This is a genomic window from Micromonospora sp. LOL_021 (assembly GCF_048060215.1).
Classification (GTDB): Bacteria; Actinomycetota; Actinomycetes; order Mycobacteriales; family Micromonosporaceae; genus Micromonospora_E.
This window is the reverse complement of the sequence record NZ_JBHMIN010000052.1, coordinates 1-48,271: the sequence shown is the minus strand read 5'-3', so window position 1 is coordinate 48,271 and position 48,271 is coordinate 1. Positions and strand designations below refer to the sequence as shown.

The following is a 48,271-nucleotide window of genomic DNA, read 5'->3' as shown; positions in this document are numbered from 1 at the left end:
CGAACCGGTCGCCTTCGCCCCGGCGAGCACCGCCGGCCCGGCCCAGCCGTCGGCGCGCGGCCCCACCGCCAGGTCGGTACGCAGCACCGTGCGGCCCGCGTACCGCACGGTGGTGTCGATCCGGGCGTCGCCGGACGGCTCACCGTCGCGCCCGCAGACCAGCTCCTCCCGCCACACCAGGGCCGCGCCGTCGGCCAGCTCCACCACCGACCGGGACAGGTGGTGGCAGCCGGCGGCGGCGATCAACGGCGCCGGCAGCCAGCGCAGCTCACCGCCGGCCGCGACCCGGACCAGCATCTGCAGCGCCGACCGCCGGCCGTCGGGCCCGGGCAACGCCAGCGACGCCGCGACGGTACGCAGACACACCCGAGCCCCCGGGCCGACCTCGACGTCCAGCCGCAGGTCGTCGCCGCCGAGCGGGCCGGCCGCCGCGCCGACCAGATGCACCTCGACTTCGCCGCCAGCGGCCGCCGACGGACCGGTGCGGCGCAGCACCAGCGGCGGCTCGCCGCGCAGGCAGACCAGCCGGGTCCGCCCGGCGGCGTCGACCTCGGCGACCAGCCGGGCGTGGGCCCGCATCAGCCGGCGACCTCCGCCGGGGTCTGGGCGCGGGCCCGCAGCAGCCCCCGGATCCAGTCGGCCACCGGGGTCGCCGTACGGTCCTGCACCAGCGACAGGAACACCGTCGGCAGCTCGCCCCGGCGGGCGGCGGCGTCGCGCTGCATCACCGACAGGTCGGCGTTGACCAGCGGTGCCAGGTCCGTCTTGTTGATCACCAGCAGGTCGGCGGTGCTCACCCCCGGCCCGCCCTTGCGCGGCACCTTGTCGCCGCCGGCCACATCGACCACGAAGATCTGCTGATCGATCAGGCCCCGGCTGAACGTGGCGGTCAGGTTGTCCCCGCCGCTCTCCACCAGCACCAGATCGAGGGCGCCCAACTGGTCGGACAGGTCCTCGATGGCGTCCAGGTTGGCGGAGATGTCGTCGCGGATCGCGGTGTGCGGGCAGCAGCCGGTCTCCACCGCCCGGACCCGCTCCGCCGGCAGTACGCCGTTGCGCAGCAAGAAGTCGGCGTCCTCGGTGGTGTAGATGTCATTGGTGACCACGGCCAGCCGCAGTTCGTCGGCGAGCGCCCGGCACAGCGCGGCGACCAGCGCGGTCTTGCCGGAGCCAACCGGCCCGCCGATGCCGATCCGCAGCGCGGGGGAGCCGTCCGGCAGCCGGGGCGGGTGCGGGTCGACCCCCGGATCGGGGTGGGTGTGCGGCACCTCCCCGCCGGTGTGCGCGTGCGGTTCGGCGGACCCGCCGTGGACGTGAGTGTGTGGTTCAGGACGCAAAGAGACGCACCTCCCAGGTGGCGTGGTGTTCGGCGTCGACCTCCGGGATCGGGGCCGAGCCGGCGGGCAGGTCGTCGACCGGCCGGTCGGCCAGGGCGGCCGCCCCGGCGGCGACCGAGTCGATGTCCGGCGCGAGCCGGGCCAGCAGGCCGTGCACCGCGTACGGGTCGAGGCCGAGCAGCCGCACGGCGGCGCTGGCCGGTCCGGTGACGGTGGTGTACGCGGCGGCCAGCGCCGCCTCGGCCGGGCCGAGGCCGGCGGCGGCGGCGACCACGCCGAGCGCCACCGGCTGGTGCCGGTCCCGGGGCCCGCCCGCCGGCAGCGCCCAGATGCCGCGTCCGGCTCGCAGTAACGCCCGACCCTGGGCCCGCGACGCGCGGCGCAGCGCGGGTGACGGGGTGCGCGCGTCGACACCGTCGTCGAGCGCGTCCAGCCGGCCAGGGCCGGCCCCGTCGGCGGTCGCCCCGTCAGCGGTCGCGGCTGTTGCAGCCGCGGCGGCGAACGCGGCGGCGGTACGCCCACCGGTGCCGAGCCGGCCGGTCAGGTACGCCGCCACGCCGGCCAGGTCGCGGACCCGGCCGGCGACGACGGCCGCCTCCAGCCCGCTGGAGTGGGCGTGCCCGCCGGCCGGCAACCGGCCGTCGGCCAGCACCAGCAGCGTGGCGAGCCCGCTCATCGGCGGGTCCGGGCGTGACAGGTGATCATCGGCCGGTCGTCAGAACAGGAAGTAGCGCTGCGCCATCGGCAGCTCCGTCGCTGGGGCCGGCTCGACCGTCTCCCCGTCGATGCGCACCGTGAACGTGTCCGCGTCGATCTCGATCCGGGGGGTAGCGTCGTTCAGCGGCATGTCCGCCTTGCCCCGCCGCCGGGTGTCGGCGACCGGGGCGAGCCGGCGACGGATCCCGAGCCGGTCACCGAGCAGCGCGTCGATCGCCGCCGGCGCGACGAACGCCAGGCTGGTGGCGGCCGGCACGGTGCCGTACGCGCCGAACATGGGCCTCGGCAGCATCGGCTGTGGGGTCGGAATGGACGCGTTCGCGTCGCCCATCTGCGCCCAGGCGATCATGCCGCCCTTGATCACCAGATGCGGCCGTACGCCGAAGAACGCCGGATCCCACAGCACCAGGTCGGCCAGCTTGCCCGGCTCGACCGAGCCGACCTCGCCCTCGACGCCGTGCGCCACCGCCGGGCAGATCGTGTACTTGGCGACGTACCGTCGGGCCCGCATGTTGTCGGCCGGCCCGTCGCCGGGCAGCGACCCACGTCGGGCCTTCATCACGTGCGCGGTCTGCCAGGTCCGCATGATCACTTCGCCGATGCGCCCCATCGCCTGCGAGTCGGAGCCGATCATCGAGATGGCGCCGAGGTCGTGCAGGATGTCCTCGCCGGCCATCGTGCTGGGCCGGATCCGGCTCTCGGCGAACGCCAGGTCCTCCGGCACGCTCGGGTTCAGATGGTGGCAGACCATCAGCATGTCGAGGTGCTCGTCGAGGGTGTTGACGGTGTGCGGGCGGGTCGGGTTCGTCGACGACGGCAGCACGTTCGGCTCGGCCGCGACCCGCATGATGTCCGGCGCGTGCCCGCCGCCGGCCCCTTCGGTGTGGTACGCGTGGATCGACCGGCCGGCGATCGCGGTCAGGGTGGACTCCACGTACCCGGCTTCGTTGAGGGTGTCGGTGTGGATCGCCACCTGCACACCGGAGGCGTCGGCCACCCGCAGGCAGGCGTCGATCGCGGCCGGGGTGGTGCCCCAGTCCTCGTGCAGCTTGAAGCCGCCGGCGCCGCCGCGCAGCTGCTCCCACAAGGATTCTTCGCTGACCGTGTTGCCCTTGCCGAGCAGCAGCACGTTGACCGGCCACGGGTCGAGCGCGGCGAGCATCATGCCCAGGTGCCACGGGCCGGGGGTGACCGTGGTCGCCTTGCTGCCCTCGGCCGGCCCGGTGCCGCCGCCCATGATGGTGGTGATCCCGGCGGCCAGGGCGGTCTCCAGCAGCTGCGGGCAGATCAGGTGGACGTGGCTGTCGATCGCCCCGGCGGTGAGGATCTTGCCGTTGCCGGCGATGATCTCGGTGCCCGGCCCGATCACCAGGTCGGGGTGCACCCCGTCCATCGTGTCGGGATTGCCGGCCTTGCCGAGCGCGACGATCCGGCCGTCGCGGATGCCGACGTCGGCCTTGACGACGCCCCAGTGGTCCAGCACCACCGCGCCGGTGATCACCGTGTCGGGTGCCCCCTCGGCCCGGGTGGCCCGGGACTGGCCCATCGACTCGCGGATCACCTTGCCGCCGCCGAAGACCACCTCGTCGCCGTACGCCGGGGTGCCCTCGCCGCCGGGCGGCGCGCAACGGTCCTCCTCGACCTCGATCAGCAGATTGGTGTCGGCCAGCCGGATCCGGTCACCGGTGGTCGGGCCGAGCAGTGCGGCGTACCGCCGTCGGTCCAGGGTGCTCACGCCGTGCCTCCCGTCTCGTCGGTGCCCGCAGCGTCGGCCGGGCCGCGTCCGTCCAGCTCGCCGGCGCATTCGCCGCGCAGCCCGGCGACGATTCGCCGGCCGCCGAACGGCACCAGGGTGACCTCTCGGTCGACGCCGGGCTCGAAGCGCACCGAGGTGCCGGCCGGCACCGCCAGCCGGTGACCCCACGCGGCGGACCGGTCGAAGTCCAGCGCCGGGTTGGCCTCGGCGAAGTGGTAGTGCGAGCCGACCTGCACCGGCCGGTCGCCAGTGTTGACCACCGGCAGGGTCAGCACCGGGCGGCCGGCATGAAGGGTGACCGGCCCGTCGCCGGGGATCAGTTCACCGGGAACGACTGTGCCGCCGTCGGCGCCCGACGGCGTGGATGGTGCACTCAATCTCGCTCCTAGGAGATCGGCTCGTGTACGGTGACCAGCTTCGTCCCGTCGGGGAAGGTGGCTTCCACCTGCACCTCGGGGAGCATCTCCGGCACTCCGTCGAGCACGTCCTCGCGGCCGAGCACGGTGCGCCCGGCCTCCATCAGCTCCGCCACGCTGCGGCCGTCCCGGGCACCTTCCAGCAGGAAGGCGGTGATCACCGCGGTCGCCTCCGGGTGGTTGAGCCGGATGCCCCTCTCACGGCGCTTCCAGGCCACGTCGGCTGCGACGTGGATGAGCAGTCGCTCCTGCTCGTGCCGGGTGAGAAACAAGCCGGACCTCCATGAGCGATCGAGACCTGGGTCGTGCCAGATGCTGGCATTCTGACATTTCAATCACGTTACGTCCGCGTATCCGACTCCCCTGGTCGGGTCTTCACCTGGCCTGGTCCGCCGCCTGGACCATTCACCCGGCGCTGCCCGACTCATTCACGCAGTGCGGCGTCGATCAGAACCGCCACCCCTTTTCGGGAGGTCGCACCGTACCCGGATCGTCAACTCGGCCGCACCCTCGACCGCGTCTATGTCGAACCGGCCGGGTCGCCGGAGTCATCGCGGGTACGCCGGAAGCGGTCGTGCCAGGCCGGCGTCTCCCGTTCGTCGTCGAAGGCGTTGGCGATCACCACGTCGGTCGACGAGTGCAGCAGGATCGAGATCACGATCGTCAGCGCGACCAGATGGAACACCTCGTCGGCGGCGTCGATGCCGGACTTGAGCACGATCAGGCCGTACACCACCGACGCGAAGCCCTTCGGCCCGAACCACATGGCCGCCGCCTGCTCCCGGGGTGCCAACCCGGAGCGGATGAACGCGATCGCCAGCGCCACCGGCCGGGCGAGGAAGATGGCCAGCACCGCGAAGACCCACCCCGGCCAGGAGATCTCGCCGAGGAACTCGATCGAGATCAGCGCGCCGAAGACCAGTAGCGCGGCCAGCTTCAGCAGCTCGGAGACGCTTTCGCCGAAGTGCTCGAAGGCGGCCCGCTGACGGGGGCCGAAGGTGGCGATGGTGCTGCCGGCGGCGAACGCGGCCAGGAACAGGTTGCCGTGGGTGGCCTGCCCGAGAGCCAGCACGAGCAGGCCGATCGCCACCCCGTTGAGCGGTGCGTACAGGGCCGACGCGGAGAACCACCGGGTCCGTTCCAGGGCGATCGCCAGTGCGGGGACGGCGACTCCGATGACCAGGCCGACGGCTAGTTCGGTGGCCAGTTCGTCGAGGTGCAGGTCGCCGGAGCCGGTGGCGATCGCCAGGAACAGGATCACGAACGGCAACGCGAGGCCGTCGTTGATCCCGGACTCGACGTTGAGCAGATGCCGCAGCCGGTACGGCACCTTCTCGTTGCCGACCAGCGCGGCGGCGAACACCGGGTCGGTCGGGGCCAGCACCGCGCCGATCAGCAGCGATTCCGCCCAGCCCAGCCCGGCGACGTAGTGGGCCAGCACCGCGGTGATCAACAAGGTGAGCGGCAGCCCCCAACCCAGCGCCCGGCCGGGCAGCCGCCAGGCGGAGCGCAGGTCCTGCCAGCCGACCCGCATCCCGTCGGTGAACAGCACGGCGAACAGCGCCAGCTCGGCGAGGGTGTTGACGATCGACGAATCGGCCTGCACGTCCAGCACGCCGGTGGTCTGCGGCCCGAGCAGGAAGCCGGCGACTAGAAACAACGCCGCCGTGGACAGGATGGTGCGGTGAGCCAGTGCCGACACCAGCACGGCGAGCAGCAGGACGGCGGCGAAACTCAACAGCAGCATGTGAACTCCGGGACCGGCGGGGAGCGGCGGTGATGGTGTCGGGCCCGGTGATGGTACGTCCCGCCGGGGTCGGGATCGGCGCGGACCGGTACCGGACGGGCTGACACAATGCGGAAGCAGTCCCGTACCCGCGATGAGGAGTTCCGTGCCGTGATTCGTACCCATGACGCCGGCGGCCTGCGCGCCACGCACGCCGGCACGACGGTGACGCTTGCCGGATGGGTGGCCCGCCGGCGCGACCACGGCGGGGTCATCTTCGTCGACCTGCGCGACGCCTCCGGCGTGGTGCAGGTGGTGTTCCGCGAGGAGATGCAGCTGGCCCACGCGCTGCGTAACGAGTTCTGCGTACGGGTGACCGGCGTCGTGGACCGCCGCCCGGAGGGTAACGACAACCCGGAGCTGGCCACCGGCGAGATCGAGGTCACCGCGACAGAGCTGACCGTGCTGTCCGAGGCCGCGCCGCTGCCGCTGCCGATCGACGACCAGGTCGACGCCGGCGACGATGTCCGGCTGCGGTACCGCTACCTGGACCTGCGGCGCAGTGGTCCGGCCGGGGCGTTGCGGCTGCGGTCGCGGGCCAACCAGATCGCCCGTACGGTGCTGCACGACCGCGACTTCGTGGAGGTCGAGACGCCGACGTTGACCCGGTCGACGCCGGAAGGGGCCCGCGACTTCCTGGTGCCGGTGCGGCTGCAGCCCGGCACCTGGTACGCCCTGCCGCAGTCGCCGCAGCTGTTCAAGCAACTGCTGATGGTCGCCGGGATGGAGCGTTACTACCAGATCGCCCGCTGCTACCGGGACGAGGACTTCCGGGCCGACCGGCAGCCGGAGTTCACCCAGCTGGACATCGAGATGTCGTTCGTCACCCAGGACGACGTGATCGAGCTGGGCGAGTCGATCGTCGGCGCGCTGTGGCGGGAGCTGGCCGGGCATGAGATCACCGGGCCGGTGCCGCGGATCACCTGGCACGAGGCGATGGACCGGTACGGCTCGGACAAGCCGGACCTGCGCTACGGCGTGGAGCTGACCGAGCTGACCGGCTACCTGCGCGGGACCGCGTTCCGGGTGTTCGCCGGGGCGATCGACGCCGGCGGCTACGTCGGCGCGGTGGTGATGCCCGGCGGTGCCGCGCAGACCCGCAAGGAGCTCGACGGCTGGCAGGACTGGGCCAAGGCGCGCGGCGCGCGGGGCCTGGCGTATGTGGTGCTGGACGCCGAGACCGGCGAGCCGCGCGGGCCGGTGGCGAAGAACCTGTCGGCCGAGCACCTGGGCGGGCTGGCCGACGCGGTCGGCGCCAAGCCCGGCGACGCGATCTTCTTCGCCGCCTCGACCAACCGGCGGGAGGCGCAGGAGCTGCTCGGCGCGGCCCGCATCGAGATCGCCCGGCGGGCCAACCTGGTCGACTCCAGCGCGTGGGCGTTCTGCTGGGTGGTGGACGCGCCGATGTTCGAGCCGACGGATGAGGGCGGCTGGACGGCGGTGCACCACCCGTTCACCTCGCCGACCGACGAGTGGCTGGACCGCTTCGACGGTGCGCCCGGCGAGGCCCTGGCGTACGCGTACGACATCGTCTGCAACGGCAACGAGATCGGCGGTGGCTCGGTCCGTATCCACCGGGCCGACGTGCAGCGGCGGGTCTTCGACCTGCTGGGCATCAGCGAGCAGGAGGCGGCCGACAAGTTCGGCTTCCTGCTGGAGGCGTTCAAGTACGGCCCGCCGCCGCACGGCGGCATCGCGTTCGGCTGGGACCGGATCTGCATGCTGCTGGCCGGCGTGGACTCGATCCGTGAGGTGATCGCGTTCCCGAAGACGCGCGGCGGGTTCGACCCGCTGACCCAGGCGCCGACGCCGATCACCGCCCAGCAGCGCGCGGAGGCCGGGGTGGACGCCAAGCCGAAGCCGCCGGCCGGTGTCGCGCCGACCCCGGCCGCCGGAACGGCAGGGGTGGCAGCCCTGGTGGAGCCGTCCTGACCGGGTAACTGTCTTCCGGTCGTGGGCCCGGGGTGCGCGTGCACCCCGGGCCCACGTACGTCTGCGGCCCATGCCTGCACCGGTTCCAGAGAAGTTATGCACAGATATTGTGCAAACTTTATTTGCAGAGTTATCGTGCAGTCCATGGATGAGCAGCAGTCGACGGTCTGGCTCACTGGGGACCAGGTCCGCACCCTGGCCCACCCGCTGCGGTTGCGGCTGCTCGGCGCGCTGCGGCTGGACGGCCCCGCCACCGCCACCGCCCTCGCCCACGAGCTCGGCACCAACACCGGAGCGACCAGTTACCACCTGCGCAAGCTCGCCGACGTCGGGCTGGTACGCGAGGAACCGGCCCGGGGCACCGGCCGCGAGCGGTGGTGGCGCTCGGTGCATCAGGTTTCCTCCTGGCGAGCCACCTCGTTCGACGCCGACCCGGACGCCCGCGCCGCCGCCGACTGGCTCAACAGCTACTTCGTGCAGCAGTTCGTCCGCCTGGCCGAGGACTGGCACGCCGCCCGCGACGGCTACTCCACGCAGTGGCGGGACGCCGCCGAATACTCCGACTACATCCTGACCCTCACCCCGGACCAGCTGAGCCGACTCAACGCCGACCTGCACGCGGTTGTCGAGCGCTACCGCACCGACCCCGGTCCCGGTCACGGCGCTGCCGAGCAGGTGATGCTCTACACCTACGGCTTTCCCCGCGTCGTCAACAGCGACCGGGGCGGCTCTGCCGGGGATGGGTCGTGAGAACGCTGACCGCCCGTCAGGTCCACCGGCGTTATCTGATCCTGCACGGCCTGCGCTGGGCACCCGTCGGGCTGCTGATCCCCGTCTGGGTGCTGCTGATGCTGGAACGCGGGCTCACCTTGGCGCAGATCGGCCTGGTCGTCGCGGCGCAAGGGCTGGCCGTACTGCTGCTGGAGCTGCCGACCGGGGGCCTGGCCGACGCCGTCGGTCGCAAGCCGGTGCTGATCGGCGCGGCGGTGGCGAACCTGGCGTCGCTGTCGCTGCTCGTCGTCGCGGACTCCTTCACCCTGTTCGTCGTGGTGATGCTGCTGCAGGGCGTCTACCGGGCGTTGGAGAGCGGGCCGCTGGAGTCCTGGTACGTCGACGCCACGCTCGCCGCCGACCCCGACGCGCGGTACGAAGGCGGGCTGAGCCACGGGGGAGTGGTGCTCGGTCTCGCGATCGCGGCCGCCGCGCTGGCCAGCGGTGGGCTCGTGGCACTCGGCCCGGTGGGTCCGGTCAGCGCGTTGACGGGGCCGGTGCTCGTCGCAGCGCTGCTCCAGGTCGTCGGCCTCGTCGGTTTGGCGTGGTTGCTGGTCGAGGCGCGGCCGGCTGGGGCAGTGCCGGTCGCCGGGGGACGGTCGGCGCGGGTGCCGACGGTCGGCGCGTCGATCCGGCAGGTGCCATCCGTGATGCGGGACGCACTGACACTGCTGCGGCGTTCCCGGATCCTGCTCGCCCTGATCTCCGTCGAGCTGTTCTGGGGTTTCGGCATGATCTCCTTCGAGACCCTGATGCCGGTACGCCTGGCGGAGGTGACCGGCGACGCCGACCGGGCGGCGGCGCTGCTCGGCCCGGTCGGTGCTTTCGCCTGGTTGGCGTCGGCCGGTGGCGCGGCCCTGGTGCCGTCGATTACCCGGCGACTCGGCGCACCGGTGACCGCCGTCGCGTTCCGCGTCGCGCAGGGGGCGACCGTCGCAGGCATGGCGCTGTTCGCCGGGCCGGTCGGAGTGATTGCCGCCTTCTTGGCCTGCTACGCAATCCACGGCGCGTCGAACCCGGTGCACATGGGCCTGCTGCACCGGCAGGTGGACGGCGGGCACCGGACCAGCGTCGTCTCGCTCAACTCGATGGTCGCGCACCCAGCGGGAGCCCTCGGTGGGGTGGTGCTGATGGCCATCGCCGGTGCTACCACCGTCAGCTTGGCAATGCTGGTCGGTGCGGCCGTGCTGGCTGCGGCCGCGCCGCTGTACCTGGTCGCACGGCACCCCCGTCGCCGCGGCCAGCCGACGCTGTCGCCGCCGGCCGGCTCGTCGGTCGAGTCGGCGCGTCCGGCCGAGCGGGTCTGACCTGGTCCAAGCTGGATTGGCCGGGGCGGCCGTTGGGTATGGAACGGCCGACGGACTGAACCCCCCAGGAGGATCTGATGTTCGCCATCGCTGCCGCTGTCGTTTTCGGCTTCGCCCTGCTGCTCGACCTGCTCGACACCGATCTCGGCGCGCCCGACCTGTTCAACTGGAACACCATGGTGCTGATCGGCCTGCTCTGTCTGGCCCTGTTCTTCGCCGGGGTCGGTCGTGGCGCCGGCGGCGGTTGGTCCCGGCGCCGTCGGCGCAGCTGACCCGGCTGTTCACCGGTCCGATCTCGGTGCATTTCCGGCGTCCGAGATCGGGCCGGTACTGTCTTGCTGATGGAGTCCGACGTCCTCTTCTCCTACCCCACCGGTGACCAGCGACGCGATGCGTCGCCGGCCGGCGGCGGCGTGGTGGCGGACGGGGCCGGCTCCGGCCCGCCCGGGTCGGCACCGTTGCCGGTACGGATGCGTCCGGCGAGCCTCGACGAGCTGGTCGGCCAGGGACATCTGCTCGCCCCGGGCGCGCCGCTGCGGCAGCTGGTGACCGGTACCGCGCCGATGTCGGTCATCCTGTGGGGGCCGCCGGGCTGCGGCAAGACGACGATCGCCCACCTGGTGGCCCGGGCCACCGACCGTCGTTTCGTAGCGATGTCGGCGCTGTCCGCCGGAGTCAAGGACGTCCGTGCGGTGATCGACGAGGCCCGACGGCAACGGCGTACCGGCGGGCTGCCGACGGTGCTGTTCATCGACGAGGTGCACCGCTTCAGCAAGACCCAGCAGGACTCGCTGCTCGCGGCGGTCGAGGACCGAACCGTGACGTTGTTGGCGGCAACCACCGAAAACCCCCATTTCTCGGTCATCTCGCCGTTACTGTCGCGGTGTGTCCTGCTCACCCTGCGGCCGCTCGGCGACGAGGCGGTCCGTGACCTGCTCCGGCGCGCGGTGACCGACGAACGTGGACTCGGCGGCTCGCTACGGCTGTCCCCGCCGGCCGAGGACCACCTGGTCCGGTTGGCCGGTGGCGACGTGCGCAAGGCGCTCACCGCCCTGGAGGCGGCGGCCTCGGCGGCCACCGCGACCGACACCGGGGAGATCGACCTGCGTACCGCCGAGCAGGCGATCGACGTCGCCGCAGTGCGCTACGACCGCGACGGCGACGCCCACTACGACGTGACCAGCGCGTTCATCAAAAGCATGCGTGGATCGGACGTCGACGCCGCGCTGCACTGGCTGGCCCGGATGCTGGTCGCCGGGGAGGACGCAAGGTTCATCGCCCGGCGGATGGTGATCTTCGCCAGCGAGGACGTCGGGATGGCCGATCCGGGTGCGCTGTCGGTGGCGACCGCGGCTGCCCACGCCGTGGAGTACGTGGGGCTGCCGGAGGCACAACTCAACCTCGCCCAGGCGGTGATCCACCTGGCCACCGCCCCGAAGTCCAACTCGACCACCGCAGCGCTGGCGGCGGCCGTCGCCGACGTACGGGCCGGCCGGGGCGGGACGGTGCCGGCGCATCTACGGGACAGCCACTACTCGGGCGCGCGGCGGATCGGCCACGGAGGCGGCTACCGTTACCCTCACGACGACCACCGGGGGGTGGTCACCCAGCAGTACCCGCCCGACGAGCTCGCCGGTGTCGACTACTACCGGCCGACCGAGCACGGCGCCGAGCGGACGGTCTCCGCGCGGCTGCCAGTACTCCGCCGGATCGTGCGTGGCCTGCCGCCCGACACCCGTGCGTCCGCTGGACGCACCGGCTCCGGCTCGTCCGCTGGTGCCGCCGAACCTGATCCATCCGTCCCAGCGTCCGAGGCTGGTCCGGTGCCCGATGACAGCGGCAGCGTTGCTGCCGGGGAGGTACAGCAGTGAGAGCGCGCGGTTCTGACCGCCCCGATCACCCCGACGAGCGTCGTGAGGGCAAGCCGAAGGGCCGTCGGTGGGGCCGGGCACAGGTCGAAGAAGAGGTCAGCGGTGAGGAGACCGGCTGGCTGGACGATCTGCGAACCGCCAAGGAACAGCGGATCGACATCGGACCCGGTGGCGCCCGACCAGAGGGCTCCCCAACGGACGGTCCGCCCTCCCGGTCCGCCGCCGCCCGGTCTGCGGCCCCGCCCCGTCCAGGTCCCCCGCAGTCCGGACCGCAGTCGCAGCCCGGTCCGCAGCCGCGTCCCGGACCTCGACCGGCCGAGCCCGTTTCCCCGGCCGGTGCGAAGCCGTCCGAGGCACGACCAGTCAGCCCCGCACCGGGCGGGCCGACCCCGGTCTCCGGTGGGCCGAGCCCGACCCCGGTCTCCGGTGGGCCGACCTCGACCCCGGGCCGGTACCAGCGACCGCACCAACGCCCGCCAGCGGCGGACACGGTCGTGCCGCGGTCGGGCAACGCACCGCCGTTGCCGCCGTCCGCGCCGCAGCGGCCATCCGGCGAACCCTTCGGCGGGCCCCGTTCCGCGCCGCGCACCCCGACCCGACCAACGTCCGGCCCCGGCGCCGATGGGCGCGACGAAACCCGGATCATCCCGCCGGTCAGGTCGTCCGGCGGGCGTCGACGTGCACCGGAACCGGCGGACGAGACCGGCGGCTGGGAGCGCCGCTCGGAGATGCCGCAACGTGGCCCGGCCGCTGGGGCGGACCGGGCGGGTCAGACCCGGGAGGGGGACGGCCCGGCGTCGTCGCGGCCGTCGGCCGGCCGGCATGCCTCGGCCGGCCAGCCGTTCGAGCCGGCCCGGCCGACCTCGGGCGGGCCCCGTCCGGCGCGGTCCGGGCCGATCCCCGGCCAGTCGTCCCGGGGCGGGCCCGCAGGCCCGTTGGCCGCTCCCGTGGTCCCCGGGCCGGGCGGCGCGGTGCCACCGGCCCGTGGTCCGCAGCCTGACCCGGGCAACGACCAGCCGCCCCGTCCGGGCACCCGCCCGCCAGGCCATCCGGCCGGCCCGCCGACCGCCACCCGCCCTGGGCCCGGCCGGGCGACGGTCCCGGCGGCCGGGCCGGCGTCGACTGGTGCCGGCGGCGGGCCGCGGCCACCCATGACCGGACCGCCGGCCACCGGCCGGCAGGACCCGTACACGACCGGTCCGATTCGCCCCGGCCAGCCTGGCCGGTCCGATCCGCCGGGCCGTCCCAACGAGGCCGGCACGTTCGGCCGCCCCAGCCATCCCGGTCACCCCAGCCGGCCAGCTCAACCCGGGCCCGGCGGCATCGCGACGATGCCCGGCGCGCCGGCACCGGCACCTGGGCGGCCGGTATCCGGTGGACCTGCCGGTGCGGCCGCGCCGCCGCACCACGATCGGCCGATGCCCGCCCCGCCCCGTCCGGTCTCCGGTGCCGGTGGTGGTGGTGCGACGGTGGCGCGGTCGGCATCGGTACCGGTGCGGCCGGGTGGGCCGGTGCCGCCGAGCGGACTCGCCCCGGTGTCCGGCGGAGCCGCGCCGGTCCCGGGAAGGGTCGCCCCGGTGTCCGGTGGGGGTGGCTCACCGGTCCGGTCCGGGCCGTACCGCCCTGACCGGTCGGGGCCCGAGCCCTCCGGCCCTGAGGAGCCCGGTGCCGACCAGCCGGGTCCCGAACAGGGCGGCCCGAACCTGCAGCAGCGTCGGCTGCGGGCGATGGCCCTGATCATGGTCGCCGTCGTGGTGCTGGCCGCGCTTCCGCTCTACTTCGGTATCCGGGCGGCGACCCGCGACCCGGTCTTCAACTCCCTTGACCGGCTCGAGGTGCCCGGGTGGGCGGCGCAGGAGCGTACCGACGCGGTCAGCGGGAGCCGTTGGTGCCTCATCGACTGCCGGTTCCGCGAGCGGACGATGACCTCCGAACGCGGCACCGAGGAGACCGCCCAGGTCTACACCGCGGCACTGACCGACGCCGGGTGGCTGCCGTGGGACGCCGAGCTGTGCCCGTCCCAGCCGGTCGAGGGCCAGTACAACTGCTGGACCCGCGACGAACTCACCCTCGACCTGTGGGTCCGGCCACCGGCCTGCTCGGGCGACCTGCTACTGCAGCGGCCGACGGTGGAGCCGCCATCCGGTGAGTCGACCGACGGCGAGTCCGCCGACTCACCGCCGGTCACCGAGGCCGAGACCTGCACCGGTTCGGTCGTGTCGATCAAGGTACGCAACGCCATCGGTGACGACCGGATGAAGCCGCAGCCGAGTACCGATCCGTCGCTCACCGGTGAGGATCCGGATCCGGTCTTCACCGACGATCCGCTGCTGGACCTGGAGGTCGAACCGTCGTGAGCGGACGACCATCACTGACGGTAGGGTCTGCACGGTGGTGCGGCGCGAGCTGACCGCCGTCAGGTGAGCAGCGGCGGCGAGGCGTCGTGACAGAGGAGGACACAGGCATGGACGGTGGACAGATCGCGGCGCTGGTGGCGGCCGGAGCGTTCCTGATGCTCGTGCTGGTGCTCGCGGTGCCGATCCTGCGGCTGCGGCACACCGTGGACGCGGCGACCAGGGCGATCAACGACCTGAACGACCGCACCGGTCCACTGCTCGGCCAGGTCAACACCTCGGTGGAGAACGTCAACACCGCGCTCGGACAGGTGCACACCACGCTGGACGGCGTCAATATCCAGCTCGCCAAGATCGACACGATGACCGGTCACGCGCAGAACGTCACCGCCAACGTGGCGAACCTCGCCACCGTCGTCTCGGCGGCGGCGGCCAACCCGCTGGTCAAGGTCGCCGCCTTCGGGTACGGCGTACGGCGCGCCGCGTCCGCCCGTCGGCATGCCGAACAGGAGCGCGACGTACGGGCGGAACTCAAGCAGCGGCGCCGGGCAGCCCGGCGCAACGCCGGATGACCGGGAGGACGCCGTCATGAAACGCCTGCTCTGGCTCGGTGTCGGCATCGCCGTCGGCGCGGTGGTGGTCCGCAAGCTGGCCCGGACCGCCCAGTCCTACACGCCGTCCGGGATCGCCTCCTCGCTGTCGGAATCCGCTGGTGGTCTCGTCGAGTCGGTCCGTACCTTCGTGGAGGACGTGCGCGAGGGCATGGCTGAGCGCGAGCAGCAGATCCAGGCCGCGTTCGCCGAGGGCGTGGCGTTCGACGACCAGTTCGCCGACCTGCGGGACGAACCGCACATCGGTGACGAGAAGATTTTCCCCCAGGAGGACGTTCGGTGAAAACGGCGGAGATCAAGCGGCGGTTCCTCGCACACTTCGAGGCCAACGGCCACGCCGTGGTGCCGTCAGCTCCGCTGCCCGCGATCGATGACCCGAACCTGCTGTTCATCAACGCGGGCATGGTGCAGTTCGTGCCGTACTTCCTCGGCCAGCGGACCCCGCCGTACCAGCGGGCGACGAGCGTGCAGAAGTGCATTCGTACCCCGGACATCGACGAGGTCGGCAAGACGTCACGGCACGGCACCTTCTTCCAGATGAACGGCAACTTCTCGTTCGGCGACTACTTCAAGGAAGGCGCGATCCCGCTGGCCTGGGACCTGGCCACCAGGCCGGTCGACGCGGGCGGGTTCGGCATGGACCCGGAGCGGATCTGGGCCACCGTCTACCTCGACGACGACGAGGCGGCCGACATCTGGCGGCGCACCGGCGTACCGGCGGCGCGGATCGTGCGCCGCGGCAAGAAGGACAACTTCTGGTCGATGGGCATCCCCGGGCCGGCCGGGCCGTGTTCGGAGCTGTACTACGACCGGGGCCCGGCGTACGGGCCGGACGGCGGGCCGGAGGTCGACGAGGACCGCTTCCTGGAGTTCTGGAATCTCGTCTTCATGCAGTACGAGATCACCAACGTACAGAGCAAAGAAGTCTTTGACATCGTCGGCGACCTGCCGAAGAAGAACATCGACACCGGCATGGGCCTGGAACGGATCGCGTCGATCCTGCAAGGGGTGGACAACCTCTACGAGATCGACGAGGTACGTCCGATCCTTGACCGGGCCGCCGAGCTGACCGGAAAACGGTACGGCTCGGGCTCCGGGCAGGCGGCGAGCGAGTCGCACCCCGACGACGTACGGCTGCGGGTGATCGCCGACCACGTGCGGACCGCGCTGATGCTGATCGGCGACGGGGTGACCCCGTCCAACGAAGGCCGCGGCTATGTGCTGCGCCGGATCATGCGCCGGGCGATCCGCTCGGTACGGCTGCTCGGCTGGCAGGACCGCGCCCTGCCGGAGCTGCTGCCGGTGGCCCGGGACTGCATGGCGCCGTCGTACCCCGAGCTGGCCGCCGACTTCGAGCGGATCTCCTCGTACGCGTACGCCGAGGAGGACGCCTTCCTGTCCACGCTGCGCGCCGGTACCACGATCCTGGACACGGCGATCGCCCAGACCAGGTCGGCCGGCGGCGGCAAACTCTCCGGCGACCAGGCCTTTCAGCTGCACGACACCTACGGGTTCCCGATCGACCTCACCCTGGAGATCGCCGCCGAGCAGGGGCTCTCGGTCGACCAGGACGGTTTCCGCCGGCTGATGTCCGAGCAGCGGGCCCGGGCCAAGGCGGACGCGCAGGCCCGCAAGACCGGGCACGTCGACATGTCCGCGTACCGCGGGGTGCTGGACAGCGGCGGGCCGGTGGAGTTCACCGGCTACGCCGAGGTGTCCCGCGAGTCGCGGGTGCGGGCACTGCTCGGCGCCGGCGGCGCGGCGCTGCCCGCGGCCGGTGAGGGCGACGTGGTGGAGCTGGTGCTGGACAGCACCCCGTTCTACGCCGAGGGCGGCGGCCAGCAGCCGGACACCGGCCTGCTCACCGTCGGCGCCGGCCGGGTGGAGATCTTTGACGTGCAGCAGCCGGTGCCGGGCCTGATCGTGCACCGGGCACGGGTGGTCAGCGGTGAGCTGCGCGCCGGGGAGTCCGGCTACGCCGAGATCGACATCCCGCGTCGGCGGGCGATCTCCCGGTCACACACCGCGACGCACCTGGTGCACCAGACGATGCGCAACTTCCTCGGCGAGTCGGCGACCCAGGCGGGGTCACTGAACGCGCCCGGCCGGCTGCGGTTCGACTTCAACACCCCCGGCGCCGTCGCGCCGTCGGTGCTGCACGACATCGAGCAGCAGGTCAACGAGGTGCTGCTGCGTGACCTGGAGGTGAACGCGTTCATCACCTCACAGGAGGAGGCGCGCCGGCTGGGTGCGATGGCGCTGTTCGGGGAGAAGTACGGCGACGAGGTCCGGGTGGTGGAGGTCGGTGACTACGCCCGGGAGCTGTGCGGCGGTACGCACGTGACCCGCTCCGGTCAGCTCGGCGTGGTGAAGATCCTCTCCGAGTCGTCGATCGGCTCCGGCGTGCGCCGGGTGGAGGCGCTGGTCGGCATCGACGCGTTCAACTTCCTGGCCCGCGAGCATCTGCTGGTGGCTCGGCTCGCCGAGCTGTACCGGGTGCCGGCCGACCAGGTGGCGGACCGGGTCCAGCAGACCGTCACCCAGCTGCGCGACGCCGAGAAGGAGCTGGAGAAGCTGCGCGCCCAGTTGGTACTCGGCGGCGCGGCGGCGATCGCCGGCCAGGCGCGTGACGTGCGCGGGGTCGCCTACGTCGGCACCGAGGCGCCCGAGGGCGCGGCCGGCAACGACGTACGGACCTTGGCGCAGGAGATCCGGGGCAAGATCGACCCGGCCCGGCCGGCGGTGGTCGCGGTGGCGGCCCGGGCCAACGGCAAGGCGGCGCTGGTGGTGGCGGTGAACGCGGCCGGCAAGTCACGCGGGGTGTCCGCCGCCGACCTGGTCAAGGGGGCGCTGCACGGCCGGGGCGGCGGCAACGCCGACCTGGCCCAGGGCGGCGGGCTGCCAGCGGCCGAGGCGGCGAACCTGCTGGTCGCGGTCGAAAAGGCGATCGCCGAAACGGCCTGAGATGAGCGGTACGAGGTGAGCGGATTCGTCCGTGGGCGCCGGCTCGGCGTCGACGTGGGGCAGGTCCGGGTCGGTCTGGCGATCAGCGACCCGGACGGCATTCTCGCCACTCCGTTGATGACGGTGCGGCGGGACTTGTCGACCGGCGTCGCGACGAACCCGGCCGACACGCCCACGGACATCGCGAAAATTGTCCAGATAGTCCATGAGTACGAGGTCAGAGCGGTTATCGTCGGTCTGCCGGTGAACCTCGCCGGCCGCCACGGACCGGCCGCCGACGCGGTCAGCGCATACGTACGGTTACTCGAAGTGGCGGTATCGCCGATTTCAGTCCTGACGACCGACGAAAGGATGTCGACGGTGGTCGCTAGCCGTAGGCTGTCCGAGCGGGGCGTTCGAGGACGACGTCAACGTACGGTGGTCGACCAGGCGGCCGCCGTGGAAATCCTGCAGAGCTGGCTGGACGCGCAGCGGAGGCAGAAGTGATGATCGACGAACTGGACCTCGCCTTCGAGGACCGGGCCGACAAGGGCCGGCACCGTCGGGGTGCGCGGCGCAAGAAGTCGTCCGGCGGTGGCGGCCGGGGCAAGACCTTCGCCGCGCTGCTGGTCACCGTGCTGCTGCTCGGCGTGCTCGGCGGCGGTGTCTGGTACGGCTTCGACCGGGTACAGGGCTACTTCGCCACCCCGGACTACGACGGCGGCGGCACCGGTGAGGTGGTGGTCCAGGTCCGGGCCGGCGACACCGCTACCGATATCGGCAACACCCTCGTCGAGGCCGGCGTGGTCAAGAGCACCAAGGCGTTCGTCAACGAGGCCCGGGACAACTCCCGCAGCCAGAACATCCAGCCTGGCTTCTACACGCTGCGCCTGGAGATGAGCGCGGCGACCGCGCTCGGCCTGCTGCTGGACCTGGAGAACAAGGTCTCCAACCGGGTGACCATCCCGGAGGGCCGTACCGCCAAGCAGATCTACCAACTGCTGGCCGAGTCGACGGACATCCCGGCGGAGGAGTTCGCCACCGCCGCCGAGGACCCGGAGGCCCTCGGCGTGCCGGAGTGGTGGATGACCCGTACCGACGGGCAGGAGGTGACGGTCTCCGCCGAAGGGTTCCTCTTCCCGGACACCTACGACTTCGATCCCGACGTCACCGCCCCGGAGATCCTCCGGGTGATGGTCAACCGGTTCCTGACCGTCACCGGTGAAATGGAGTACGCCGACCGGGTGCAGGCCGAACGCGGCGGGATCAGCCCGTACGAGGCGTTGATCGTCGCGTCGCTGGCCCAGGCCGAGGCCGGCATCGCCGAGGACCTCGCCAAGGTCTCCCGGGTGGCGTACAACCGGGTGTACAGCGAGACCTTCCCGTGCAGCTGCCTGCAGTTCGATGTGACGGTCAACTACTACTGGGAGCTGACCGGTCAGGAGACCAAGGCGTCCAAGGACATGACCCGCGAGGAGCTGTACGACGAGAGCAACCCGTACAGCACCCACGCGCACAGCGGGTTGCCGCCCACGCCGATCAACAACCCGGGCAAGGCCGCCCTGGAGGGGTCGATCAACCCGCCGGACGAGGACTGGGTCTACTTCGTGGCGATCGACAAGGAAGGCCGTTCGGCGTTCGCCGAGACCCTCGACCAGCACAACCAGAACATTGAGATCGCCCGGCAGAACGGCATCCTCTGAGGTGTCCGCCCCCCGACCGTCCACCGCCGTCCGGCGGCGGGCCGCAGTGATCGGCAAGCCGATCGGGCACTCACTGTCGCCGGTGATCCACAACGCCGGCTACCGGGCCGCCGGGCTGACCGGCTGGAGCTACACCGCGATCGAATGCGCCGAGAAGCAGCTGCCGGACCTGGTCGCCGGCCTCGGCCCGGAGTGGGGCGGGCTGTCGGTCACCATGCCGTTGAAGGAGGCGGCGCTCGCCCTGGCCGAGCGGGCTTCGTCGGTGGCCACCGCGGTCGGGGCGGCCAACACCCTGGTACGCCGGGCCGACGGCACCTGGTTCGCCGACAACACCGACGTGGCGGGGATGGTCGCGGTGCTGCGCGACGCCGGGGTCGCCACCGGTGCCCGGTTCACCGTGCTCGGCGCCGGCGGCACCGCCCGGGCCGCGTTGGCGTCGGCCGCCGCGCTGGCCGCCGCATCGGTTACCGTGGCGGCCCGACGACCGGCGGCGGTCGACGAGCTGGTACCGGTCGCCGAAGCGCTCGGCGTGTCGATGACCGGTGCCGCCCTGTCGGCCATTCCGGCGGCGGTCGGCACCGACGTCCTGGTGTCCACCCTGCCGAAGGGGGCCGCCGACCCGTACGCCGACCAGCTGCCGTGGACATCCGGCACGGTCTGCTTCGACGCGATCTACGATCCCTGGCCGACGCCACTGGCCTCGGCGGCGGCCGCCGCCGGCTGCCGGGTGGTCTCCGGGCTGGATCTGCTGCTGGCCCAGGCGGTCGGGCAGTTCGAACAGTTCACCGGGGTCGCCGCGCCGGTACCGGCGATGCGGGCCGCGTTGTCGACACGGCGACCAGTGACAGCCCCGCCGCGCCGAGGATGATCAGCGCCATCGGGGTGGCGCTGGCCGTGCCGGCCAGCCCGACCAGCGGCGCGGCCAGCGAAGCGATCCCGGACTGGACCGCGCCGAGCAGCGCGGCCGCGGTACCGGCATGCCGGGCGTGCTCCTCCAGAGCCAGCGCCGTCCCGTTCGGCATCAGCATCCCGACCGTGGCGACGTAGCCGGCCAGCGCCGGCAGGATCAGCCACAGCTGACCGGTGGTCGCGCCGGCCACCAGCAGCGCCGCGGCGACGGCACCGGCGGTCAGCGCGCCGACGAACAGCGGCCGGGTCCGGTACCGGCCGACCAGCCGGGCGTTGAGCTGGCCGAGCGCGATCAGCCCGACCGCGTTGACCCCGAACACCAGGCTGAACAGGGTCGGGGACAGCCCGAACCCGTCCTGCAGCACGTACGGCGATCCGGAGATGTAGGCGAACATGCCGGCGAAGGCCAGCCCCTGGGTCGACGCGTACCCGACGAACGCCCGGTCGGTGAGCACCAACCGGGTCGCCCGGGCGGCGCCGGCCAGACCGTCCGGGTTGCGGCGCTGGTCCGGCAGGGTCTCCGGCAGCCAGCGGGCCATGACGACGGCGAGCAGCGCGGCGACCACCGCGAGGGCGACGAAGATCCCCCGCCAGGAGGTCACCCGCAGCACCGCCGCACCGAGCACCGGGGCGGCGATCGGTGCCACCCCGAAGACGATCAGCAGGCGGGAGAAGAACCGGGCCGCGTCGGCACCCGCGTAGAGGTCGCGAACCACCGCCCGGGCGACGACCACCCCCACCCCGCCGGCGAAGCCCTGGAGCAGCCGCAACCCGGCGAGTGTCTCGGCGTTCGGGGCCAGCGCGCAGGCCAGCGAGACGACGACGTAGCCGGCGACGCCGGACAGCGCCGGCCGACGCCGCCCCCACCGGTCGCTCACCGGCCCGCCGACCAGCTGCCCGAACGCGACGCCGATCAGGCACGCGGTCAGCGACAGCTGCACCCGGGCCGGGGTGGCGGCGAGGTCCTCGCTGATCGCCGGGAACGCCGGCAGGTACATGTCGATCGACAGCGGCCCCACCGCGGTGACCGCGCCGAGCAGGATGAGCAGCACCGCTGGTCGCCGGCGGATGTCGTACGGCACGAAACCACCACCCCCCGAGACCGACCAACCGTACGTTAGGGCGGCTCCGGTGGTGTCCGGAGGGCGGGACGCGGGCGACGTGGGTCACCGGGCCCCGACCACGCCGTGCCACACTTTCCGACGTGTTGCGTTGGCTGACCGCAGGTGAATCCCACGGCCCCGCACTGGTCGCACTCCTCGAAGGCGTCCCCGCCGGCGTCGAGGTGACCAGTGCCGAGATCGGTCGCGAGCTGGCCCGGCGCCGGCTCGGCTACGGCCGGGGTGCCCGGATGAGTTTCGAGCAGGACGAGATCGAGATCGTCGGCGGCCTGCGGCACGGGGTGACGCTGGGCAGCCCGGTCGCGATCCGGGTGGGCAACTCGGAGTGGCCGAAGTGGCGCACCGTGATGGCAGCCGACCCGGTCGACCCGGTCGAGCTGGCCGGGCAGGCCCGCAACGCCCCGCTGACCCGGCCCCGGCCGGGGCACGCCGATCTGGCCGGGATGCAGAAGTACGGCCACACCGACGCCCGGCCGATCCTGGAGCGGGCCAGCGCCCGGGAGACCGCCGCCCGGGTCGCCGTCGGTACGGTCGCCCGGGCGCTGTGCCGGCAGGCACTGGGCATCGAGATCGTGTCGCACGTGGTCGAGCTCGGTTCGGTGGCCGCCAAACCCGGGTTGCAGCCCCGCCCGGAGGACGCCGAGCGGGTCGACGCCGACCCGCTGCGCTGCCTCGACCCCGAGGCGAGCGCCCGGATGGTCGCCGAGGTGGACGCCGCCAAGTCCGACGCCGACACCCTCGGCGGCATCGTCGAGGTGCTCGCCTACGGGGTGTCGCCGGGGCTGGGCAGCCACGTCCAGTGGGACCGTAAGCTCGACGCCCGGCTGGCCGCCGCGGTGCTGTCGATCCAGGCGGTCAAGGGTGTGGAGATCGGCGACGCCTGGCAGCAGGCCCGGTCGCGGGGTTCGGTCGCGCACGACGAGATCATCCCGACTGCTGCCGGGGTGCGCCGGGTGACCGACCGGGCCGGCGGGCTGGAGGGCGGCATCACCACCGGCGAGCCGGTGCGGGTCCGGGCCGCGATGAAGCCGATCTCCTCGTTGAACCGGGCGCTGTCGACCGTCGACATCGTCACCGGCGAGCCGGCGACCGCGATCAACCAGCGGTCCGACGTCTGCGCGGTGCCGGCCGCCGCGGTGGTGGCCGAGGCGATGGTGGCGCTGGTGCTGGCCGAGGCGGCCACCGAGAAGTTCGGCGGTGACTCGGTCGCCGAGATCCGCCGCAACCTTGCCGGATACCTGGACCACCTGGTGATCCGCTGATGGCTCCGGTGATCCGCTGATGGCCCCGGTCTGCGTGCTGGTCGGCGCACCCGGCGCGGGCAAGACGAGCACCGGAACCGCGCTGGCCGGGCTGCTCGGCTGCGAGTTCCGCGACACCGACACCGACATCGTGGCGGCGGCCGGCAAGCCGATCCCGGAGATCTTCGTCGACGACGGCGAGGAGCACTTCCGAGCCTTGGAGCGGGCGGCGGTACGGGCGGCACTGAGCGGCTTCGACGGCGTGCTCGCGCTCGGTGGCGGTGCGGTGCTGGCCGGGGAGACCCGCGCCGCGCTCGCCGGGCACACCGTGGTCCACCTCGGCGTCGAGTTGGCCGACGCGGTCCGCCGGGTCGGCCTCGACGCCGGCCGGCCGCTGCTGGCGATCAACCCGCGGGCCACGCTGCGGCACCTGCTGGAGCAGCGTCGCCCGCTCTACGAGCAGGTCGCCACGCACCGGGTGGCGACCGACGGCCGTACCCCGGAACAGGTCGCCGAGGAGATCGCCACCCTGCTGCGCGCGCCGGCCGACCGGCCCGGGTACTAGGCTCGGCGCCGATGGACTCGACGACCTGTATCCCGGTGCCCGGCGACCGACCGTACGACGTGCTGGTCGGTCGGGGACTGCTCGACCAACTGCCCGACCTGCTGCCCGGCGCGGACCGGGTCGCGGTGCTGCACGCACCCCCGCTGCAGGGCCAGGCCGACCGGATCGCGGCCGGTTGTGCCGCGGCCGGGGTCAAGCCGCTGCTGGTCGAGGTGCCGGACGCCGAGGCCGGCAAGTCGATCGAGGTCGCCGGGCAGGCGTGGGCGCAGCTCGGCGCGGCCGGTTTCACCCGTACCGACGCGGTGGTCGGGGTCGGCGGCGGCGCGGTGACCGACCTGGCGGGTTTCGTGGCCGCCTGCTGGCTGCGCGGGGTCCGCTGGGTGCCGGTGGCGACCAGTCTGCTCGGCATGGTCGACGCGGCGGTGGGCGGCAAGACCGGGATCAACACGGCGGCCGGCAAGAACCTGGTGGGCGCGTTCCACCCGCCAGCCGGGGTGCTGGCCGACCTGGATCTGCTGACCAGCCTTGCGCCGGTGGACCTGGCCGCCGGGCTGGCCGAGGTGGTCAAGTGCGGGTTCATCGCCGATCCGGCGATCCTGGAGCTGATCGAGACCGATCCGGCGGCGGCCACCGACCCGACCGGGCCGCAGGTGCGGGAGCTGATCGAGCGCGCCGTGCGGGTCAAGGCCGACGTGGTGGGTGACGACCTGCGCGAGTCGGGGCTGCGTGAGGTGCTCAACTACGGGCACACGCTGGCCCACGCGATCGAGAAGGTGGAAGGCTACCGCTGGCGTCACGGGCACGCGGTGTCGGTCGGCCTGGTCTACGCGGCGACCCTGGCCCGGCTGGCCGGCCGGCTCGACGCGGCGGTGGCCGACCGGCACGCGTCGGTGCTCGCCGCCCTGGGGCTGCCCACCACCTACCGGGCTGACGCGTGGCCGCAGCTGCTGGCCACGATGCGGGTGGACAAGAAGGCCCGGGGCAGCCGGCTGCGGCTGGTGGTGCTCGACGCGCTGGCCCGGCCAGGAATCCTCGACGGCCCGGCCGACACGTTGCTCGCCGAGGCGTACCGGCGGGTGGCGGCGTGACGGGAGGTGGCGCGGCATGCGGACCTACGTGCTGAACGGCCCGAACCTGGGCCGGCTGGGCAGCCGTCAGGTCGACGTGTACGGGCTGACCAGCTACGCCGACCTGGTGGCGATGTGTGAGCAGGTGGGCCGGGACGCCGGGCTCGACGTCGAGGTGCGCCAGACCGACGCCGAGCACGAGATGCTCGGCTGGCTGCACGAGGCCGCTGACGGCGAGGCCGCCGTGGTGCTCAATCCGGGTGCCTGGTCACACTACTCGTACGCGATCCGGGACGCCTGCGCACTGCTGCGCGGACCGCTGGTCGAGGTGCACATCTCCAACATCCACGCCCGCGAGCAGTTCCGGCACCACTCGGTGGTGTCGGCGGTCGCCACCGGGGTGATCTGCGGGCTCGGGGTGGACGGCTACCGGTTGGCGCTGCTGCACATCGCCCGGTTGGCCGCGGCCCGTCCCCGCTGAGCCGGGACGGGCGGGGGTCGTGGGCCGTCCGGCTGAGCCGGGTCCGGCCCGATAGACTGGGCAGATCCGTCCGCACATTGATGATCAAGGCAGGAAATGGCGACCACCAACGACCTGAAGAACGGGCTGGTTCTCAACCTCGACGGCGAGCTGTGGGCCGTCGTGGAGTTCCAGCACGTCAAGCCCGGCAAGGGCGGCGCTTTCGTGCGCACCACCCTGAAGAACGTGCTCTCCGGCAAGGTGGTCGACAAGACCTTCAACGCGGGCACCAAGGTCGACACCGCGACCGTCGACAAGCGGACCATGCAGTACCTGTACGCCGACGGCGAGGACTACGTCTTCATGGATCTGGAGACCTTCGACCAGATCATGGTGCCCGGCGGCACCGTCGGCGAGGCAGCGAACTACCTGCTGCCCGAGGCCGAGGCGATCGTGGCGACCCACGAGGGTGTGCCGCTGTACGTCGAGCTGCCGACCAGCGTGGTCCTCGAGGTCACCTACACCGAGCCGGGCCTGCAGGGTGACCGGTCGACCGGCGGCAACAAGCCGGCCACGATGGAGACGGGGGCCACCGTTCAGGTGCCGTTGTTCGTCACCACCGGCGAGAAGATCAAGGTCGACACCCGCGACGGCCGCTACCTCGGCCGAGCCTGATGGCCGAGGGGCCGAAGACTTCGATGCCGGCGCGCCGCAAGGCGCGCAAACGGGCCCTGGACGTGCTCTACGAGGCGGACATGCGCAGTCTGCCGCCGACCCAGGTGCTGGTGGGGTACCTGGCCCGGTTGTCCCCGCGTCCGGAGCATCTCGACTACGCGGTCGGCCTGGTCGAAGGGGTGGCGACGCACCGGGACCGGATCGACGAGCTGATCGGCAGCTACGCCGAGGGATGGACGCTGGACCGGATGCCGGTGGTCGACCGCAACCTGGCCCGGATCGCCGTCTACGAGCTGCTCTACGTCGACGAGATCGACGATCCGGTGGCCATCACCGAGGCGGTCGAGCTGGCCCGGCAGATGTCCACCGACGATTCGCCGCGGTTCCTCAACGGTCTGCTGGACCGGATCGCCGAGTACACCCCGCACTAGCGGCTCCAGCCGCCCCGGCGGGCACCGCGCCACGACCGCCGGGGCCGAGCGCGAACGCCGGTGCCACGCGGCACCGCCGACGGGGCCAGATCCAGCTGGATCTGGCCCCGTCGGCGGTTGGGTGCGCAGCCGTCAGGAGGCGAAGAACGCCCGCGGGTCGGCGACCAGTACGCCGTGCTCGTTCAGCCGCTCGATGAGGCCGGACGGCGACGAGTCGTACACGATCGCCAGGGCCCGCAGGTCGTCGGCGCGGATGGACAGCACCCGACCGTTGTAGTCACCGCGCTGCTGCTGGATCGCCCGGGCGTACCGGGCGACGTAGGCGAGGTCCTCGCCGACCTCGTCGTACAGCCGCTCCAGGTCCAGGACGATCTTGCTGGTGGGCTCGTGACGCACCCCACTGCCGTCCGGCAGCAGTTCCGACACGGGTACCCGGTAGAAGTCGGCCAGTTCGGCGAGGCGGGAGACGGTGACTGCCCGGTCCCCACGCTCGTAGGAACCGACGACGACAGCCTTCCAACGCCCGTTCGACTTCTCCTCCACCCCCTGCAGGGACAGCCCCTGCTGCTGACGGATGGAGCGCAGGCGGGCGCCCAACGACTTGGCGTACTCAGAGGGCATACGGACTCTCCCAGTGCTTTGCCCGGGGCTTTCCCCAGCGATCGCTACGGAGCGTGACGGTACGGCGGTTCGCAAGCGCGGTCAAGTGGTGAATAGCTACCAGTGAACAAGATCGTGACGACTTGCCCCAAATTTCGTCTTACTGATGCGACACTCAGCGCCCGATATCGGCTCGGCAACAGGACGCTGGTAACGTTCGGCGTGACCGCTGACCAGCCGGGTGCTGGCCGGCGGTGCCCATGACGTCCTTTAACGACCCGTCCCGTGAGGCGGGGAAGGGGGTCCGCTGTGGCCTACCCGTCGGCCACCCAATCATCGGCGACGATGCCACCGTCTGTTAAGAGCATCCTGACCAGCGCCGACATTCAACGCGTCGTCGACCGGATCGCCCATCAGGTGCTGGAAAAGACCAACGGGGCACAACGCACCGTACTGCTCGGAATTCCCACCCGGGGCGTGCCGCTCGCCCGCCGTCTCGCCGACCGGATCCGCACCTTCGAAGGGGTCGCCGTCCCGGTCGGTGTGCTCGACATCACCCTCTACCGGGACGATCTCCGGTTGAAGGCGACCCGCGCGGTCGGGCCCACCGAGCTGCCCGCCGGTGGCATCGACGGCCAACGGGTCATCCTGGTCGACGATGTCCTCTACTCGGGTCGGACCGTACGGGCGGCGTTGGACGCGATCAGCGACCTCGGCCGGCCAAGCTCGGTGCAGTTGGCGGTGCTGGTCGACCGGGGCCACCGGGAGCTGCCGATCCGCGCCGACTACGTCGGCAAGAACATCCCCACCGCGCTCACTGAGAACGTCAAGGTGCTGCTCGCCGAGACCGACGACACCGATGAGGTACGGCTGTTCGGTTCCCCCGGCGCGGCCCGGACGGCGGACGGCCCGCAGCGGGGGAGGGACCAACGATGATCAGGCACCTGCTGTCCGGCGCCGATCTGGACGCGGCGGACGCCACCCGGATCCTGGACACCGCGGTCGAACTCGCCTCGCTGGCCGGCCGCGAGGTGAAGAAGCTGCCCACCCTGCGGGGACGGACCGTGGTGAACCTGTTCTACGAGGACTCCACCCGGACCCGGATCTCGTTCGAGGCCGCCGCCAAACGGCTCTCCGCCGACGTGATCAACTTTTCGGCCAAGGGATCCAGCGTCTCCAAGGGCGAGAGCCTCAAGGACACCGCGCTCACCCTGCAGGCGATGGGGGCCGACGCGGTGGTGATCCGCCACCCCGCCTCCGGTGCCCCGCACCGGCTGGCCAACTGGGTGGACGGGTCGGTGGTCAACGCCGGCGACGGCACCCACGAGCATCCCACCCAGGCACTGCTCGACGCGTACACCATGCGGGCCCGGCTGGGTCGGCTCGCCGGCCTGCACGTGGTGATCGTCGGCGACGTGCTGCACAGCCGGGTCGCCCGGTCCAACGTCCTGCTGCTGGCCACCCTCGGTGCCAAGGTGACCCTGGTCGGACCGCCGCCGCTGATCCCGGTCGACATCGCCACCGCGCTCGCCCCCGGCGTCGGGGTCGGCTACGACCTCGACACCGTGCTGCCCACCGCCGACGTGGTGATGATGCTGCGGGTGCAGCACGAGCGGATGGCCGACTCCTACTTCCCGTCCGCCCGTGAGTACGCCCGCCGGTACGGCCTGGACGGGGCCCGGCTGCTCCGGCTGCCCGAGCACGCCATCGTGATGCACCCCGGACCGATGAACCGGGGGATGGAGATCTCCGCCGAGGTCGCCGACTCGCCCCGCTCCACGATCGTGGAACAGGTCGCCAACGGGGTAAGCGTCCGGATGGCCGTGCTCTACCTGCTGCTCGGCGGCCGCGGCTGATGCGGCGCATCGGTCACCCACATTCGCACCGGCACCACCGCCAGGCACACGACGAAAGGACCTCGCTGTGAGCGCGTACCTGATCAAGGGCGTCCGTGTCCTCGGCCGGGACCCCGTCGACCTGCTGCTGCGCGACGGCGTGGTCGCCGACGCCGGCTCCGGGCTGACCACGCCGGGTGCGCAGGTGCTCGACGCCGACGGCCTGATCGCCCTGCCCGGTCTGGTCGATCTGCACACCCACCTGCGTGAACCCGGCCGGGAGGACGCCGAGACGGTGGAGACCGGGTCGCGGGCCGCCGCGCTCGGCGGCTACACCGCCGTCTGCGCGATGGCGAACACCTCCCCGGTGGCCGACACGGCCGGCGTCGTCGAGCAGGTCTGGCGGCTCGGTCGTCAGGGCGGGCTGGTCGACGTGCAGCCGATCGGCGCGGTCACCGTCGGCCTGGCCGGCGAACACCTCGCCGAGCTCGGCGCGATGGCCGACTCCGCCGCCGCGGTGCGGATCTTCTCCGACGACGGGCACTGCGTCGCCGACCCCCGGCTGATGCGCCGCGCCCTGGAGTACGTCAAGGCGTTCGACGGCGTCGTCGCCCAGCACGCCGAGGAGCCCCGGCTGACCGAGGGCGCCCAGATGCACGAGGGCGAGGTCTCCACCCGGCTCGGCCTGACCGGCTGGCCGGCCGTCGCCGAGGAGGCGATCATCGCCCGCGACGCGCTGCTCGCCGAACACGTCGGCAGCCGACTGCACGTCTGCCACCTGTCCACCGCCGGCAGCGTGGAGATCGTCCGGCAGGCCAAGGCCCGTGGGGTCCGAATCACCGCCGAGGTCACCCCGCACCACCTGCTGCTCACCCATGAGGCGCCGGTCAGCTACGACCCGGTCTTCAAGGTCAACCCGCCGCTGCGCACCGGCGAGGACGTCGCCGCGCTGCGCGCCGCGCTCGCCGAGGGCGTCATCGACATCGTCGCCACCGACCACGCCCCGCACGCCGTGGAGGACAAGGAGTGCGAATGGGCGTACGCCCGGCCCGGCATGCTCGGGTTGGAGACCGCCCTGTCCGTGGTGCTGCTCACGACCGCGTTGCACGACGCCGACGGTGTACCAGACTGGGAGCTGATCGCCGAGCGGATGTCCCGGGCCCCGGCCCGGATCGCCGGGCTGACCGGGCACGGGCACGACCCCGCGCCGGGCGTTCCGGCGAACCTCACCCTGATCGACCCGGCCGCCAGCCGCACCGTCGACCCGGCCGAGTCGGCCAGTCGCAGCCGCAACACCCCGTACGCGCGGATGGTGCTGCCCGGCCAGGTGGTCGCCACCTTCCTACGCGGCGACGCGACCGTGCTCGACGGAAAGGCCGTGCGATGAACGACACCACCACCGCAGCACCTCGTCGGCGGGTTCCGGCGCTGCTGGTGCTCGAGGACGGCCGGGTCTTCCCCGGCGAGAGCTACGGCGCGGTCGGGGAGACCTTCGGCGAGGCGGTGTTCACCACCGCGATGACCGGCTATCAGGAGACGCTGACCGACCCGTCCTACCACCGGCAGGTGGTGGTGCAGACCGCGCCGCACATCGGCAACACCGGGGTCAACGTCGACGACGACGAGTCGGACCGGATCCGGGTGGCCGGGTACGTGGTCCGGGATCCGGCCCGCCGCCCGTCGAACTGGCGGTCCACCGGTGACCTCGAGGACCGGCTCGCCACCGAGGGCGTGGTCGGCATCTGCGGGGTGGACACCCGGGCGCTCACCCGCCACCTGCGTGACCGGGGGGTGATGCGGGTCGGCGTCTCCACGCTGACCGACGACCCGCAGGAGCTGCTGGACCGGGTCCGGCAGGCGCCGCAGATGGTCGGCGCGGACCTGTCCGCCGAGGTGACCACCGCTCAGCCGTACACGGTCACCGCCGAGGGCGAGCACCGCTACACCGTCGCCGCGCTGGACCTGGGCATCAAACGCAACGTGCCGCGCCGGCTGGCCCAGCGCGGGGTGACCACCCACGTGCTGCCGGCCACCTCGACGCTGGACGAGATCCTGGCCACCGGGCCGGACGCGGTGTTCTTCTCACCCGGGCCGGGCGACCCGGCCACCGCGCACCACGCGGTCGAGCTGGCCCGGCAGGTGATGGCCCGGCGTACGCCGCTGTTCGGCATCTGCTTCGGCTCGCAGATCCTCGGCCGGGCGCTCGGCTTTGGCACGTACAAGCTCGGCTACGGCCACCGCGGCATCAACCAGCCGGTGCTCGACCGCACCACCGGCAAGGTCGAGGTGACCAGCCACAACCACGGGTTCGCCGTGGACGCCCCGCTGAACACCGTGATCGACACCGACTTCGGCGGCGTCGAGGTGAGCCACGTGTGCCTCAACGACGACGTGGTCGAGGGGCTGCGGGCCCGCGAGGTGCCGGCGTTCACCGTCCAGTACCACCCGGAAGCGGCGGCCGGCCCGCACGACGCGGACTACCTGTTCGACCGGTTCGTCGAGCTGATCGAGGGAAAACATGCCTAAGCGGACAGATCTGCAGCATGTCATGGTGATTGGCTCCGGACCGATCATCATCGGCCAGGCCTGCGAGTTCGACTACTCCGGCACCCAGGCGTGCCGGGTGCTGCGCGCCGAAGGGCTGCGCGTGTCGCTGGTCAACTCCAACCCGGCGACCATCATGACCGACCCCGAGTTCGCCGACGCCACCTACGTCGAGCCGATCACGCCCGAGTTCGTCGAGCTGGTCATCGCCCGGGAGCGTCCCGACGCGCTGCTGCCCACCCTCGGCGGGCAGACCGCGTTGAACACCGCCGTCGCCCTGCACTCCGCCGGCGTGCTGGACAAGTACGGCGTGGAGCTGATCGGGGCCGACGTCGACGCGATCCGCCGCGGCGAGGACCGGCAGCTGTTCAAGGACATCGTCGCCGCCGCCGGCGGCGAGACCCCCCGCAGCCGGGTCTGCCACAGCATGGCCGAGGTGCACGACACCGTCGCCGAGCTCGGGCTGCCGGTGGTGATCCGGCCGTCGTTCACCATGGGCGGGCTCGGTTCGGGCATGGCGCACACCCAGGACGACCTGGAGCGCATCGCCGGCGCCGGGCTGGCCGCCTCCCCGGTGCACGAGGTGCTCATCGAGGAGAGCGTGCTCGGCTGGAAGGAGTACGAGCTGGAGCTGATGCGCGACCGCAACGACAACGTGGTCGTGGTCTGCTCCATCGAGAACATCGACCCGATGGGGGTGCACACCGGCGACAGCGTCACCGTCGCCCCGGCGATGACCCTCACCGACCGGGAGTACCAGCAGATGCGCGACATGGGCATCGCGGTGCTGCGCGAGGTCGGCGTCGACACCGGCGGCTGCAACATCCAGTTCGCGGTGCACCCGACCACCGGCCGGCTGGTCGTCATCGAGATGAACCCCCGGGTGTCCCGGTCGTCGGCGCTGGCGTCCAAGGCGACCGGCTTCCCGATCGCCAAGATCGCCGCCAAGCTGGCGATCGGCTACACCCTCGACGAGATCCCCAACGACATCACCAAGCAGACCCCGGCGGCGTTCGAGCCGGTCCTCGACTACGTCGTGGTCAAGATCCCCCGGTTCGCGTTCGAGAAGTTCCCCGGTGCCGATCCGGAGCTGACCACCACGATGAAGTCGGTCGGCGAGGCGATGAGCCTGGGCCGCAACTTCACCGAGGCGCTGAACAAGGCGATGCGGTCGATGGAGACCAGGGCCGCCGGGTTCTGGACCGTGCCGGATCCGGCCGGGGCCACCGTCGAGTCCACCCTGGCCGAGCTGGCCACCCCGCACGACGGCCGGCTCTACACCGTCGAACGGGCACTGCGGCTGGGCGCCACCGTCGCCCAGGTCGCCGAGGCCTCCGGCGGCATCGACCCCTGGTTCCTGGAGGAGATCGCCGGCCTGGTCGAGCTGCGCGGCGAGATCGAGGCCGCGCCGGTGCTCGACGGCGCGCTGCTGCGCCGGGCCAAGCGGGCCGGGCTGTCCGACCGGCAGGTGGCCGCGCTGCGTCCGGAGCTGGCCGGCGAGGACGGGGTACGGGCGTTGCGGCACCGGCTCGGTCTGCACCCGGTCTACAAGACCGTCGACACCTGTGCCGCCGAGTTCGCCGCCCGTACGCCGTACCACTACTCCAGCTACGACGCGGAGACCGAGGTCGCACCGTCGGACCGACCGAAGGTGCTCATCCTCGGCTCCGGGCCGAACCGGATCGGCCAGGGCATCGAGTTCGACTACTCCTGCGTGCACGCGGTGATGGCGCTCGCCGAGTACGAGACCGTCATGGTCAACTGCAACCCGGAGACGGTCTCCACCGACTACGACACCGCCGACCGGCTGTACTTCGAACCGCTCACCTTCGAGGACGTGCTGGAGGTGTGGCAGGCCGAGAACGCCGCCGGCCGGGCCGCCGGCGGCCCCGGCGTGGTCGGGGTGATCGTCCAGCTCGGCGGGCAGACCCCGCTCGGGCTGGCGCAGCGCCTCGCCGCCGCCGGGGTGCCGATCGTCGGCACCCCACCGGAGTCGATCCACCTGGCCGAGGAGCGTGGCGCGTTCGGCCAGGTGCTGGCCCGCGCCGGGTTGCGCGCCCCGGCGCACGGCACCGCCGCGTCGTTCGAGCAGGCCAAGGCGATCGCCGACGAGATCGGCTACCCGGTGCTGGTCCGCCCGTCGTACGTGCTCGGCGGGCGCGGCATGGAGATCGTCTACGACGACGCGACGCTGCGCGACTACATCGGCCGGGCCACCGACATCTCCCCGGAGCACCCGGTGCTGGTCGACCGGTTCCTCGACGACGCCATCGAGATCGACGTGGACGCGCTGTGCGACGCCACCGGCGAGGTCTACCTCGGTGGGGTGATGGAGCACATCGAGGAGGCCGGCATCCACTCCGGCGACTCGTCCTGCGCGTTGCCGCCGATCACCCTGGCCGCCCCGCACCTGGCCACCATCCGGCACTACACCGAGCAGATCGCCCGCGGCGTCGGGGTGCGCGGGCTGCTCAACGTGCAGTACGCGCTCAAGGACGACGTGCTGTACGTGCTCGAGGCCAATCCGCGCGCCTCGCGTACCGTGCCGTTCGTCTCCAAGGCCACCGCGGTGCCGCTGGCCAAGGCGGCGGCCCGGATCATGCTCGGCGCCACCGTCGCGCGGTTGCGCGCCGAAGGCATGTTGCCGGCCACCGGGGACGGCGGCACGTTGCCGCCGGACGCGCCGATCGCGGTCAAGGAGGCGGTGCTGCCGTTCAAGCGCTTCCGCACCCGCGCCGGGCACGGCGTCGACTCGCTGCTCGGCCCGGAGATGAAGTCCACCGGTGAGGTGATGGGCATCGACCCGGCGTACGGCAACGCCTTCGCCAAGTCGCAGGCAGCCGCGTACGGTTCCCTGCCGACCAGCGGAAAGATCTTCGTTTCAGTCGCCAACCGGGACAAACGCGCGATGATCTTCCCGGTGAAGCGGCTGGCCGATCTCGGGTTCGACATCGTCGCCACCGCCGGCACCGCCGAGGTACTGCGCCGGCACGGAATCGCCTGCGAACTGACCCGCAAACACTGGGAGGAGTCGGGCGACGGGCAACCGGACGCGGTGACGTTGATCGCCTCCGGCGAGATCGCCCTGGTGATCAACACGCCGCAGGGCTCCGGGGCCAGTGCCCGCTCCGACGGGTACGAGATCCGTAGCGCGGCGGTCAACGCGGACACCCCGTGCGTGACCACCGTGCCCGGGGTCGCCGCCGCCGTGATGGGCATCGAGGCGCTGATCAACGGGGACATGGCGGTCCGGCCGCTGCAGCAGCTGCACGCGGCGCTGCGCCCGGAGACAGCCGGCCGGCAGGCCGCCCGGTGACAAGCTCCGGCGGGTACCGGCTCGCCCGGTCGGCGTTGTTCCGGCTCGGCGGCGGCGACGCCGAGACCGCCCACGAATGGACGCTGCACCGGCTGGCCGCCCTGTCCCGCAGCCGGGTGGCGCTGGCCGCGTTGCGCACCCGGTACGCGGTCGCCGCGCCGCGTACCGTCTTCGGGGTCGACTTCCCCAACCCGGTCGGGCTGGCCGCCGGGATGGACAAGGACGGCCTGGCGCTGCCCGCGTGGCCGGCGCTGGGCTTCGGCTTCGTCGAGGTCGGCACGGTCACCGCGCGTCCCCAGCCGGGCAATCCCCGACCCCGGCTGTTCCGGTTGCCGACCAGCGAGGCGGTGATCAACCGGATGGGGTTCAACAACGCTGGCGCCGAGGCGCTCGCCGACCGGCTCGCGGTGCTCGGCCGGCTGGACGAGCGGGCCGGGTTCGGCCGGTCGCATCCGGCGCACGCCGACCGCCCGATGCCGTTGGGCATTTCGCTCGGCAAGTCGAAGGTGGTGCCGATCGAGGAGGCGGTCGACGACTACCTGTCGGCATACAAGGCACTCAGCGGCTACGGCCAGTACTTCGTGATCAATGTCTCCTCGCCGAACACCCCGGGGCTGCGGCAGCTGCAGGACCGTGAGTACCTCGACACCCTGCTGGCCACCCTGGTGGGGGAGCGGCCGATCTTGGTCAAGATCGCACCGGACCTGTCCGAGCCGGCCATCGCCGAACTGCTGGAGGTCTGTCTGGCCCGGGGCGCGGCCGGGGTGATAGCCACCAACACCACCCTGTCCCGCTCCGGCCTGGCCGCCGCCGACACCGGTCAGGGGCAGCAGGCCGGCGGGCTGTCCGGCCGTCCGTTGACCGGCCGGGCCCGCGAGGTGGTCTCCTTCGTCCATCGGGAGACCGGTGGCGCGCTACCGGTCATCGGGGTCGGCGGCATCCTCGACCCGGACGACGCGGCCCGGATGTTCGACGCCGGTGCCAGCCTGGTGCAGCTCTACACCGGCTTCATCTACCGGGGTCCGGGGCTGGTCCGGGCGATCGCCCGACAGGCCCGGGGCCGATGAGCGGGCATCGGCCGGCGGGCCCGGGATCCCGATGAGCGCGCAGTCGCCGGTGACCGGCGACGGCCACCGCGCCGAGCAGCTGCGGGAGCTGGACCGCCGGCATGTCTGGCATCCGTACGCCGCGTTACCCCCGGCGATGGCACCTTTTCTGGTCGACAGCGCCGCCGGGGTCCGACTGCGGCTGGCCGACGGACGGGAACTGGTCGACGGGATGTCGTCGTGGTGGGCCGCCGTGCACGGCTACCGGCACCCGGTGCTGGACGCGGCCGTCACCGACCAACTGGGTCGGATGGCGCATGTGATGTTCGGCGGGCTCACCCACGAGCCGGCGGTCCGCCTCGCACAGACCCTGGTGGAGATCACCCCGCCCGGCCTGGAGCACGTCTTCCTCTGCGACTCGGGCTCGGTGAGCGTCGAGGTCGCGATCAAGATGGGCCTGCAGTACCAGCTGGGCCGGGGCCGGCCCGGCCGGCGCAAGCTGGCCACCTGGCGCGGCGGCTACCACGGGGACACCTTCCACCCGATGAGCGTCTGCGATCCGGAGGGCGGGATGCACCATCTGTGGCGCGGGGTGCTGCCGGCGCAGGTGTTCGTGTCCGCCCCGCCGGGCGACTTCGCGTCGGCGCCGGACGAGCGGTACCTGGCCGAGCTGGTCGACGCGGTGGCCCGGCACGCGGACGAGATCGCTGCGGTGATCGTCGAGCCGGTGGTGCAGGGCACCGGCGGCATGCGGTTTCACCATCCGGCGTACCTCCGTGCCCTGCGCGAGGCGACCGCCGCGCACGACGTACTGCTGATCTTCGACGAGATCGCCACCGGGTTCGGCCGTACCGGCGCGTTCTTCGCCGCCGAGCACGCCGGGGTGACACCGGACGTGCTCTGCCTGGGCAAGGCGTTGACCGGTGGCTACCTCACGCTGGCGGCTGCGCTGTGCACCCCGGAGGTGGCCGCCGGAATCTCCGCCGGCGGGGTCCTCGCCCACGGGCCGACCTTCATGGGCAATCCGTTGGCCTGCGCGGTCGCCAACGCCTCGATCGGACTGCTGCGCGCCGCCGCGCCGGCGGCTGGGGCCGGGCCGGTCGCAGCCGGGTCCGACCAGCCGGCGGCCGCCGGGGCCGTCCCGGCCTGGCAGGTAGCCGTACGGCGGATCGAGGCCGGGCTGCGCGGCGGCCTGGCACCGGTCGCGACGCTGCCCGGCGTGCGCGACGTCCGGGTGCTCGGCGCGATCGGGGTGGTCCAGCTGGACCGGCCGGTCGATCTGGCGGCGGCGACCGCTGCGGCGGTGGACGCCGGGGTGTGGCTGCGGCCGTTCCGGGACCTGATCTACACCATGCCGCCCTATCCGGCGGACGACGACGACGTCGCGCGGATCGCCCGCGCGATGGCGGCTGCGGCCGTCGCGGTACCGCGCTGAGGTCCGCCCGGCGGTACCACCGAGGGAGGGAGAGCCAATGGAGACCTTTGGTCAGCGACTGCACCGGGCCGTCAACGTCCGGGGCCCGCTGTGCGTGGGCGTCGACCCACATCCGGAGCTGTTGACCCGCTGGGGGCTGCCGGACGACGTCGGCGGGTTGGCCCGGTTCGCCGCGACGGCGGTCGAAGCGCTCGGCGACGTGGCCGCGGTGGTGAAGCCTCAATCGGCGTTCTTCGAACGTTTCGGGTCCGCCGGCATCGCTGTCCTAGAGTCAACTATCCGACAGTTTCGCGAGGCTGGAGCCCTCGTCCTGCTCGACGTGAAGCGCGGCGACATCGGTTCGACAGCCGCCGCGTACGCCACCGCCTACCTCGATCCGGCGAGCCCGTTGGCGGTCGACGCGGTCACTGCCAGCCCGTATCTGGGCGTCGGGGCGCTCGCTCCGATGTTCGATCTCGCTGGCCGACACGGCGGTGGCGTCTTCGTGCTCGCGCTGACCTCGAATCCCGAGGGGCGGGTCGTGCAGCACGCCCGAGTGTCCGATGGACGCACCGTCGCTCAGACGGTGATCGATGAGATTTCGCAGCTCAACGTGGGTGCGGAGCCGATTGGCAGTTTCGGTCTGGTGGTGGGTGCGACCGTTGGTGACACCGGTCATGAACTGTCGTATGTCAATGGCCCATTGCTTGCCCCCGGGCTGGGCGCGCAAGGTGGACGGCCCGAGGACCTGCGGACAGTGTTCGGGCAAGCGCTTTCCGCAGTCCTTCCGGCGTACTCCCGCGAGGTACTGAACACCGGCCCGGATCCGTCGGCGTTGCGGGCCGCAGCCGAACAGACGCTTGCTAAGTGTCGGGACGCCCTTCGGGTTCCGGTCTGAGTGAGCGATCGATCACCCCCGCGTGATCGTGGTGTGGCCACGTTGCCGAAAACGTCGCTGACCGCTAGTTTTCCCCGCGCTGGGAACCACATGCCCCTTTGGTTCCCAGCCACACCACGTTTCACAGAGCGGCGGTGCGATCCGCCCGTCGCGATAGGGACCTGAGGAGAACTGGTGCCGCTCCCGTCACTGACCCCCGAACAGCGCGCAGCCGCGCTGGAGAAGGCCGCGGAGATCCGTAAGGCCCGTGCTGAGTTGAAGGAGCAACTCAAGCAGGGCAAGACCACCCTCGCCGCCGTGCTCGACCGGGCGGAGTCCGACGACGTTGTCGGCAAGCTGAAGGTTTCCGCCGTGCTGCAGGCGATGCCGGGCATCGGTAAGATCCGGGCGACCCAGATCATGGAGAAGCTCAAGATCGCCGACAGCCGTCGCCTCCGTGGCCTCGGCGACCAGCAGCGCAAGGCCCTGCTCGGGGAGTTCGCCGCGAACTGATTCGCGGGAGGGTGTAGAAACAAGCAGTGACCATGCATGACGACGCGCGCCCGGCAGCTCGGCTCACGGTCCTCTCCGGCCCCTCCGGGGTTGGCAAGGACAGCGTGATCGAGCTGATCCGGGCGCGCTCGCCCTGGATCTGGCTGTCCGTCTCGGTGACCACCCGCCCGATGCGGGACTACGAGATCGACGGCGTCCACTACTACTTCGTTGACCGACCCGAGTTCGAGCGGATGGCCGCCACCGGGCAGCTGCTGGAGTGGGCCGAGTTCGCCGGCAACCTCTACGGCACGCCGCGCTCGGCGGTCGAGCAACGACTACGCGCCGGCGAGCCGGTGCTGCTGAAGATCGACCTGCAGGGTGCCCGGCAGGTGCGGGCGGCGATGCCCGAGGCCCAGCTGGTCTTCCTCGCGCCACCCAGCGTCGAGGAGCTGAAACGGCGTCTCGTCGGTCGGGGAACCGACGACGAGGAGACGATCCGTCGCCGGCTGGAGCACGCCGACGAGGAGCTGGCCGCCGAGCGGGAGTTCGACGTCACGGTGGTCAACGACGAGGTCCAGCGAGCCGCAACCGAGCTGGTAGGATTGCTCGGTTCGTCATTATTGACCGACGCCCAGTCACACCGCCGGGTCTGACCGCCCGGTCTGGCAGCAAGGCCCGGTCTGACAGCGCCGGTTCACGACATCCAGCGACAGAGCCCGACGACACAGAGGTTGCATCCCGTGGGATCCATTGCCAGCCCGGAAGGCATCACCAACCCGCCCATCGACGAGCTGCTGGAGAAGACCTCGTCGAAGTACGCCCTGGTGATCTTCGCCGCCAAGCGTGCCCGCCAGGTCAACGCGTACTACAGCCAGCTCGGTGAGGGCCTGCTGGAGTACGTCGGTCCGCTGGTGGAGACCACCCCGCAGGAGAAGCCGCTCTCCATCGCCATGCGGGAGATCAACTCCAACCTGCTCACCGCCGAGCCCACCGACCAGCCCTGAGCGCCGGTACGCCGGTCCGCGTCCCGCCCCGGGTCGTTCTCGGCGTCGGTGGCGGGATCGCCGCGTACAAGGCGTGTGAGCTGCTCCGGCTGCTGACCGAGTCGGGCCACCAGGTCAAGGTGGTGCCGACTGCGGCCGCGTTGCGCTTCGTCGGTGCGCCGACCTGGTCGGCGCTGTCCGGACAGCCGGTCGCCGACGACGTCTTCAGCGACGTCCACGACGTGCCGCACGTGCGGCTCGGTCGGCAAACCGACCTGGTGCTGGTCGCCCCGGCCACAGCGGACCTGATCGCCCGGGCCGCGCACGGGCTCGCCGACGACCTGCTCACCAACACTCTGCTGACCGCCCGGTGCCCGGTGCTGCTCGCCCCGGCGATGCACACCGAGATGTGGGAGCATCCGGCCACCGCCGACAACGTCGCGCTGCTGCGCCGCCGCGGTGTGCTGGTCATCGAGCCGGCGACCGGCCGGCTGACCGGCTCCGACTCCGGCAAGGGCCGACTGCCCGACCCCGGGGAGATCTTCGCCGTCGCCCGCCGGGTCCTGGCCCGGTCCGTCGGCGCAGCCGCCGGCCTCGTCGGCGCCGACCTCACCGGTCGGCGGGTGGTGGTCACCGCTGGCGGCACCCGCGAACCGCTCGACCCGGTGCGGTTCCTCGGCAACCGGTCGTCCGGCAAGCAGGGGTACGCCTTCGCCCGTACCGCCGTCGCCCGTGGCGCGCAGGTGACGGTGATCGCCGCGAACGTGTCGCTGCCCGATCCGGCCGGTGCCCGGCTGATCCGGGTGGGCAGCACCGAGGAGCTGCGGGTCGCCACTCTCGCCGCGGCGGCCGAAGCCGACGTGGTCGTGATGGCGGCGGCGCCGGCCGACTTCCGGCCGGCGAGCTACGTACCCACGAAGATCAAGAAAGACGACGGCGGGCGACCGCCAGTGATCGAACTGGTCATCAACCCGGACATCGCAGCCGAACTCGGCGCGGCAAAGCGACCCGGACAGCTCCTCGTCGCGTTCGCCGCAGAGACCGGTGACCTGCTGACCAACGCCCGGGCGAAGCTGGCGCGCAAGAACGCGGACCTGATCGTCGCCAACCAGGTGGGTGTCGACCGGGTGTTCGGCGCGGACGCCAACTCCGCCACGGTGCTCGACGCCGACGGTCCGGTCGCGGTGCTCGACGAACGCGGCAAGGAGCAGCTCGCCGACGACATATGGGATCTGGTAGTGGCCCGACTGTCGCAGTGAGCTCCGCTACGTCGGTCGGCGCACCGCCGGATTCCTTGGTCGGCACGGCGCCAGACCCCAACGTGGATGACTAGACTGCCGGGAACCATTGCTTTCTGATTCAAGGAGTACCGTGGCACGCCGTCTCTTCACCTCCGAGTCTGTCACGGAGGGCCACCCGGACAAGATCGCCGACCAGATCAGCGACGGGATCCTCGACGCGTTGCTGGCCCAGGACCCCCGGTCCCGGGTCGCGGTCGAGACCCTGATCACCACCGGCCAGGTGCACGTCGCCGGGGAGGTCACCACCCAGGCGTACGCGGACATTCCGGCCATCGTCCGCGAGACGATCCTCGGGATCGGCTATGACTCCTCCAAAAAAGGATTCGACGGCGCGTCCTGCGGGGTGAGCGTGTCGATCGGCGCACAGTCGCCGGACATCGCCCAGGGCGTCGACACCGCCATCGAGCGCCGGGTCGGCGAGTCGGCCGACGACACGCTCGACGCCCAGGGCGCCGGCGACCAGGGCATGATGTTCGGGTTCGCCTGCTCGGAGACGCCGGAGCTGATGCCGCTGCCGATCGCGTTGGCGCACCGGCTGGCGAGGCGGCTGTCGGCGACCCGCAAGGACGGCACCATCCCGTACCTGCGGCCGGACGGCAAGACCCAGGTCACCGTCGAGTACGACGGGCTGCGGCCGGTGCGGCTGGACACCGTGGTCGTCTCCAGCCAGCACGCCGCCGACATCTCGCTGGAGTCACTGCTCACCCCGGACGTCCGCGAGCACGTGATCGCCCCCGAGCTGGAAGGCCTCGGTCTGGACACCGAGGGCTACCGGCTGCTGGTCAACCCGACCGGGCGCTTCGAGATCGGCGGACCGATGGGCGACGCCGGCCTGACCGGCCGCAAGATCATCGTGGACACCTACGGTGGGTACGCCCGGCACGGTGGCGGCGCGTTCTCCGGTAAGGACCCGTCGAAGGTGGACCGCTCAGCGGCGTACGCGATGCGCTGGGTGGCCAAGAACGTGGTGGCGGCAGGGCTGGCGGAGCGGTGCGAGGCGCAGGTCGCGTACGCGATCGGCAAGGCCCACCCGGTGAGCCTGTTCGTGGAGACGTTCGGCACCGAGAACGTGCCGGTGGACCGGATCGAACGGGCGATCGGCGAGGTGTTCGACCTGCGGCCGGCCGCCATCATCCGGGACCTGGACCTGCTGCGGCCGATCTACCGGCCGACCGCCGCGTACGGCCACTTCGGTCGGGAGCTGCCGGAGTTCGCCTGGGAACGCACCGACCGGGCCGCTGACCTGAAGTCCGCCGCCGGAGCCTGACCCACCGCCGCTGACCGTACCGCCGGGGGTGGCGGGTCGCCGGCCACCCCGGCGGCCGGGCAGGATGGCCCGGTGAGCACCCGAGCGGGACACGACCGGCAGCCGGCCGACCGGCTGCCGGTCGCGCGTATCTGCGTCGACGTGCCGCTGCCGCACCTGGACCGGCCGTTCGACTACCTGGTCCCGGCGGAGCTCGACGACGGCGTGCAGCCGGGCACCCGGGTCCGGGTCCGGTTCGCCGGCCAACTGGTGGCCGGGTGGGTGCTGGACCGGGTGGCCGCCTCCGGTCACGACGGCAAGCTCGCCTTCCTCGACAAGCTGGTCTCGCCGGAACGGGTACTCAGCGCCGAGATCGCCGCTCTGGCCCGCACCGTCGCCGACCGGTACGCCGGGCACCTGGCCGACGTGCTGCGGCTGGCCGTGCCGCCGAGACACGCCCGCGTCGAGCAGGAGCCCAGCGAACCCGAGCCCGGTCCCGCCACCGCGCCGACTGACACCGAGCCACCCACCGCTGTGCCGACCGACGCGGTGTCGACCGACGCCGACGGATGGGCGGCGTACCCGTCCGGACCCGCTTTTTTGCGGGCCGTCACCGACGGCCGGCCGGCCCGCGCCGTCTGGGCGCCGCTGCCTGGCGAGGACTGGCCGGCCCGGTACGCCGAGGCGATCGCCGCCACCGTACGGGCCGGCCGGGGCGCGGTCGCGGTGCTACCGGACGGACGCGACGTCGACCGGCTCGACGCGGCCCTGCGCCGGGTCCTCGGCGCCGACCGGCACGTGGTGCTCACTGCGGCGCTCGGCCCGGCCCGGCGCTACCGGGCGTTTCTCGCGGCGAGACGCGGCCAGGTCAAGGTGGTCGTCGGCACCCGGGCCGCGATGTTCGCCCCGGTCGCCGATCTGGGCCTGGTCGCCATCTGGGACGACGGCGACGACGTGCACGCCGAACCGCGCGCGCCCTACCCGCACGCCCGTGAGGTCCTGCTCACCCGGGCACAGCTGGGCGGGGTCGCGGCGCTGCTCGGCGGCTTCGCCCGCTCCGGCGAGGCGCAGCAGCTGGTCGAGACCGGCTGGGCCCGGGAAATCATCGCTGCCCGGGCGACCGTCCGGCGACGTGCCCCACGGGTCACCCCGGCCGGCGACGATGCCCAGCTGGCCCGCGACGCCGGTGCCGCCACCGCCCGGCTGCCCAGCCTGGCTTTCACCACCGCGCGTACGGCGTTGCAGGCCGGGATGCCGGTGCTGGTGCAGGTGCCCCGGCGCGGCTACCTGCCGGCGGTGTCCTGCGCGGACTGCCGGACCCCGGCCCGCTGCCCGCACTGCGCCGGCCCGCTGGCCCTGCCGGCGGCGACCGCCACCGCACAGTGCCGCTGGTGCGGCCGGCCGGCCGCCGGATACGCCTGCCCGCACTGCCACGGCCGGCGGCTACGGGCGGCGGTCACCGGTGCCCGGCGTACCGCCGAAGAGCTGGGCCGGGCGTTCCCCGGCACCACGGTGCGGACCTCCGGCCGCGACGAGGTGCTCACCTCGGTGCCGGCCGAACCGGCGGTGGTGGTGGCCACCCCGGGGGCCGAGCCGGTGGCCGTCGGCGGCTACGGCGCCGTACTGCTGCTGGACACCTGGGCGTTGCTGACCCGGGCCGACCTGCGTGCGGCGGAGGAGGCGCTGCGCCGCTGGCTGTCCGCCGCCGCGCTGGCCCGCCCGGCGGCCGACGGCGGCCAGGTGGTGGTGGTCGCCGACGGCGGGCTCGCCCCGGTGCAGGCACTGCTGCGCTGGGATCCCGGCTGGTTCGCCGCCCGCGAGTTGGCCGACCGGCGGGAGCTGGGTTTCCCGCCAGCGGCCCGGATGGCCAGCGTGACCGGCCCCGCCGAGGCGGTGGCCGAACTGCTGGCCGCGTTGCGGATGCCGGACAGCGCCGAACTGCTCGGTCCGGTGCCGGCGGCCGACGGCCAGGAACGGATGCTGATCCGGGTCCGCCGGTCGCAGGCGGCCGAACTGGCCCGGCAGCTGCGGGTGGCAGCCGGCGCCCGCACCGCCCGCCGTGCCGGCCAGCCGGTACGCATCCAGGTCGACCCGCTCGACCTGCTCTAGCTGGCTTTAGCCAGGCGAGGGACGTGCACGGGAGTTCGTCTGGGTATGGGCTTGGTGTCGGCGTAGGCTGCGCCGGGTGACGAGGACGAGGCGATCGTGGGGTTCGGACAGGGCGGCGGCGGATGCCTCCTACACGGCGGCGTTCGACCGGTTGTTCGTTCAGGGTCGTGACGCGGTCCTGTCTGGGACCCACTACCGGGACACGCCGCCGGTTGAGGGTGGCCGGTGGGGGATGTCGGTGGTGTTCGTTCCCGATACGGACAGTGTGTCGAGGCTGGCTGCGGTGACCGCCGAGGTGATGAGGTTGGTCGGTCCGGGTCACTGGCCGACCGGCGCCCCGGAGGCGGTGCATTTCACGGTCCGAGCCATTGAGACTCATCGCCGCGATGTTCCTGTGGGTGATCCGCTGGCGGGTCGGTGTGCGGCTGCACTAGGCCGGGCGGCTGCGGAGTGTCGGCCAGTCCGGTTCAGGCTGCGCGGGGTGACGCTCACGCCGTCCGGGGTGATGGTGTGTGCGTTTCCGCTTGACGACGCTGCTGACGGGTTCGCTGATCGGCTCGGTGAGGAGTTGGGGTCCGACGGCTGGTTCGAGGACAGCTATCACCGTGACATCTGGTACGCCACGCTGGTGCACTTCACCGGTGAGGTCCGCGACCGGCAGGGGCTGGTGGACTGGGTCGGCAGGCGGCGGGATCTGCATCTGGGCGAGGCCGCCGTCGACAGGGCGGAACTGCTGCGGTTTCGGCACAACGGCCGGCAGCCGGTACGGGTTGGGCTTGGACACGCGCGACTCGACGGGGTGTCTGTCGCGGCTTTCGTTTCAGACCGCCGGTAGCCGGTGGGGCGGCAGGTGCCGCCCCACCGGGGTTGGCGGCTATGTCCGGTAGCCGAGGCTGAGGACGGTCCAATCGGCGGCCATCCAGCGGGGTGCGGCGATGACTCCCCGGGTGTCGAGCAGGATCGGGGTGCGGACTCGGTTGGCGATGGTCTGTGGGTCGAGCGCGCCGAACTCGGGCCAGCCGGTGGCCACAATGACCAGGTGGGCGTCCTGAGCGGCGTCAGCGGCGGTCTGGGCATAGGCCAGGTCCGGAGCTGCTTGCCGGGCCTGGGGCATGGCCTGGGGGTCGTATACGGTGACGGTCGCGCCTTGGTAGTGCAGGCGGGTGGCGACGTCGAGGGCGGGTGAGTCGCGTACGTCGTCGATGCCCGCTTTGAACGCGGCGCCCCAGACGGCGATGCGACGTCCTGTGAGTGTTCCTCCGACGGCTGAGCGGGCTAGGTCGATGGCACGGTGGCGCACGTGTTGGTTGATCGTGTCGACGCTGCGGAGCAGGTTCACGGCCGGAGTGATGTCGGCGGCGGTGGCCTGTTGGGTGAAGGCGTGAAGGTCCTTGGGTAGGCAGCCGCCACCGAAGCCGAGTCCGGGTGTTAGGTATTGATGTCCGATGCGGGCGTCGTGGCCGATTGCGTCGGCGAGGTCGCTGATGTTGGCACCTACAGCGGCGCTCATCTCGGCTACGGCGTTGATGAACGAGATGCGGGTGGCCAGATAGGCGTTCGCGGTGGCCTTGACCATCTCAGCGGTGACGCGGTCGGTGACGAGTAGCGGGCAGCCGTGGGAGCGGGTGATCGGGGCGTACAGGTCGCGGAGAACTTGCTCGGCGGCGGCGCTGTCGGCACCGACGACGATGCGGTCCGGGGTGAGGGTGTCGGCCACTGCGGTGCCCTCGCGCAGGAACTCCGGATTCCAGGCGACTTCGATCTGCTCGGCGGCGGGGGCGAGGCTGCGGGCCAGGGTTTCGAGCTTTGCGGCGGTGCCGGGTGTGACGGTGGACTTGCCGACGATCAGGCATGGCTGGTGTAGATGCGGTGCGAGTTCGTGGACTGCGCCGGTGAGCTGGGACAGGTCGTAGGTGCCGTCCGGGCCGGAGGGGGTGCCCACGGCGAGGAAGTGGACCTCGCCGTGGGTCGCGGCCTGTTTGAAGTCGGTGGTGAAGCGTAGGCGTCCGATGGCCAGGTTGCGGGTCAGCAGTTCGTCGAGTTCGGGTTCGTGGAACCAGCCACGCCCTTCGTTCAGGGTGTCGACCTTGATCGGGTCGATGTCGACGCCGATGACGTCGTGCCCGATCTCGGCCATGCCGGCGGCGTGGGTAGCGCCCAGGTGCCCGGCGCCGATGACGGTGATCCTCAACAGATGTCCTTAATATGATTTGCGGTTATTGATGTTGTGCGGTGGTGCGGTTTCGGGTCCTGGCGGTCACCGCCTTCGCGTCGAGTGGGCTGGGTCACAGGGTGCGGACGGTCCAGCCGGCGGCGGTCCACTGGTGGTGGTTGAGTCCGCCCCGGGCGTCGATGAGCACGGCATCCGAGGCAGGGCGCAGCGCGGCGGGGTCGACCGTGGTGAACTGCGGCCAGCCGGTCAGGTGCAGCAGCACCCGTGCACCCTCGACAGCGGTAGCCGGGTCGGTGGCGTACTCCAGTTCGGGGCGTTCGGCGCGGGCGTGGGCCATCGCCTGCGGGTCGTATACCCGCACGTTGGCTCCTGCGTGGTGTAGGCGTGTCGCGACGTCGAGGGCGGGCGAGTCCCGAATGTCGTCGATGCCGGGCTTGAAGGATGCGCCCCACGTAGCGACGGGTTGCCCGGCGGGCTTGCCGTTCAACGCCTGGATTGCGAGGTCGACGGCGCCTCGGCGGCGGCCCTGGTTGATGTGGTCGACCACAGTGAGCAGGTTCGTCCAATCTCCGATGCCCAGGTCAGTGGCCAGCGCGACGAAGCCACGGAGGTCCTTGCTCAGGCAGGAGCCACCGAACCCGAGGCCGGGTGCGAGGTAGTCCGAACCGATCCGGGGGTCGTGCCCGATGACCTGAGCGAGGTCGGTGATGTTGGCGTGGACAGCGTGGCAGAACTCGGAGAGGGCGTTGATGAACGAGACGCGGGTGGCCAGGAACGCGTTGGCGGCCAGCTTGCACAACTCTGCGGTGACAAGGTCGGTGACGACCAGCGGCACCCCGACGGCCAGGCACGGTGCCCACAACTCGCGCAGAATCCGCTCCGCGTCGCCGCCGGCCCGCACACCCAGGACGATGCGGCTCGGGCGGCGAACGTCGGGAATGGAACAACTTTCCCTCATGAAGTCCGGGGAGGCCGCGACCTCGATTCGGATACCCGGGGCCGCTGATGCCGCCATCTGCTCGGCGAGCACGGCGCAGGTACCGGCGGGAACGGAGGACTTGACCACGATCAGGCTGTCGCGACGCAGTTCGCGGGCCAGGCGAGTGGCGGCGGCGTACACGTCGGTGAGGTCGTGGTTGTTCCCGTCGACGGATTGCGGGGTAGGCACGGCGAGAAAGTGCACGGTGGCGTGGTCGGCTGCCTGCCGGTAGGAGTCGGTGAAGGTCAGACCGCCGGTGGCCGCGCCGTCGGTGATCGCCTCAGCCAGGCCAGGTTCGGCGAACGGCGCATTGCCTGCACGCAATGCGGCAACGGTGTCCGGGTTGGTGTCCAATCCGAGGACGTCGTGGCCGAGACTGGCCATTCCGGCGGCGTACGGAGCGCCGAGCCGGCCGCAGCCGATGACAGTGATGTTCACGAGTCCTCCTCGCGGCGGGCGATGATCAGAGCGGGCTGGGTGGTGGCAATGAACCGGCCGGAGGGCTCGGCGGCGTGTAGCGCCGTGCGCAGGTCGCGGTCGAATGCGTCGAGCCGGTCACCGAGTAGTCCCGGCGATGAGTACGCCTGCGTGTACTGGTGGCCGACGACCTCATCGAGGGTCAGGAACCAGGGGTGGTCGGTGCGGATCACGGTCAACTGGTCGAACGCCGAGGCGCGTAGCACCGCCTCGTGGCCGCCGCCGGCCGGTGGCCGGTACATCTCGACCGGTCCGGCGTGCCGCTGGGAACCGAGATGCCTGCTGATCACCCGGTCGATCAGCGGGTACCACCACGGCTTCGGGGTACCGGCCGCGAACGACATGATCACGGCGACGAATCCGCCCGGCGCGACCAGGCGGTCCAGTTCGCGTAGGACCGTGGCGCGGTCGAACCAGTGGAACGCGTCGCCGATGGTCGTTCCCGCCACCCGGGGCAGACTGCTCAGGTCGTGGGCGTCACCCAACCGCCACTGGACCTTTCCTCGTCTCATGTGCTGCCCGGCAGCCTCCATCGCGGCGTCAAGCATCTGCGGGTTGGCGTCCAGTCCGATCACGTCTCGGCCTCGCTCGGCCAGGGCTACGGCCACGCTCCCAGGACCACAGCCCAGGTCCAGGACCGTTCCCGCTGGGCTCAGACCGGCGATCTGGTTCATGAACGCCGGCGGATGAGCCGGCCGGTATCGTAGGTATTCACGCTCAGTGCTGGCGAACAAGGTTGCTGGATCTGGATACGACATCAAATTCCTCCATCTCCTCACTGATCAATCCACGGGCCTTGCTCCGCTTCGGAGCCTGCGTGCCCGCCCGGATTGCGCTCCCTTAGAGGGTGTTTGCGATAGGTGTCAGTCGGGCCAGTCGTAGGCGCGGCGTTGTTGTCGGCGG

General features: G+C 72.0%; 45 protein-coding genes. 33 read left to right on the top strand and 12 right to left on the bottom strand.

Annotated elements, in window-relative coordinates:
* The 7 genes from ACFHWT_RS25910 to ACFHWT_RS25880 form a co-directional block, all read right to left on the bottom strand.
* Positions 1-579, bottom strand: a 579-nt coding sequence (locus tag ACFHWT_RS25910; protein WP_416597302.1) for an urease accessory protein UreD, incomplete at its 3' end; no start/stop codon positions are given.
* Positions 579-1,268, bottom strand: coding sequence for an urease accessory protein UreG (ureG, locus tag ACFHWT_RS25905; protein ID WP_416597306.1), 690 nt, complete (start codon positions 1,266-1,268; stop codon positions 579-581). The genes ACFHWT_RS25910 and ureG, both read right to left, overlap by 1 nt.
* A 58-nt stretch (positions 1,269-1,326) precedes the next feature.
* A complete protein-coding gene (locus tag ACFHWT_RS25900) occupies positions 1,327-2,013 on the bottom strand; it encodes an urease accessory protein UreF (protein ID WP_416597301.1) in 687 nt (228 codons plus the stop codon).
* Between the two features lie 39 nt (positions 2,014-2,052).
* Positions 2,053-3,789 carry an urease subunit alpha gene (locus ACFHWT_RS25895; RefSeq protein WP_416597300.1) on the bottom strand — a complete coding sequence of 579 codons (1,737 nt, stop codon included), beginning with the start codon at positions 3,787-3,789 and terminating at the stop codon, positions 2,053-2,055.
* Positions 3,786-4,187 carry an urease subunit beta gene (locus ACFHWT_RS25890; RefSeq protein WP_416597299.1) on the bottom strand — a complete coding sequence of 134 codons (402 nt, stop codon included), beginning with the start codon at positions 4,185-4,187 and terminating at the stop codon, positions 3,786-3,788. The genes ACFHWT_RS25895 and ACFHWT_RS25890 overlap by 4 nt, the downstream gene beginning before the upstream one ends.
* Positions 4,188-4,195: 8 nt before the next feature.
* Complete coding sequence (locus tag ACFHWT_RS25885; protein ID WP_123601150.1) at positions 4,196-4,498, bottom strand: urease subunit gamma; 303 nt, start codon at positions 4,496-4,498, stop codon at positions 4,196-4,198.
* A gap of 248 nt (positions 4,499-4,746) precedes the next feature.
* The gene (locus ACFHWT_RS25880) at positions 4,747-5,973 is read right to left on the bottom strand and encodes a cation:proton antiporter (protein ID WP_416597298.1); all 1,227 of its coding nucleotides are present in this window, start codon (positions 5,971-5,973) and stop codon (positions 4,747-4,749) included.
* Positions 5,974-6,123: 150 nt separating this feature from the next.
* Here ACFHWT_RS25880 and aspS point away from each other — a divergent pair, with 150 nt between their 5' ends.
* The 12 genes from aspS to ACFHWT_RS25820 all read left to right on the top strand — a co-directional run bounded on the left by aspS (position 6,124) and on the right by ACFHWT_RS25820 (position 20,372).
* Positions 6,124-7,944, top strand: coding sequence for an aspartate--tRNA ligase (aspS, locus tag ACFHWT_RS25875; RefSeq protein WP_416597297.1), 1,821 nt, complete (start codon positions 6,124-6,126; stop codon positions 7,942-7,944).
* 144 nt (positions 7,945-8,088) lie between these two features.
* Positions 8,089-8,694 carry a helix-turn-helix domain-containing protein gene (locus ACFHWT_RS25870; protein ID WP_416597296.1) on the top strand — a complete coding sequence of 202 codons (606 nt, stop codon included), beginning with the start codon at positions 8,089-8,091 and terminating at the stop codon, positions 8,692-8,694.
* Positions 8,691-10,022: an MFS transporter gene (locus tag ACFHWT_RS25865; protein ID WP_416597295.1), complete on the top strand. Its 1,332-nt coding sequence runs from the start codon at positions 8,691-8,693 to the stop codon at positions 10,020-10,022. Before ACFHWT_RS25870 ends, ACFHWT_RS25865 begins: the two co-directional genes overlap by 4 nt.
* Positions 10,023-10,099: 77 nt before the next feature.
* Complete coding sequence (locus ACFHWT_RS25860) at positions 10,100-10,294, top strand: hypothetical protein (RefSeq protein WP_416597294.1); 195 nt, start codon at positions 10,100-10,102, stop codon at positions 10,292-10,294.
* 69 nt (positions 10,295-10,363) lie between these two features.
* A complete protein-coding gene (locus ACFHWT_RS25855; RefSeq protein ID WP_416597293.1) occupies positions 10,364-11,893 on the top strand; it encodes a replication-associated recombination protein A in 1,530 nt (509 codons plus the stop codon).
* 1,703 nt (positions 11,894-13,596) lie between these two features.
* Entirely contained in the window at positions 13,597-14,250 is a 654-nt protein-coding gene (locus ACFHWT_RS25850) for a hypothetical protein (protein ID WP_416597305.1), read from the top strand.
* A gap of 107 nt (positions 14,251-14,357) precedes the next feature.
* The gene (locus ACFHWT_RS25845; RefSeq protein ID WP_123601158.1) at positions 14,358-14,819 is read left to right on the top strand and encodes a DUF948 domain-containing protein; all 462 of its coding nucleotides are present in this window, start codon (positions 14,358-14,360) and stop codon (positions 14,817-14,819) included.
* Between the two features lie 16 nt (positions 14,820-14,835).
* Complete coding sequence (locus tag ACFHWT_RS25840) at positions 14,836-15,141, top strand: hypothetical protein (RefSeq protein WP_416597292.1); 306 nt, start codon at positions 14,836-14,838, stop codon at positions 15,139-15,141.
* Positions 15,138-17,822 carry an alanine--tRNA ligase gene (gene alaS, locus ACFHWT_RS25835; protein ID WP_416597291.1) on the top strand — a complete coding sequence of 895 codons (2,685 nt, stop codon included), beginning with the start codon at positions 15,138-15,140 and terminating at the stop codon, positions 17,820-17,822. The genes ACFHWT_RS25840 and alaS overlap by 4 nt, the downstream gene beginning before the upstream one ends.
* Before the next feature lie 15 nt (positions 17,823-17,837).
* Positions 17,838-18,308, top strand: coding sequence for a Holliday junction resolvase RuvX (ruvX, locus tag ACFHWT_RS25830; protein WP_416597290.1), 471 nt, complete (start codon positions 17,838-17,840; stop codon positions 18,306-18,308).
* Positions 18,308-19,504 (top strand): endolytic transglycosylase MltG, encoded by a 1,197-nt coding sequence (mltG, locus tag ACFHWT_RS25825; protein WP_416597289.1) that lies wholly within the window; start codon positions 18,308-18,310, stop codon positions 19,502-19,504. Before ruvX ends, mltG begins: the two co-directional genes overlap by 1 nt.
* A gap of 46 nt (positions 19,505-19,550) precedes the next feature.
* Positions 19,551-20,372: a shikimate dehydrogenase gene (locus tag ACFHWT_RS25820; protein WP_416597304.1), complete on the top strand. Its 822-nt coding sequence runs from the start codon at positions 19,551-19,553 to the stop codon at positions 20,370-20,372.
* On the opposite strand, the gene ACFHWT_RS25815 is transcribed toward ACFHWT_RS25820, so the two are convergent.
* Positions 20,287-21,495: a multidrug effflux MFS transporter gene (locus ACFHWT_RS25815; protein ID WP_416597288.1), complete on the bottom strand. Its 1,209-nt coding sequence runs from the start codon at positions 21,493-21,495 to the stop codon at positions 20,287-20,289. The two genes, ACFHWT_RS25820 and ACFHWT_RS25815, sit on opposite strands and share 86 nt — an antisense overlap.
* Before the next feature lie 122 nt (positions 21,496-21,617).
* Here ACFHWT_RS25815 and aroC point away from each other — a divergent pair, with 122 nt between their 5' ends.
* The 6 genes from aroC (at position 21,618) to nusB (ending at position 25,973) form a co-directional block, all read left to right on the top strand.
* Complete coding sequence (aroC, locus tag ACFHWT_RS25810) at positions 21,618-22,796, top strand: chorismate synthase (protein WP_416597287.1); 1,179 nt, start codon at positions 21,618-21,620, stop codon at positions 22,794-22,796.
* A 19-nt stretch (positions 22,797-22,815) separates the two neighbouring features.
* Entirely contained in the window at positions 22,816-23,340 is a 525-nt protein-coding gene (locus ACFHWT_RS25805) for a shikimate kinase (RefSeq protein WP_416597286.1), read from the top strand.
* 11 nt (positions 23,341-23,351) lie between these two features.
* A complete protein-coding gene (gene aroB / locus ACFHWT_RS25800; RefSeq protein WP_416597285.1) occupies positions 23,352-24,428 on the top strand; it encodes a 3-dehydroquinate synthase in 1,077 nt (358 codons plus the stop codon).
* A gap of 16 nt (positions 24,429-24,444) precedes the next feature.
* Positions 24,445-24,888 (top strand): type II 3-dehydroquinate dehydratase, encoded by a 444-nt coding sequence (gene aroQ, locus ACFHWT_RS25795; RefSeq protein ID WP_416597284.1) that lies wholly within the window; start codon positions 24,445-24,447, stop codon positions 24,886-24,888.
* 96 nt (positions 24,889-24,984) lie between these two features.
* A complete protein-coding gene (gene efp, locus ACFHWT_RS25790; protein ID WP_123601169.1) occupies positions 24,985-25,542 on the top strand; it encodes an elongation factor P in 558 nt (185 codons plus the stop codon).
* Positions 25,543-25,565: 23 nt separating this feature from the next.
* The gene (gene nusB / locus ACFHWT_RS25785) at positions 25,566-25,973 is read left to right on the top strand and encodes a transcription antitermination factor NusB (RefSeq protein ID WP_281554543.1); all 408 of its coding nucleotides are present in this window, start codon (positions 25,566-25,568) and stop codon (positions 25,971-25,973) included.
* A 132-nt stretch (positions 25,974-26,105) separates the two neighbouring features.
* On the opposite strand, the gene ACFHWT_RS25780 is transcribed toward nusB, so the two are convergent.
* Positions 26,106-26,594 (bottom strand): transcriptional regulator, encoded by a 489-nt coding sequence (locus tag ACFHWT_RS25780; RefSeq protein WP_123601171.1) that lies wholly within the window; start codon positions 26,592-26,594, stop codon positions 26,106-26,108.
* Positions 26,595-26,882: 288 nt separating this feature from the next.
* On the opposite strand from ACFHWT_RS25780, the gene pyrR reads away from it, so the two are divergent.
* The 15 genes from pyrR to ACFHWT_RS25705 all read left to right on the top strand — a co-directional run bounded on the left by pyrR (position 26,883) and on the right by ACFHWT_RS25705 (position 44,574).
* Positions 26,883-27,509, top strand: a complete 627-nt coding sequence (pyrR, locus tag ACFHWT_RS25775) for a bifunctional pyr operon transcriptional regulator/uracil phosphoribosyltransferase PyrR (protein ID WP_416597283.1) — start codon at positions 26,883-26,885, stop codon at positions 27,507-27,509.
* Entirely contained in the window at positions 27,506-28,429 is a 924-nt protein-coding gene (locus tag ACFHWT_RS25770; protein ID WP_416597282.1) for an aspartate carbamoyltransferase catalytic subunit, read from the top strand. The genes pyrR and ACFHWT_RS25770 overlap by 4 nt, the downstream gene beginning before the upstream one ends.
* A 67-nt stretch (positions 28,430-28,496) precedes the next feature.
* Positions 28,497-29,795: a dihydroorotase gene (locus ACFHWT_RS25765; RefSeq protein WP_416597281.1), complete on the top strand. Its 1,299-nt coding sequence runs from the start codon at positions 28,497-28,499 to the stop codon at positions 29,793-29,795.
* Entirely contained in the window at positions 29,792-30,934 is a 1,143-nt protein-coding gene (gene carA, locus ACFHWT_RS25760) for a glutamine-hydrolyzing carbamoyl-phosphate synthase small subunit (protein ID WP_416597280.1), read from the top strand. The genes ACFHWT_RS25765 and carA overlap by 4 nt, the downstream gene beginning before the upstream one ends.
* Positions 30,927-34,268, top strand: coding sequence for a carbamoyl-phosphate synthase large subunit (gene carB / locus ACFHWT_RS25755; RefSeq protein ID WP_416597279.1), 3,342 nt, complete (start codon positions 30,927-30,929; stop codon positions 34,266-34,268). The genes carA and carB overlap by 8 nt, the downstream gene beginning before the upstream one ends.
* The gene (locus tag ACFHWT_RS25750; RefSeq protein WP_416597278.1) at positions 34,265-35,335 is read left to right on the top strand and encodes a quinone-dependent dihydroorotate dehydrogenase; all 1,071 of its coding nucleotides are present in this window, start codon (positions 34,265-34,267) and stop codon (positions 35,333-35,335) included. The genes carB and ACFHWT_RS25750 overlap by 4 nt, the downstream gene beginning before the upstream one ends.
* A gap of 31 nt (positions 35,336-35,366) precedes the next feature.
* The gene (gene bioA / locus ACFHWT_RS25745) at positions 35,367-36,749 is read left to right on the top strand and encodes an adenosylmethionine--8-amino-7-oxononanoate transaminase (protein WP_416597277.1); all 1,383 of its coding nucleotides are present in this window, start codon (positions 35,367-35,369) and stop codon (positions 36,747-36,749) included.
* A gap of 37 nt (positions 36,750-36,786) precedes the next feature.
* Entirely contained in the window at positions 36,787-37,626 is an 840-nt protein-coding gene (pyrF, locus tag ACFHWT_RS25740; protein WP_416597276.1) for an orotidine-5'-phosphate decarboxylase, read from the top strand.
* 174 nt (positions 37,627-37,800) lie between these two features.
* A complete protein-coding gene (gene mihF / locus ACFHWT_RS25735; RefSeq protein ID WP_123601181.1) occupies positions 37,801-38,118 on the top strand; it encodes an integration host factor, actinobacterial type in 318 nt (105 codons plus the stop codon).
* A gap of 32 nt (positions 38,119-38,150) precedes the next feature.
* Positions 38,151-38,753 carry a guanylate kinase gene (gmk, locus tag ACFHWT_RS25730; RefSeq protein WP_416597275.1) on the top strand — a complete coding sequence of 201 codons (603 nt, stop codon included), beginning with the start codon at positions 38,151-38,153 and terminating at the stop codon, positions 38,751-38,753.
* An 87-nt stretch (positions 38,754-38,840) separates the two neighbouring features.
* Entirely contained in the window at positions 38,841-39,104 is a 264-nt protein-coding gene (gene rpoZ, locus ACFHWT_RS25725; RefSeq protein WP_123601182.1) for a DNA-directed RNA polymerase subunit omega, read from the top strand.
* Positions 39,101-40,342, top strand: coding sequence for a bifunctional phosphopantothenoylcysteine decarboxylase/phosphopantothenate--cysteine ligase CoaBC (gene coaBC / locus ACFHWT_RS25720; protein WP_416597303.1), 1,242 nt, complete (start codon positions 39,101-39,103; stop codon positions 40,340-40,342). Before rpoZ ends, coaBC begins: the two co-directional genes overlap by 4 nt.
* A gap of 112 nt (positions 40,343-40,454) precedes the next feature.
* On the top strand, positions 40,455-41,651 hold the full coding sequence (gene metK / locus ACFHWT_RS25715; protein ID WP_416597274.1) for a methionine adenosyltransferase: 1,197 nt from the start codon (positions 40,455-40,457) through the stop codon (positions 41,649-41,651).
* A 129-nt stretch (positions 41,652-41,780) separates the two neighbouring features.
* Positions 41,781-43,739: a primosomal protein N' gene (locus tag ACFHWT_RS25710; protein ID WP_416590090.1), complete on the top strand. Its 1,959-nt coding sequence runs from the start codon at positions 41,781-41,783 to the stop codon at positions 43,737-43,739.
* A 481-nt stretch (positions 43,740-44,220) separates the two neighbouring features.
* Complete coding sequence (locus tag ACFHWT_RS25705; protein WP_416590026.1) at positions 44,221-44,574, top strand: hypothetical protein; 354 nt, start codon at positions 44,221-44,223, stop codon at positions 44,572-44,574.
* A 39-nt stretch (positions 44,575-44,613) separates the two neighbouring features.
* On the opposite strand, the gene ACFHWT_RS25700 is transcribed toward ACFHWT_RS25705, so the two are convergent.
* The 3 genes from ACFHWT_RS25700 to ACFHWT_RS25690 all read right to left on the bottom strand — a co-directional run bounded on the left by ACFHWT_RS25700 (position 44,614) and on the right by ACFHWT_RS25690 (position 48,126).
* A complete protein-coding gene (locus ACFHWT_RS25700; RefSeq protein ID WP_416590024.1) occupies positions 44,614-45,930 on the bottom strand; it encodes a UDP-glucose dehydrogenase family protein in 1,317 nt (438 codons plus the stop codon).
* A 94-nt stretch (positions 45,931-46,024) separates the two neighbouring features.
* Positions 46,025-47,329 carry a UDP-glucose dehydrogenase family protein gene (locus ACFHWT_RS25695; RefSeq protein WP_416590022.1) on the bottom strand — a complete coding sequence of 435 codons (1,305 nt, stop codon included), beginning with the start codon at positions 47,327-47,329 and terminating at the stop codon, positions 46,025-46,027.
* The gene (locus ACFHWT_RS25690) at positions 47,326-48,126 is read right to left on the bottom strand and encodes a class I SAM-dependent methyltransferase (RefSeq protein ID WP_416590020.1); all 801 of its coding nucleotides are present in this window, start codon (positions 48,124-48,126) and stop codon (positions 47,326-47,328) included. Before ACFHWT_RS25690 ends, ACFHWT_RS25695 begins: the two co-directional genes overlap by 4 nt.
* Positions 48,127-48,271 lie beyond the last annotated feature (145 nt).

Bases quoted from the DNA above. Each gene is read 5' to 3' on its own strand.
- ACFHWT_RS25900 (WP_416597301.1), bottom strand. From the start codon at position 2,013: ATGAGCGGGCTCGCCACGCTGCTGGTGCTGGCCGACGGCCGGTTGCCG.
- ACFHWT_RS25880 (WP_416597298.1), bottom strand. From the start codon at position 5,973: ATGCTGCTGTTGAGTTTCGCCGCCGTCCTGCTGCTCGCCGTGCTGGTG.
- ACFHWT_RS25870 (WP_416597296.1), top strand. From the start codon at position 8,089: ATGGATGAGCAGCAGTCGACGGTCTGGCTCACTGGGGACCAGGTCCGC.
- ACFHWT_RS25860 (WP_416597294.1), top strand. From the start codon at position 10,100: ATGTTCGCCATCGCTGCCGCTGTCGTTTTCGGCTTCGCCCTGCTGCTC.
- ACFHWT_RS25855 (WP_416597293.1), top strand. From the start codon at position 10,364: ATGGAGTCCGACGTCCTCTTCTCCTACCCCACCGGTGACCAGCGACGC.
- ACFHWT_RS25845 (WP_123601158.1), top strand. From the start codon at position 14,358: ATGGACGGTGGACAGATCGCGGCGCTGGTGGCGGCCGGAGCGTTCCTG.
- ACFHWT_RS25840 (WP_416597292.1), top strand. From the start codon at position 14,836: ATGAAACGCCTGCTCTGGCTCGGTGTCGGCATCGCCGTCGGCGCGGTG.
- mltG (WP_416597289.1), top strand. From the start codon at position 18,308: ATGATCGACGAACTGGACCTCGCCTTCGAGGACCGGGCCGACAAGGGC.
- ACFHWT_RS25805 (WP_416597286.1), top strand. From the start codon at position 22,816: ATGGCCCCGGTCTGCGTGCTGGTCGGCGCACCCGGCGCGGGCAAGACG.
- aroB (WP_416597285.1), top strand. From the start codon at position 23,352: ATGGACTCGACGACCTGTATCCCGGTGCCCGGCGACCGACCGTACGAC.
- aroQ (WP_416597284.1), top strand. From the start codon at position 24,445: ATGCGGACCTACGTGCTGAACGGCCCGAACCTGGGCCGGCTGGGCAGC.
- efp (WP_123601169.1), top strand. From the start codon at position 24,985: ATGGCGACCACCAACGACCTGAAGAACGGGCTGGTTCTCAACCTCGAC.
- nusB (WP_281554543.1), top strand. From the start codon at position 25,566: ATGCCGGCGCGCCGCAAGGCGCGCAAACGGGCCCTGGACGTGCTCTAC.
- ACFHWT_RS25780 (WP_123601171.1), bottom strand. From the start codon at position 26,594: ATGCCCTCTGAGTACGCCAAGTCGTTGGGCGCCCGCCTGCGCTCCATC.
- ACFHWT_RS25770 (WP_416597282.1), top strand. From the start codon at position 27,506: ATGATCAGGCACCTGCTGTCCGGCGCCGATCTGGACGCGGCGGACGCC.
- carA (WP_416597280.1), top strand. From the start codon at position 29,792: ATGAACGACACCACCACCGCAGCACCTCGTCGGCGGGTTCCGGCGCTG.
- carB (WP_416597279.1), top strand. From the start codon at position 30,927: ATGCCTAAGCGGACAGATCTGCAGCATGTCATGGTGATTGGCTCCGGA.
- bioA (WP_416597277.1), top strand. From the start codon at position 35,367: ATGAGCGCGCAGTCGCCGGTGACCGGCGACGGCCACCGCGCCGAGCAG.
- pyrF (WP_416597276.1), top strand. From the start codon at position 36,787: ATGGAGACCTTTGGTCAGCGACTGCACCGGGCCGTCAACGTCCGGGGC.
- gmk (WP_416597275.1), top strand. From the start codon at position 38,151: ATGCATGACGACGCGCGCCCGGCAGCTCGGCTCACGGTCCTCTCCGGC.
- ACFHWT_RS25690 (WP_416590020.1), bottom strand. From the start codon at position 48,126: ATGTCGTATCCAGATCCAGCAACCTTGTTCGCCAGCACTGAGCGTGAA.